Annotated in this window: 65 protein-coding genes and 1 pseudogene (1 of these 66 only partly in view); 28 read left to right on the plus strand and 38 right to left on the minus strand. The window is 70.7% G+C overall.

Translation table 11 applies throughout. The annotated features are described in order from the left end of the window. The 3 genes from ACFY6U_RS27130 to ACFY6U_RS27140 form a co-directional block, all read right to left on the minus strand. On the minus strand, positions 1–319 hold the 5' portion of the coding sequence (locus ACFY6U_RS27130; protein WP_390042286.1) for a hypothetical protein. 353 nt of this gene lie to the left of the window's left edge; 319 of the gene's 672 nt are visible here — the first part of the coding sequence; its start codon is at positions 317–319; the stop codon falls past the left edge of the window. A 234-nt stretch (positions 320–553) separates the two neighbouring features. After that, entirely contained in the window at positions 554–913 is a 360-nt protein-coding gene (locus tag ACFY6U_RS27135; RefSeq protein ID WP_390042288.1) for a DoxX family protein, read from the minus strand. Further along, positions 910–1,389 carry a cupin domain-containing protein gene (locus tag ACFY6U_RS27140; RefSeq protein WP_390042290.1) on the minus strand — a complete coding sequence of 160 codons (480 nt, stop codon included), beginning with the start codon at positions 1,387–1,389 and terminating at the stop codon, positions 910–912. The genes ACFY6U_RS27135 and ACFY6U_RS27140 overlap by 4 nt, the downstream gene beginning before the upstream one ends. Before the next feature lie 89 nt (positions 1,390–1,478). Here ACFY6U_RS27140 and ACFY6U_RS27145 point away from each other — a divergent pair, with 89 nt between their 5' ends. Beyond that, complete coding sequence (locus tag ACFY6U_RS27145; protein WP_390042442.1) at positions 1,479–2,336, plus strand: LysR substrate-binding domain-containing protein; 858 nt, start codon at positions 1,479–1,481, stop codon at positions 2,334–2,336. Between the two features lie 109 nt (positions 2,337–2,445). Here ACFY6U_RS27145 and ACFY6U_RS27150 read toward each other — a convergent pair whose 3' ends face one another. Beyond that, entirely contained in the window at positions 2,446–3,186 is a 741-nt protein-coding gene (locus ACFY6U_RS27150; protein ID WP_390042292.1) for an SDR family oxidoreductase, read from the minus strand. Positions 3,187–3,312: 126 nt separating this feature from the next. On the opposite strand from ACFY6U_RS27150, the gene ACFY6U_RS27155 reads away from it, so the two are divergent. Then, positions 3,313–3,861 carry a TetR/AcrR family transcriptional regulator gene (locus ACFY6U_RS27155; RefSeq protein WP_390042294.1) on the plus strand — a complete coding sequence of 183 codons (549 nt, stop codon included), beginning with the start codon at positions 3,313–3,315 and terminating at the stop codon, positions 3,859–3,861. Here the strand turns inward: ACFY6U_RS27155 and ACFY6U_RS27160 are convergent. Then, positions 3,851–4,123, minus strand: coding sequence for a DUF397 domain-containing protein (locus ACFY6U_RS27160; protein WP_390042296.1), 273 nt, complete (start codon positions 4,121–4,123; stop codon positions 3,851–3,853). The genes ACFY6U_RS27155 and ACFY6U_RS27160 overlap by 11 nt on opposite strands. Then, on the minus strand, positions 4,105–4,947 hold the full coding sequence (locus tag ACFY6U_RS27165; protein WP_390042298.1) for a helix-turn-helix domain-containing protein: 843 nt from the start codon (positions 4,945–4,947) through the stop codon (positions 4,105–4,107). The genes ACFY6U_RS27160 and ACFY6U_RS27165 overlap by 19 nt, the downstream gene beginning before the upstream one ends. A 176-nt stretch (positions 4,948–5,123) precedes the next feature. Here ACFY6U_RS27165 and ACFY6U_RS27170 point away from each other — a divergent pair, with 176 nt between their 5' ends. Both ACFY6U_RS27170 and ACFY6U_RS27175 read left to right on the plus strand, forming a co-directional pair. Next, a complete protein-coding gene (locus ACFY6U_RS27170) occupies positions 5,124–5,492 on the plus strand; it encodes a hypothetical protein (protein WP_390042300.1) in 369 nt (122 codons plus the stop codon). Then, positions 5,489–5,722, plus strand: coding sequence for a hypothetical protein (locus ACFY6U_RS27175; RefSeq protein WP_390042302.1), 234 nt, complete (start codon positions 5,489–5,491; stop codon positions 5,720–5,722). The genes ACFY6U_RS27170 and ACFY6U_RS27175 overlap by 4 nt, the downstream gene beginning before the upstream one ends. Before the next feature lie 44 nt (positions 5,723–5,766). Here ACFY6U_RS27175 and ACFY6U_RS27180 read toward each other — a convergent pair whose 3' ends face one another. Next, entirely contained in the window at positions 5,767–6,363 is a 597-nt protein-coding gene (locus ACFY6U_RS27180) for a hypothetical protein (RefSeq protein WP_390042303.1), read from the minus strand. Positions 6,364–6,481: 118 nt separating this feature from the next. Next, positions 6,482–6,715 (minus strand): hypothetical protein, encoded by a 234-nt coding sequence (locus tag ACFY6U_RS27185; RefSeq protein ID WP_390042305.1) that lies wholly within the window; start codon positions 6,713–6,715, stop codon positions 6,482–6,484. Between the two features lie 149 nt (positions 6,716–6,864). Here ACFY6U_RS27185 and ACFY6U_RS27190 point away from each other — a divergent pair. Both ACFY6U_RS27190 and ACFY6U_RS27195 read left to right on the plus strand, forming a co-directional pair. Next, positions 6,865–7,149: pseudogene (locus tag ACFY6U_RS27190) on the plus strand (LUD domain-containing protein); the annotation flags it as partial. 40 nt (positions 7,150–7,189) lie between these two features. Then, on the plus strand, positions 7,190–7,552 hold the full coding sequence (locus ACFY6U_RS27195; protein ID WP_294005152.1) for a DsrE family protein: 363 nt from the start codon (positions 7,190–7,192) through the stop codon (positions 7,550–7,552). On the opposite strand, the gene ACFY6U_RS27200 is transcribed toward ACFY6U_RS27195, so the two are convergent. Beyond that, positions 7,549–8,172: an RNA polymerase sigma factor gene (locus tag ACFY6U_RS27200; protein ID WP_390042307.1), complete on the minus strand. Its 624-nt coding sequence runs from the start codon at positions 8,170–8,172 to the stop codon at positions 7,549–7,551. The two genes, ACFY6U_RS27195 and ACFY6U_RS27200, sit on opposite strands and share 4 nt — an antisense overlap. Positions 8,173–8,235: 63 nt before the next feature. After that, positions 8,236–8,712: a MarR family winged helix-turn-helix transcriptional regulator gene (locus ACFY6U_RS27205; protein ID WP_390042309.1), complete on the minus strand. Its 477-nt coding sequence runs from the start codon at positions 8,710–8,712 to the stop codon at positions 8,236–8,238. 42 nt (positions 8,713–8,754) lie between these two features. Between ACFY6U_RS27205 and ACFY6U_RS27210 the strand changes: the two genes are divergently transcribed. Beyond that, on the plus strand, positions 8,755–9,678 hold the full coding sequence (locus tag ACFY6U_RS27210) for an alpha/beta hydrolase (protein WP_390042311.1): 924 nt from the start codon (positions 8,755–8,757) through the stop codon (positions 9,676–9,678). Here the strand turns inward: ACFY6U_RS27210 and ACFY6U_RS27215 are convergent. The 8 genes from ACFY6U_RS27215 to ACFY6U_RS27250 form a co-directional block, all read right to left on the minus strand. Beyond that, entirely contained in the window at positions 9,675–9,938 is a 264-nt protein-coding gene (locus ACFY6U_RS27215) for a DUF3099 domain-containing protein (protein WP_294005149.1), read from the minus strand. The genes ACFY6U_RS27210 and ACFY6U_RS27215 overlap by 4 nt on opposite strands. A gap of 258 nt (positions 9,939–10,196) precedes the next feature. Further along, entirely contained in the window at positions 10,197–10,484 is a 288-nt protein-coding gene (locus tag ACFY6U_RS27220; RefSeq protein WP_093501297.1) for a DUF1416 domain-containing protein, read from the minus strand. Positions 10,485–10,525: 41 nt separating this feature from the next. Continuing rightward, positions 10,526–11,365: a sulfurtransferase gene (locus ACFY6U_RS27225; RefSeq protein WP_390042313.1), complete on the minus strand. Its 840-nt coding sequence runs from the start codon at positions 11,363–11,365 to the stop codon at positions 10,526–10,528. Positions 11,366–11,487: 122 nt separating this feature from the next. Next, the gene (locus ACFY6U_RS27230; RefSeq protein WP_350751515.1) at positions 11,488–11,568 is read right to left on the minus strand and encodes an Ms5788A family Cys-rich leader peptide; all 81 of its coding nucleotides are present in this window, start codon (positions 11,566–11,568) and stop codon (positions 11,488–11,490) included. Between the two features lie 200 nt (positions 11,569–11,768). Further along, positions 11,769–12,506 (minus strand): DUF2993 domain-containing protein, encoded by a 738-nt coding sequence (locus ACFY6U_RS27235; protein WP_390042315.1) that lies wholly within the window; start codon positions 12,504–12,506, stop codon positions 11,769–11,771. Between the two features lie 246 nt (positions 12,507–12,752). Then, entirely contained in the window at positions 12,753–13,823 is a 1,071-nt protein-coding gene (locus ACFY6U_RS27240) for a hypothetical protein (RefSeq protein WP_390042317.1), read from the minus strand. 9 nt (positions 13,824–13,832) lie between these two features. Continuing rightward, positions 13,833–14,087, minus strand: coding sequence for a MoaD/ThiS family protein (locus ACFY6U_RS27245; protein WP_390042318.1), 255 nt, complete (start codon positions 14,085–14,087; stop codon positions 13,833–13,835). A gap of 63 nt (positions 14,088–14,150) precedes the next feature. Next, positions 14,151–14,987: an alpha/beta hydrolase gene (locus ACFY6U_RS27250; RefSeq protein WP_390042320.1), complete on the minus strand. Its 837-nt coding sequence runs from the start codon at positions 14,985–14,987 to the stop codon at positions 14,151–14,153. A gap of 179 nt (positions 14,988–15,166) precedes the next feature. Between ACFY6U_RS27250 and ACFY6U_RS27255 the strand changes: the two genes are divergently transcribed. The 6 genes from ACFY6U_RS27255 to ACFY6U_RS27280 all read left to right on the plus strand — a co-directional run bounded on the left by ACFY6U_RS27255 (position 15,167) and on the right by ACFY6U_RS27280 (position 21,084). Then, positions 15,167–15,946: a response regulator transcription factor gene (locus ACFY6U_RS27255; protein WP_294005126.1), complete on the plus strand. Its 780-nt coding sequence runs from the start codon at positions 15,167–15,169 to the stop codon at positions 15,944–15,946. Between the two features lie 107 nt (positions 15,947–16,053). Continuing rightward, positions 16,054–17,076 carry a LacI family DNA-binding transcriptional regulator gene (locus tag ACFY6U_RS27260; protein WP_390042321.1) on the plus strand — a complete coding sequence of 341 codons (1,023 nt, stop codon included), beginning with the start codon at positions 16,054–16,056 and terminating at the stop codon, positions 17,074–17,076. 274 nt (positions 17,077–17,350) lie between these two features. Further along, on the plus strand, positions 17,351–18,520 hold the full coding sequence (locus tag ACFY6U_RS27265) for a S1C family serine protease (protein ID WP_390042323.1): 1,170 nt from the start codon (positions 17,351–17,353) through the stop codon (positions 18,518–18,520). A gap of 30 nt (positions 18,521–18,550) precedes the next feature. Further along, the gene (locus ACFY6U_RS27270; protein WP_390042325.1) at positions 18,551–18,826 is read left to right on the plus strand and encodes a hypothetical protein; all 276 of its coding nucleotides are present in this window, start codon (positions 18,551–18,553) and stop codon (positions 18,824–18,826) included. A 102-nt stretch (positions 18,827–18,928) separates the two neighbouring features. Then, on the plus strand, positions 18,929–19,663 hold the full coding sequence (locus ACFY6U_RS27275; protein ID WP_390042327.1) for a response regulator transcription factor: 735 nt from the start codon (positions 18,929–18,931) through the stop codon (positions 19,661–19,663). Beyond that, entirely contained in the window at positions 19,660–21,084 is a 1,425-nt protein-coding gene (locus ACFY6U_RS27280) for an ATP-binding protein (protein ID WP_390042329.1), read from the plus strand. Before ACFY6U_RS27275 ends, ACFY6U_RS27280 begins: the two co-directional genes overlap by 4 nt. Positions 21,085–21,346: 262 nt before the next feature. On the opposite strand, the gene ACFY6U_RS27285 is transcribed toward ACFY6U_RS27280, so the two are convergent. From ACFY6U_RS27285 to ACFY6U_RS27300, 4 genes are all read right to left on the minus strand, one after another. After that, entirely contained in the window at positions 21,347–21,706 is a 360-nt protein-coding gene (locus ACFY6U_RS27285; RefSeq protein ID WP_390042331.1) for a hypothetical protein, read from the minus strand. Next, on the minus strand, positions 21,703–22,059 hold the full coding sequence (locus ACFY6U_RS27290) for a DUF6247 family protein (protein ID WP_390042333.1): 357 nt from the start codon (positions 22,057–22,059) through the stop codon (positions 21,703–21,705). The genes ACFY6U_RS27285 and ACFY6U_RS27290 overlap by 4 nt, the downstream gene beginning before the upstream one ends. A gap of 117 nt (positions 22,060–22,176) precedes the next feature. Continuing rightward, entirely contained in the window at positions 22,177–22,416 is a 240-nt protein-coding gene (locus ACFY6U_RS27295) for a DUF397 domain-containing protein (protein ID WP_390042335.1), read from the minus strand. Beyond that, positions 22,413–23,237 carry a helix-turn-helix domain-containing protein gene (locus ACFY6U_RS27300; RefSeq protein ID WP_390042337.1) on the minus strand — a complete coding sequence of 275 codons (825 nt, stop codon included), beginning with the start codon at positions 23,235–23,237 and terminating at the stop codon, positions 22,413–22,415. The genes ACFY6U_RS27295 and ACFY6U_RS27300 overlap by 4 nt, the downstream gene beginning before the upstream one ends. A 116-nt stretch (positions 23,238–23,353) precedes the next feature. Between ACFY6U_RS27300 and ACFY6U_RS27305 the strand changes: the two genes are divergently transcribed. Then, complete coding sequence (locus ACFY6U_RS27305; protein ID WP_390042339.1) at positions 23,354–23,629, plus strand: hypothetical protein; 276 nt, start codon at positions 23,354–23,356, stop codon at positions 23,627–23,629. 265 nt (positions 23,630–23,894) lie between these two features. Here the strand turns inward: ACFY6U_RS27305 and ACFY6U_RS27310 are convergent, their stop codons facing one another. From ACFY6U_RS27310 to ACFY6U_RS27320, 3 genes are all read right to left on the minus strand, one after another. Beyond that, entirely contained in the window at positions 23,895–24,293 is a 399-nt protein-coding gene (locus tag ACFY6U_RS27310; protein WP_390042340.1) for a hypothetical protein, read from the minus strand. Beyond that, positions 24,290–24,580 carry a hypothetical protein gene (locus ACFY6U_RS27315; protein WP_390042342.1) on the minus strand — a complete coding sequence of 97 codons (291 nt, stop codon included), beginning with the start codon at positions 24,578–24,580 and terminating at the stop codon, positions 24,290–24,292. Before ACFY6U_RS27315 ends, ACFY6U_RS27310 begins: the two co-directional genes overlap by 4 nt. A 67-nt stretch (positions 24,581–24,647) precedes the next feature. Then, positions 24,648–25,298: a Uma2 family endonuclease gene (locus ACFY6U_RS27320; protein WP_390042344.1), complete on the minus strand. Its 651-nt coding sequence runs from the start codon at positions 25,296–25,298 to the stop codon at positions 24,648–24,650. Between the two features lie 174 nt (positions 25,299–25,472). Between ACFY6U_RS27320 and ACFY6U_RS27325 the strand changes: the two genes are divergently transcribed. Both ACFY6U_RS27325 and ACFY6U_RS27330 read left to right on the plus strand, forming a co-directional pair. Next, the gene (locus tag ACFY6U_RS27325) at positions 25,473–26,216 is read left to right on the plus strand and encodes a PH domain-containing protein (protein WP_390042345.1); all 744 of its coding nucleotides are present in this window, start codon (positions 25,473–25,475) and stop codon (positions 26,214–26,216) included. Positions 26,217–26,271: 55 nt separating this feature from the next. After that, entirely contained in the window at positions 26,272–27,015 is a 744-nt protein-coding gene (locus ACFY6U_RS27330) for a response regulator transcription factor (protein ID WP_390042347.1), read from the plus strand. Here the strand turns inward: ACFY6U_RS27330 and ACFY6U_RS27335 are convergent. From ACFY6U_RS27335 to ACFY6U_RS27345, 3 genes are all read right to left on the minus strand, one after another. Beyond that, on the minus strand, positions 27,005–28,795 hold the full coding sequence (locus ACFY6U_RS27335) for an ABC transporter ATP-binding protein (protein ID WP_390042349.1): 1,791 nt from the start codon (positions 28,793–28,795) through the stop codon (positions 27,005–27,007). The genes ACFY6U_RS27330 and ACFY6U_RS27335 overlap by 11 nt on opposite strands. 471 nt (positions 28,796–29,266) lie before the next feature. Beyond that, entirely contained in the window at positions 29,267–29,428 is a 162-nt protein-coding gene (locus tag ACFY6U_RS27340) for a hypothetical protein (RefSeq protein ID WP_390042351.1), read from the minus strand. A 203-nt stretch (positions 29,429–29,631) separates the two neighbouring features. Beyond that, on the minus strand, positions 29,632–31,428 hold the full coding sequence (locus ACFY6U_RS27345; RefSeq protein ID WP_390042353.1) for a bifunctional metallophosphatase/5'-nucleotidase: 1,797 nt from the start codon (positions 31,426–31,428) through the stop codon (positions 29,632–29,634). Positions 31,429–31,596: 168 nt separating this feature from the next. Between ACFY6U_RS27345 and mshD the strand changes: the two genes are divergently transcribed. Then, positions 31,597–32,526: a mycothiol synthase gene (gene mshD, locus ACFY6U_RS27350; RefSeq protein WP_390042355.1), complete on the plus strand. Its 930-nt coding sequence runs from the start codon at positions 31,597–31,599 to the stop codon at positions 32,524–32,526. A gap of 19 nt (positions 32,527–32,545) precedes the next feature. Here the strand turns inward: mshD and ACFY6U_RS27355 are convergent, their stop codons facing one another. The 5 genes from ACFY6U_RS27355 to ACFY6U_RS27375 all read right to left on the minus strand — a co-directional run bounded on the left by ACFY6U_RS27355 (position 32,546) and on the right by ACFY6U_RS27375 (position 36,805). Beyond that, positions 32,546–32,776 carry a hypothetical protein gene (locus tag ACFY6U_RS27355; protein ID WP_390042357.1) on the minus strand — a complete coding sequence of 77 codons (231 nt, stop codon included), beginning with the start codon at positions 32,774–32,776 and terminating at the stop codon, positions 32,546–32,548. Between the two features lie 235 nt (positions 32,777–33,011). Beyond that, positions 33,012–34,553, minus strand: coding sequence for an ABC transporter permease (locus ACFY6U_RS27360; protein ID WP_390042359.1), 1,542 nt, complete (start codon positions 34,551–34,553; stop codon positions 33,012–33,014). Beyond that, positions 34,550–35,431, minus strand: a complete 882-nt coding sequence (locus ACFY6U_RS27365; protein ID WP_390042361.1) for an ABC transporter ATP-binding protein — start codon at positions 35,429–35,431, stop codon at positions 34,550–34,552. Before ACFY6U_RS27365 ends, ACFY6U_RS27360 begins: the two co-directional genes overlap by 4 nt. Positions 35,432–35,447: 16 nt before the next feature. Continuing rightward, the gene (locus ACFY6U_RS27370) at positions 35,448–36,257 is read right to left on the minus strand and encodes a zf-HC2 domain-containing protein (protein ID WP_390042363.1); all 810 of its coding nucleotides are present in this window, start codon (positions 36,255–36,257) and stop codon (positions 35,448–35,450) included. Beyond that, positions 36,254–36,805, minus strand: a complete 552-nt coding sequence (locus ACFY6U_RS27375) for an RNA polymerase sigma factor (protein ID WP_390042364.1) — start codon at positions 36,803–36,805, stop codon at positions 36,254–36,256. Before ACFY6U_RS27375 ends, ACFY6U_RS27370 begins: the two co-directional genes overlap by 4 nt. A gap of 111 nt (positions 36,806–36,916) precedes the next feature. Here ACFY6U_RS27375 and ACFY6U_RS27380 point away from each other — a divergent pair, with 111 nt between their 5' ends. The 9 genes from ACFY6U_RS27380 (at position 36,917) to ACFY6U_RS27420 (ending at position 45,461) form a co-directional block, all read left to right on the plus strand. Further along, positions 36,917–37,318, plus strand: a complete 402-nt coding sequence (locus ACFY6U_RS27380; RefSeq protein WP_390042366.1) for a GntR family transcriptional regulator — start codon at positions 36,917–36,919, stop codon at positions 37,316–37,318. Continuing rightward, positions 37,315–38,193 carry an ABC transporter ATP-binding protein gene (locus ACFY6U_RS27385; protein ID WP_390042368.1) on the plus strand — a complete coding sequence of 293 codons (879 nt, stop codon included), beginning with the start codon at positions 37,315–37,317 and terminating at the stop codon, positions 38,191–38,193. The genes ACFY6U_RS27380 and ACFY6U_RS27385 overlap by 4 nt, the downstream gene beginning before the upstream one ends. After that, entirely contained in the window at positions 38,190–39,095 is a 906-nt protein-coding gene (locus ACFY6U_RS27390) for an ABC transporter permease (RefSeq protein ID WP_390042370.1), read from the plus strand. The genes ACFY6U_RS27385 and ACFY6U_RS27390 overlap by 4 nt, the downstream gene beginning before the upstream one ends. Next, entirely contained in the window at positions 39,092–39,892 is an 801-nt protein-coding gene (locus ACFY6U_RS27395; RefSeq protein WP_390042371.1) for a hypothetical protein, read from the plus strand. Before ACFY6U_RS27390 ends, ACFY6U_RS27395 begins: the two co-directional genes overlap by 4 nt. 318 nt (positions 39,893–40,210) lie before the next feature. Further along, complete coding sequence (locus ACFY6U_RS27400; protein ID WP_390042373.1) at positions 40,211–42,499, plus strand: RNA degradosome polyphosphate kinase; 2,289 nt, start codon at positions 40,211–40,213, stop codon at positions 42,497–42,499. Next, a complete protein-coding gene (locus ACFY6U_RS27405) occupies positions 42,480–43,502 on the plus strand; it encodes a CHAD domain-containing protein (protein ID WP_390042374.1) in 1,023 nt (340 codons plus the stop codon). The genes ACFY6U_RS27400 and ACFY6U_RS27405 overlap by 20 nt, the downstream gene beginning before the upstream one ends. Beyond that, positions 43,499–43,915 carry an NUDIX hydrolase gene (locus ACFY6U_RS27410; protein ID WP_390042376.1) on the plus strand — a complete coding sequence of 139 codons (417 nt, stop codon included), beginning with the start codon at positions 43,499–43,501 and terminating at the stop codon, positions 43,913–43,915. Before ACFY6U_RS27405 ends, ACFY6U_RS27410 begins: the two co-directional genes overlap by 4 nt. A gap of 419 nt (positions 43,916–44,334) precedes the next feature. Continuing rightward, positions 44,335–45,189 (plus strand): hypothetical protein, encoded by an 855-nt coding sequence (locus ACFY6U_RS27415; RefSeq protein ID WP_390042378.1) that lies wholly within the window; start codon positions 44,335–44,337, stop codon positions 45,187–45,189. A 104-nt stretch (positions 45,190–45,293) separates the two neighbouring features. Next, positions 45,294–45,461 carry a hypothetical protein gene (locus ACFY6U_RS27420; protein ID WP_294008537.1) on the plus strand — a complete coding sequence of 56 codons (168 nt, stop codon included), beginning with the start codon at positions 45,294–45,296 and terminating at the stop codon, positions 45,459–45,461. Between the two features lie 37 nt (positions 45,462–45,498). On the opposite strand, the gene ACFY6U_RS27425 is transcribed toward ACFY6U_RS27420, so the two are convergent. Further along, positions 45,499–45,837, minus strand: coding sequence for a metal-sensitive transcriptional regulator (locus ACFY6U_RS27425; protein WP_390042380.1), 339 nt, complete (start codon positions 45,835–45,837; stop codon positions 45,499–45,501). A 197-nt stretch (positions 45,838–46,034) separates the two neighbouring features. On the opposite strand from ACFY6U_RS27425, the gene ACFY6U_RS27430 reads away from it, so the two are divergent. Beyond that, positions 46,035–46,655, plus strand: a complete 621-nt coding sequence (locus tag ACFY6U_RS27430) for a DUF47 domain-containing protein (protein WP_390042382.1) — start codon at positions 46,035–46,037, stop codon at positions 46,653–46,655. A 7-nt stretch (positions 46,656–46,662) separates the two neighbouring features. Then, positions 46,663–47,661 (plus strand): anion permease, encoded by a 999-nt coding sequence (locus ACFY6U_RS27435; protein ID WP_390042384.1) that lies wholly within the window; start codon positions 46,663–46,665, stop codon positions 47,659–47,661. Between the two features lie 462 nt (positions 47,662–48,123). Here the strand turns inward: ACFY6U_RS27435 and pstB are convergent, their stop codons facing one another. The 4 genes from pstB to pstS form a co-directional block, all read right to left on the minus strand. Next, the gene (pstB, locus tag ACFY6U_RS27440; protein ID WP_390042385.1) at positions 48,124–48,900 is read right to left on the minus strand and encodes a phosphate ABC transporter ATP-binding protein PstB; all 777 of its coding nucleotides are present in this window, start codon (positions 48,898–48,900) and stop codon (positions 48,124–48,126) included. Between the two features lie 38 nt (positions 48,901–48,938). Further along, positions 48,939–49,997, minus strand: a complete 1,059-nt coding sequence (gene pstA, locus ACFY6U_RS27445; protein ID WP_390042387.1) for a phosphate ABC transporter permease PstA — start codon at positions 49,995–49,997, stop codon at positions 48,939–48,941. Continuing rightward, on the minus strand, positions 49,994–51,004 hold the full coding sequence (gene pstC, locus ACFY6U_RS27450) for a phosphate ABC transporter permease subunit PstC (RefSeq protein ID WP_390042389.1): 1,011 nt from the start codon (positions 51,002–51,004) through the stop codon (positions 49,994–49,996). Before pstC ends, pstA begins: the two co-directional genes overlap by 4 nt. 144 nt (positions 51,005–51,148) lie before the next feature. Beyond that, positions 51,149–52,279, minus strand: coding sequence for a phosphate ABC transporter substrate-binding protein PstS (gene pstS, locus ACFY6U_RS27455; RefSeq protein WP_390042391.1), 1,131 nt, complete (start codon positions 52,277–52,279; stop codon positions 51,149–51,151). Positions 52,280–52,395: the final 116 nt, after the last annotated feature.

The raw sequence follows: 52,395 nt of genomic DNA on the forward strand, positions 1-52,395 counted from the left end.
GCCGGAAGTCGTCCTCGGCGATCAGGTTGCGGAAGGCCACGGCCGGCTTGTCGAAGGTCTCCGCGTACTCGGTCAGGTCCATCCAGCCGTCGGTCCCCACCGTGTACAGCCCCTTGCGCGCCCCGCTCGGCTTCTTCAGCAGCAGCTTGCGCAGGTCGCCGTCGACCTTGACCTTCCGGTCCTCGGCGGCCGACAGCGGTTCCGGACCGGCGCCCTTCGCCTGCGCGACCGACGGCTGGGAGAGGGACGGCAGGGCGGTGGGCGTCCGGTCGGCCTGGACGAGGTAGCCGACGCAGGTGCCGGCCACGACGCCGAGCACGGCGGCACCGGCGATCAGCGCGGCGGTACGGCCCGCACTCCGACCTCGTCCGGGCGGGGCTTCCGGAAGCGATTCCGGCGCTATTTCTTCTGGTGCTTCTGGCCGAGGTTCCGGCGGTGTATCTGGTACGTCCATTTCATCCCCCTGTGCACAAACGGGAGCACGGATTCCTTGATCCGCGCGCCACAGGAGACTCATGGTCCGTTCAATGAGTTGTACAAGGATTAATTACGATCAGGACACCGCCGCCAGCCAGGCAGCCGCCCCCGCCGCGAGCAAGAGCGTGAGGTTGAGGGCCAGTTGGCGGTCCCCCATCCTCAGGTGGACCCTGACCGCGCCGACCTGGAGCACGGCGAACCCGACGGCGGCGGCCGGGCCCAGCCAGGGCGCGACGCCGGTCAGACGCGGCAGGACCAGGCCAACCGCGCCGAGGACCTCGACGCTCCCGATCGCCCGCACGGCCGGCATCGGCGTGCCGTCCACCCACGCCATCATCGGCAGCAGCCGCTCCCTGCTCCCCGCGACCTTCAGCCCGCCCGCGTAGAGGTAGAAGAGGGCGAGCAGACCGGCCACCACCCAGTACGCGACGCTCATGAGGAGGTGGCCGGCTCGGTGGCGTAGCGGCTCATGACCTCGGTGCTCGCCTGCGGGCTCGGCGGCTCACCGGTGGCGAACAGGTCCCGCAGGTCCCGGAAGTACTGCACGTACAGGTCGGGGGTGAACGTGCTGAGCATGACGGCCGGTTCGCCGGTGACGTTGGCGAAGGTGTGCGGGGCGCCGGGCGGCACCATGACGAGGGTTCCGGCCGTGGCGTCGTACTCCTCGTCCCCGACGGTGAAGCGCACCGAGCCGGAGACGACGTAGAAGCCCTCGTCGTGCCGGGCGTGCCGGTGTTGCGGCGGACCGGGGGTGTGCGGCGCGAGGACGGACTCGGCGAGGCCGAGGCGGTGGCCGGTGGTACGGCCGTCCTCCAGGACGCGCATCCGGGTGGTGCCGAGCATCAGCACCTCGCCGTCGCCGGGCCCGACGACGGATACCGCGGGATGGACGTTGTTGTCGTGAGTCGTCATGCTCCGATTCGACGCCCAGGGCGGTCCAGCCGTCCAAGACCTGTTCCACCGACCCGATACCCGATCGGTATCGTTGCTGTATGGAGCGTATGGAGCTACGGACGCTGCGCTATTTCGTGGCGGTCGCCGAGGAACTCCACTTCGGCCGGGCCGCCGCCCGGCTCCATATGAGCCAGCCCCCGCTGAGCCGCGCGATCAAGGCACTGGAGACCGAGGTCGGGACACGGCTCCTCGAGAGGTCGCCGGCAGGGGTCGCGCTGACCCCCGTCGGGGCCGTCCTCCTCGACGAGGCCCGCGCGCTGCTCGACCAGGCCGACCGGCTGCGCGTGCGGGTCGCGACGGCGGCGGGGACCGCGGCTCTGACCGTCGGCCTTCTCGGCGACAGCACCGATCCGGGGGTACGGCGGCTGGCCCGCGCGTACCGCGAACGCCACCCGGGCGTCGAGATCCGCATCCGCGAGACCGACCTGACGGACCCCACGTGCGGCTTGCACGCCGGCGCCGTCGACGTCGCTCTCACCCGCGCGCCGTTCGACGGAACAGGGCTGGCGGTCAGGGAGTTGCGGGCCGATCCGGTAGGGGCGCTGCTCCGGGCCGACGATCCACTGGCCGGCCGGGAGAGCCTGGAGCTGGCCGAGCTCGCCGACCGGCGCTGGTTCCGGTTCCCGGAGGGCACGGACCCGCTCTGGCAGTCGTACTGGAACGGCGGGGAGGCGCGGGAGGGGCCGGTCGTGCGGGCCGTCCAGGAGTGCCGGCAGGCGGTGCTCTGGAACGGCACGGTGGGCATGACGCTGGCCGGCCACGACCCGGGCGACGGGCTCACGGTCGTACCGGTCGCCGACATGCCGCCGAGCCGGGCGGTGGTGGCCTGGGCTGAGGGGGACGGGAATCCGTTGCTGCGGTCGTTCGTGCGGGTGGCGGTCGCGGCCTATCGCCACCACGACTGACAGCGGGGTTCCCTACGCCCTTTCGACCGTTTCCCCGTACGGCGGCATGGATGGAGGCACGTGCTGAACGGGTGACCATGCCCGGCTGGAGCGCAGGCGCCGTCCGGCGTCAGGCCTGCACGGTCGGCCGGATCACGATCTCGCCGATGTCGATGCCGGCGGGCTGCTCGATCGCGTAACCGATCGCGGACGCGACGGCGGAGGGAGGCATGGCGATCTCGTCGCGCTGCCGGGCCAGCGCTGCCGCCGCCTCGGGGCTGCCTCCCCTGCCGACCCCCTCGGTGTCGGTGAACCCGGGTGAGACCAGAGTGACCCGCAGGTCGGGTCCCGACTCCTGCCGCAGCCCCTCGGTCAGCACCTTCACCGCCGTCTTGGTGGCCGCGTAGACGCCCTGCGGGGATTTCACGACATGTGCCGCGGTGGAGGCGACGTTGACGAAGTGGCCGGAGCGCTGCCGCCGGAAGACCGGAAGTGCCGCCCCGATACCGTTCAGCAGACCGGTGACATGCGTGGCGACCATCGCGTCCCAGTCGTCCTGGCGCAGTTCGTCGAACGGCGACACCGCCATCGTGCCGGCGTTGGAGACCAGGACGTCGAGCCGCCCGAACCGGTCGACCGCCGTGTCCGTCAGGAGCTTGAGGTCCGCACGGCGCGTCACGTCGACCACGACCCCGACGGCGGAGCCCTCCTTCGCCGTGATCTGTTCCACGACCTCGTTCAGCCGGTTCTCCCGCCGGGCCCCGAGGACGAGCCGTGCCCCTCTCTCCGCGAGGTAGGCCGCCGTCTCCGCGCCGATGCCACTGCTGGCACCCGTGATCGCCACGACCTTGCCCTCGATCCCTGATGACATGATCAACGCCCTTCCAAGCGGGACAGGCGCAGGCCAAACCATGGCCTACGATGAAAGTGGAGGCGCCACCACTTATCCCGGACACTAAGTGGAGGCACCCCCACTTAGCAAGCCGAAGGAGAACCCTTGCGAGCTGACGCCCAGCGCAACAGAGACAAGATCCTCGCGGCCGCGGTGCGGATGTTCGCCGTGGAGGGGCTGGACGTGCACCTGGAGCGCATCGCCAAAGAGGCGGGCGTGGGCAGCGCGACCCTCTACCGCAACTTCCCCACCCGGGAGGCCCTGATCGAGGCCGTCTACCGCAACGAGGTGGCCCAGCTCTGCGACGCCGCGCCCGGTCTGCTCGCGGCCAAGCCGCCCTACGAGGCCCTGCGCGCCTGGACCCGCCTCTTCCTGGACTACGTCACCACGAAGTACGGCATGGCCGACGCCCTGCGTGCCATCGCCGCGACGGGAAACAACCCCTACGGCCGGAGCAGGGACATGATCCTGGCCGCCATCACCGCGCTGATGGACCCCTGCGTGGCCGCCGGGACGATCCGCACGGACATCAGCGCCGCCGACCTGGCCACCGCCCTCGAAGGCATCGCCCTCACCTCGGCGAGCCCCGAACAACGTGAACGCGCCGAGCGCCTGCTCGACCTCACCCTGGACGGGCTGAAGGTCAGCGCTTGACTCCGTCGACGAAGGCGGCCCAGGCGGAGGCTTCGAAGAGGAGGGTCCCGAGGGAGGGGGCCTTGCTGTCACGGACGGGGACGAGGGAGGGGATGTCGGTGGCGACTTCGAGGCACTCGCCGCCGTCGGAGTTGCTGTAGCTGCTCTTGCGCCAAGAGGCGGTGCCGAGGAGATCGTCGGAGACTTCGACACAATCGCCGCCACTTGTGTTGCTGTAGCTGCTCTTGCGCCACGTGACGCCACTCAGGTCGACGGCTCGCATGGCACTTCCTCCAACATCCGCAGGATGAACTTGCGTGACTCGGCCGGTGAAAGCGCCAGGTCGCGCATCGCATCGTACCTACGCAGTAGCAGCTCAACTGAGGTGTTTTCTTCTACCAGTTCACCACGCAGGTCGTTCTCGGTGTAGGCGACCGTACGGCCATCCGGCAACCGCAGGAACTTCACCGAGGTATTCATCAGGCCGTGTGGTCCAGCGCTGAACGGCAGCACCTGAAGCGTGATGTTCGGCCGCTCGGCGGCTTGCGCCAGGTGCTCCAGTTGCTCCCGCCACGCCCTCGTGTCGCGCAGCGACGTGTGGAGCACCGCCTCAGACAAGATGACGCGGAACATCGGCGGATCGTCACCCTCCAGCAGTTGGCGACGCCCTACCCGTGCCTCTACCTGCTGCTCCAGTTCGGCGCCCTCGATCCAACCCACCGCTAGCGCCTCACGGGCGTATCCAGCCGTCTGAAGCAAACCCGGCGGCGAACTCACGGCGTAGTGCCACAGGCTGGTCGCCTCCGCCTCCAGCACCATGTACCGCCGGTACTGCTCCTTGAACTGCGACGGGTCCCCAACCGCCAACTCCCACAAGGCCAGCAACAGCCCAGGCGTCCCATAGACCTGATCCAGCGCCTCCACGACCTCCGGGCTCCCCAGGGTCCGCCCGCTCTCCATCTTCCCGAAGTTGGACGCGTCCCAGCCCAGTTCCTCGGCCAGCTCCCGTAAGCTCACCCCCTTCTCCGCCCGCAGCAACCGCAACTCCTCCGCGAACCGCTGCCTCGGCTCCTGACTGCGTCCCGTCACCACCCGCCTCTGCGGCACCGCACCCCTCCCGGACTCCCCGTGGAATTTGTGGAATTAGCGCCGCCAGACGGGGAAGAACCGCCCCTCCTCGGCGCGCCGACCCCACCTCCCGGCCATCCTCGTAGCAGCCTCGACACGCAGAGTAGTCCAACTCTCGCATTTCGTATAGATGTTGGACAAAAGGAGCGAATGCCATGGAGCCCGGAACCCTGCTCTACGACACCGCAACCGACCAGGTCGGCGAGTACCGGGACCAGTCGGGGCCGTACGCGATGCTGCGTCCCGTGGGGGGAGGGAGAGAGTGGCAGGCCCATCCGTCGACGCTGCGGCCGGCCACCGACAGAGAGCGGCTCAGTGCGGGCGTACGGGCGGCGAACGGCCGTACCTGGGCCGTGCCGCCGGATCCCGAGGACCTCAGCCGCCCGCCGTGGCCCGTGCCCGGCTGCGCCGAGTGCACGCACCTCGACGACCGGCGGGAGACCGCCCGCGCCGCGCACGACCACAGCGCGGCCACCGACGCGAACGTGCTGCTGCGCCAGCACCAGCGGGCGGAGCACTCGTGAACCGCCGTGTCTTCCGGTACGTGCCCTACGTGATCGTGCAGGACGCGGGTGCCGCACCCGAGTACGCGGCACGGTGCGTGTCGGGGGACGAGGAGGACTGCGGGGCCGAGTCGGGGGTGTGCGGGCATCCGGCGCAGGTGGAGGAGTGGCAGCGCAGGCATACGCAGGAGACGCGGCACATGCGGTACCGGCGGGTCTTCGCGGACTACGCGGTGCTCACGCCGGCGTGAGCCGTTCGGCGGGCGCCTGCCGTCGCCCGTCGGCTGCGGCGCACTCACGCCACCCCGGAGCCCTCGCCCGGAGGGCGGCGGATCAGGTGCAGACAGACGACCGAGGCGACGAAGGTCCGCCGTTCGGAGGCGTCCAGGCGGGGCGTCATTTCGACGACGTACTGCTGCAACCCGAGCCACGGGTCGATGGTGCTCACCTCGACCCGGCCGAGGATCTCCGGCGCGGGGTCGCCGCTTTCCGGGTCGGCCTCCGTGAGGCGCCATTCGACCGACGCCGCACTCAGCCGTGTGAGGAGGAGTCGGCGTCCCTGTTCCGTCCGGAGGCTCAGCTGCCGCGACTTGACGAGTCCACGGGCACCGGCGGTGCCGATCTCCCGGTCCGCTCCGTCGGCGAAGTGGAACCGCACCGGCCCGAACTGCTGGAACGGCTCGCCCCAGGAACGCTTCTCGATCCGGACGACGACCTCGCCGGACGTTCTCGTCAGGACGAAGTGCAGGTGGTCGATGTCCGTGACCTCGGCGAGCGGGGTCCCCTCCACGGTGGACGCGGCCAGGGCGGGGCCCCTGTACGTGCGCCACTTCGAACGCTTCGGCTGCCCCACCACGACGGCTTCCAGCGCGAACAGATCGGGTTCCGCCATCGGTCGCCCCTCCCCCGCCCCGGCTTCCCCTCGACCGGGTACGTCCACTGTGGCCGAGAACCCGTCGGATCCCCACCCCTCGGGGCGCATCGACGCCTGCGCCGCGTTCACCGTCTGATCAGAGCTGGTTCGGGCCGAGCCGCCAGGGCCGGAGCTTCTCCGGGTTCCGTACCGCCCAGATGTGCCTGATCCGGTCGCCCGCGACCTCGAAGGCGAAGACGGTCGCGACGGCGCCGTCCTGCTCGGCGACCAGGCCGGGCCGGCCGTTGACCGTGCACTCCAGGAACGTCGTGCGGTGGCCCGCCACGCGGGCGATCTCGGCGTAGGCACGGGCGATCCGCTCACCGCCCACGATCGGGTCGAGGTGGGTGACGGCCAGCCCGCCGCCGTCGGCGGTCGCGGTGGCGTCGGGGTCGAGCAGACCGATCAGGGCGTCGATGTCCTTGGCCTCCCACGCCGCTCGCCAGTCCCGAGTACGTCGTCAACAGCGTCGCCGCGGTCACCGAGACCGGCTCGCTCGTCCTCGCCTCGGGCAGTGGCAGCCAGCTCCCCGCCAACGCCGGCGGGGCGGCCCACGCGGTCTGGGTCGTCGGCGCGCAGAAGGTGGTGCCCGACCTGAACACGGCGCTGCGCCGCGTCGAGGAACACGCCCTCCCGCTGGAGGACGCCCGCGCCCGGGAGGTGTACGGGTCACCCAGCGCCGTCAACCGGCTGCTCGTCCTCAACGCGGAGCCCCGCCCCGGGCGCGGCACGGTGCTGCTGCTCCGGGAGGCAGTCGGATACTGACCGGACGCGGCGGGTCCTGGTCGGTGGTTACGCTTCCGGCATGGCGAAGAAGCTGGTGATCAAGGTGACGGCGGGGGCGGACGCCCCCGAGCGGTGCTCGCAGGCGTTCACGGTGGCGGCGGTGGCCGTGGCGAGCGGCGTCGAGGTGTCGATGTGGCTGACCGGCGAGTCCGCGTGGTTCGCCCTGCCGGGCCGGGCCGCCGAGTTCGAGCTCCCGCACGCGGCCCCGCTCCCCGACCTGGTCGACTCGATCCTCGCGGGCGGCACGCTCACCCTCTGCACCCAGTGCGCGGCCCGCCGGGACATCACGGAGAAGGACGTCATCGAGGGCGTACGGATCGCGGGCGCGCAGGTCTTCGTGCAGGAGGCGATGGCGGACGGGGTGCAGGCGCTCGTGTACTAGACGGCCGGCTTCAGGACTGCCCAACGGGGCGATCGCGTTCTCACGCGCGGGTGCCCTGTGCGCCGGGGCGCTGCTTCTGCGCGTCGACGACGGCCCGTTCCAGCACGGCGGTGGATTCGATGACCGTGCCGGGCTTGATGCCGTCGGCCTGGGACGCCGAGCACGGCCGCCACCTCCGCGTAGCCGAGCCCGGACCACACGCAGAGCGTGAAGACCTCGCGCTCACCCCGGCGAAGCTTCTTCAGGGCCCGCTGGGCGGCGGCCAGTTCGTCGGCATCGGCGATGCGGCCGACGAGTTCGTCGGCGAAGTCCGGGACCGTCTCCTTGGCCGGCAGACGCTCCAGGGCCTGCCGGTGGCGGCGCGCGGCGCGGGTGGTGTTGCGCAGTACGTTCACGGCGATGCCCATCAGCCAGGGCCGCGGGCTGCCGCCCTCGTCCCGCAGCCTGGCGCGCAGCCGCCACGCCTCCAGGAAGGTCAGCGAGACGATGTCCTCGGCGACGGTCCAGTCCCCGGTCACCCGCACGGCGTGCCGGTGGACCAGTCTGGCGTGGTCACGGAAGAGCTCGCGGAACGCCTCGGGGTCGCCGGCCCGTATCCGGGTGTGCAATGAGTAGTCCACGTCAAGCCTTGTCCAAGCGGCGGGGCGGGTTCCCGTGGCGTGCGTCACACGATCGGGGTCCGGTCAGCCGGTGGGCGTGCCGACGTCGTCGCGTTCCAGTGCGGAGCGGAGGTTCGACAAGGTCTGCGCGACGGCCGGCAGTGCGGACCCGCCCAAGGTCTCCGTGAGCAGTTCGGCGAGCAGCTCGCCGGCTGTGGTCTCCGCCGCGTCGACGAGAGCCGTGCCGTCCTCGGTGAGCGCCAGCAGCGACGACCTGCGGTCCGCGGGATTGGCCTGCCGGACGACCCAGCCCTGCTTCTCCAGGCGGTCCACGCTCTTGCTGGTCGCGCCGACCCCGATGGCGAACCCGGCGGCGAGGTCCCCCACCCGGCACCCCGGACGGTCGCGGAGGTGGCGCAGCAGCTCGAACTGCGAGGTGACGATTGCGTGCCGCTCCCGGAGCCGGTCGTTGAGAGCGTTGTACAGACGCGTCTCACAACGGACGAGGTCGTGGAAGAAGCCCAGGAGAGCGTCGGTGCCATCGCTTGATTTATATGCCACGGCATATACTGTAGCGGCATATACATGCGAAGGGGAGCGGCGATGAGCAGGGAACAGCGCGCGATGATCGACGCGATGGTGCGGCAGCCTCGGCCCGAGGGCCCGCAGTCGGTCGAGGAGATCCGGGCCGGATTCAGGGAGCTGATGGCCGGGATGCGGGTCCCGGACGGGATCCGTACCACGGCCACGACCCTGGGCCCGCGCCCGGCGCTGCTGGTCGAACCGGCCGGCGGGGCGGTGGCGGACACGGCCACGCTCCTGTACTTCCACGGGGGCGCCTTCGTGTTCGGCTCACCCGAGACCGCACTGTCCCTGACCGGCAACCTCGTGGCCAGGACCGGGTTCCGGGCCCTCTCACTGGACTACCGGCTCGCTCCCGAGCACCCGTTCCCGGCCGCGGTCGAGGACGCGGTGAGCGCCTACCGCGCGCTGCTGGACAGCGGCCTGGACCCTTCGGCCATCGCGTTCGCGGGGGACTCCGCGGGCGGTGGCCTCGCCATCACCACCTGCCTGGCCGCGCGCGAGGCGGGACTCCCGATGCCCGCGGCGATCGTGGCGTTCTCGGCCGGGCTCGACGCCACCAGGACCGGAGAGAGCATGACGACCAAGGCAGGCATCGACCCGTTCTTCACGCGGGAGTCCCTCGAACACACCGGGGCCATGTACCGCGCGGGCCAGGACCCCCGCCACCCCCTGCTCAGCCCTGCCGTCCTCGCCGACCCGACCGGCCTCCCGCCGATGCTCCTGCAAGTGGGCACCAACGAGGTCCTCCTGGACGACTCCACCCGCATGGCCGCGCGCGCGACGGCCGCCGGAGTGGACGTCGTCCTCGACATCACCGCGGACGTACCGCACGTGTTCCAGTCGTTCGCCGGCGTCCTGGACGAGGCCGACGAGGCACTGGACCGCGCGGCCCTCTTCCTCACCCAGCGGGTCCGCGCCGCGAAAGCCGACCAGGAGAGCTAGGACCTCGGCCGCTTCTTGCCGTCCAGCTCGTCCCACCACTCGTCCGACTGCGGATCACCGGAGGGGTCGTCCCACCAGCGGTCGTCGGGTCCGCGACGGTTCGCGACCATCGCGGCGACCGGGGGGATGACCATGGCCACCACGCACATCCCCACGGCGGCGGGGACGGACCAGATACGCACGACTGCCCACGCCAGGACGAAGAGACCGATGCAGATCCCCATCATGACGAAGTAGACGCGACGGCGACGGGCCAGCATGCATCCAGGGTAGGTCGGCCAGGGGCGTCGGGCACGGGACGGGCAACGGGTGCGAGCCCCCCCCCCCAAGGGCCGACGGACGGAGTCCGGCGCAGCGTCACGAAGCCTGCGAAGCAGTGCGAGCGACGCGTCAAGAAGGGGCCATGCGACGGCGACGGGCCGGCATGCATCCAGGGCAGGTCGGCCAGGGGCACGGAAGCGGCGAAGGGCCGCACCCTCCGGAGTGTGATCCGGGAGGTGCGGCCCTTTCGGGTGTGCTCAGACCGCGATCGCGACCTCGGCCAGGCCGCCCTGCTGGGCGACGACCGTGCGGTCGGCGGTGGCGCCGGGGACGAGGGCGCGGACGGTCCAGGTGCCCTCCGCCGCGTAGAAGCGGAACTGTCCGGTGGCGGAGGTGGGGACCTCCGCGGTGAACTCGCCGGTCGAGTCGAGCAGGCGGACGTAGCCGACCACGGGCTCGCCGTCCTTCGTCACCTGCCCCTGGATCGTGGTCTCACCGGGCTTGATCGTCGAGGGGTCCGGGCCGCCGGCCTTCGCTCCACACATGCTGATACTCCAGAGGTCTTGAACGGTCGGTCTGAGGGGTGTTACTTGTTGGCGCCGAGCTCGATCGGGACGCCGACGAGGCTGCCGTACTCGGTCCAGGAGCCGTCGTAGTTCTTGACGTTCTCGACACCGAGCAGCTCGTGCAGGACGAACCAGGTCAGGGCCGAGCGCTCGCCGATGCGGCAGTACGCGATGGTGTCCTTGGCGAGGTCGACCTGCTCCTCGGCGTAGAGCTCCTTGAGCTCGTCGTCCGACTTGAAGGTGCCGTCGTCGTTGGCGTTCTTCGACCACGGGATGTTGCGGGCGGACGGGACGTGGCCCGGACGCTGCGACTGCTCCTGCGGCAGGTGGGCCGGGGCGAGCAGCTTGCCGGAGAACTCGTCGGGCGACCGCACGTCGACGAGGTTCTGCGAGCCGATCGCCGCCACGACGTCGTCGCGGAAGGCGCGGATCGCGGTGTTCTGCGGCTTGGCCTTGTAGGTGGTCTCGGTGCGCTCCGGGACCTCCTCGACCAGCTCGCGGGCGTCCAGCTCCCACTTCTTGCGGCCGCCGTCGAGGAGCTTGACGTTCTCGTGGCCGTAGAGCTTGAAGTACCAGTAGGCGTAGGACGCGAACCAGTTGTTGTTGCCGCCGTAGAGGATCACCAGCGTGTCGTTGGCGATGCCCTTCGCCGACAGGAGCTTCTCGAAGCCCTCCTGGTCGATGAAGTCGCGGCGGACCGGGTCCTGCAGGTCCTTGGTCCAGTCGATGCGGATCGCGCCTCGGATGTGGTTCTTCTCGTAGGCGGACGTGTCCTCGTCCACCTCCACGATCGCGATCTCGGGGTTGTCCAGGTTGTCCTGGACCCAGTCGGCGTCGACCAGGACGTCGCTGCGGCTCATGCTCTTTCTCCTCCGGGGCAGGTGCGGCGGGGCGTGCGAGTGCGGGTGCGTGCGCGTCAGCGCGCACGGATGCCCTCGGCAGGGAGGGCAGGGGGGATGCGGAGGCGGCGCGGCCTCCGCCGTCAGAAGGGGCGACAGAGCATGGCGGCGACGCGGCACAGGTCGACTGCCCGCCGCTTCGTGAGATCCGCCTGACGCTTCATGGGCTCGATCGTAGGGACGGATAACCGGGCATGTCACCGGCATATCGTATGGTGAGATGCGATCGTCCGAATTGTGGGACGCCGGAAGGTGGCGAGGCGTGCTTCCGGGGCGGCCAGGCGCCGGTGTCGGTCATCGCATCTACTGTACGGACACAGCCGTCTCGCGTGGTGGACCGGCGCCGGTGCCGCCGTGCCGCCTCCTACCCGGCCAGCCTGACGTTCGAACCCTTCACCGCGATCTCCACGCCGTCCTTCTCGGCCTGCACCTTGTCCAGCTTGATACCGCCAGGGAGCTGGTTGATGGCCTGCTGGAAGTCGGAGGCCTGACGGAAGCGGTCCTCGGCGAGGCTGACACCGGCGAGCTTGGGGAGGTTGTCGGCGTGCACCTGCACGGTGTTGTTCTTGACGGTGACCGTGCTGAGGACGTTCACCTTCTGGTGGGCGCTGACGCCGGGGACGGTGACGTCGACGGCGACCTTGATCTTGCCGTTGCCGCCGTCGGAGAGCCCGACGACCTGGCCGGTGAAGCCGAGGCCGAGGTCGGTGGGTGCGGTCTGGGCGTTCTTCAGCAGCTCGGCGTAGGAGATGAGCGCGGTGCCGTTGGCGGTCTGCGCGGTGGCGGAGCTGTAGTCGCCGGTGAAGGTGACGTCCTTCATGTCGGCGTTCAGGTCCTCGATGCGGATGGTCTTGCCGGTGGTGCCGGTGGTGGCGTCGTAGTCCTTGATGCCGACGTGCACGTCGTCGAGGGTGCCGCTCGCGACCTGGGTGAGGAACGGGAAGCCCTTGATGGAGACGTCGGGGGTGCTCGCGAGGTTCTCCGTCGTCTTCAGCTTGTCGGCGGCCTCGCCCTGGGCGAAGTGCACGGCGACGCGGTCGACGATCACGAAGAGGACGCCGAGGACTACGACGACGATCAGAAGGATTCGCAGTGCACGCATGTGGTCGGTTTCCCCCGGGGTCGGCTGCTCACGTCGGTCCCGCCACGCTAACCCTGCGGGGGCGGGCCGACGGCGAATTGTCGAGCAGCTGTGACACTGGGGGCGCTGGTGGTGCTGGGGGCTGCCGCCCCCAGGCCCCCGCATCGGGGGAACCGGTGCATGGTCCGCGTGCGGGCCGGTGGGGGCTGGTCGCGCAGTTCCCCGCGCCCCTCAGGTCAGCTGCCCTGCGCGGCGCCTTGACGTGACCTAGTGGAGGATCCAGACCACCGGGGCCGCTGCCGTGAGGGGGAGGGCGACGCCCGCTGTGAAGTGGACGAACCTCGACGGGTAGTCGTAGCTCGCCGCGCGGTGGCCTGCGAGGGCGCAGACCGCGGCCGACGCTCCGATCAGCGCACCCTTCGCGCCCAGCCCCGTCATACCGCCCACCGCGATGCCCGCACCGGCCGCGGCCAGCAGGGACACGACCACCGAGGCCGGGGTCGGCAGGGGCAGCGCCCGTGCCAGGACGGCCACCGCGACCGCGGCCGCGCCGACCGACACCGCGTCGGGGTCCGCGCCCAGGTACCCCGTCGCGATGATCGCCAGCGCGGAGGAGGCGACCGTGGCCATCAGGCCGTACATACGGGTGTCGGGGTCCGCGTGCGAGCGCAGCTGGAGGACGAGCGTGAGCAGGACCCAGATGCCCAGCGGGCCGAGGATCGCCGCCGGGGCCTGGTCGCGGCCCGCCACCAGGACCGCCACGTCCGCCGTGACCCCGCCCAGGAAGGCGAGCGCGATGCCCTGCCGGGCCGGCCACATGCCGTTCAGGCGGAACCAGCCCGCCGCCGTCACGGCCTGGAGGATCACCAGGGGGACGAGGAGGGCGTACGACGAGATCGGCGCCGTCACCGCGAGCAGCAGGCCCAGCACCGCCGTGAGCAGCGCCGGCTGCATGCCGGGCTCGATGATCGGCGAGCGGCCCTCCAGCCGGGCCCGCTGGGCGTCCGTGATGCGCGCGTTGCCGGCGAGGGTGGCGGGACCGTAGCCCGAGTCGGTCTCGGCGGGAGCAGGCGCAGGGGCGGCGGGAGGGGCACTGTACGCCTGCGGCGGCTGTTGCTGCTGCTCGGCGAGGTACGGCCGTTCGTACGACTGCGGCGGCAGGTACGCCGTCTCCGCGGCCTGCACCGGGGCGTGCGTCTGCGTCTCCCAGGTCTGGCCCTGCCACTGCTGCGTGGCGTACTGCTGCTCCTCGTACCCCCACTGCGGCTGCGCAGGGGGCTGCGCCTGCTGCTGGTAGGGGTCGTATCCCTCGTACGGCTCGTACGGCTGGTTGGTCATCGCTCTCGCTCACCCTCCTGCGAACGGCGGGAGCACCTCGACCGTGCCGCCCTCGGCCAGCCGTACCGTCTCATGTCCGCGCATGCCCACGGGGTCACCGTCGATGAGGAAGGAGCATCGCCGCAGGACCCGCGCCAGTTCCCCGGGGTGTCGCGTGCGCACCGCGGCCAGCGCCTCGGCGAGGGTGTCCGCGTCGTACGGCTCCTCGGCGATGCCGGCCGCGGCCTTCGCGGCGGCCCAGTAGCGCACCGTGACCTTGGGCATGCGGTTCCTCAAGAGACTCGATGAGAACAATCAGTCGGCTGTGTACCTGTGTACTGGGTCAGGCTAGCCCGCCCGGGACGCCGCCCAGTCGCCGATCCTGGCCAGCAGCGCATCGTCCGCCGCGTGTTCGGCGTGGCCCATGCCGGGCTCCAGCCAGAGCTCGGCGGCGCCACCTGCGGCGTCGGCCAGCATCCGGGGGTGGTCGACCGGGAAGTAGCCGTCGCTGTCGCCGTGCACGATCAGCAGCGGGGTCGGGGCGATCTTCGGCACCGCCTCCACCGGGGAGAGCGGCACCGGGTCCCAGTCGCGGTGGTGGATCCGGGTGTGGAAGCCGTAGCGGCCGACGAGACGGCCCTCCGGTCTGGTGACCAGCCAGTGGAGGCGGCGCATGGGGGCGGTGCCCCGGTAGTACCAGCGGGCGGGGGACGACACGGAGACGACCGCGTCCGCACCGGCGTGCAGCGCCGCGTGCCGCAGGACCACCGAGCCGCCCATCGAGAAGCCGACGGTGACGACGCGCGCGTGGCCGAGGTCCCGGGCCCAGGCCACCGCCGCCGCCAGGTCGAGGACCTCGCGGTCGCCGACGGTGGTGCGGCCGCCGGACCGGCCGTGGCCGCGGAAGGAGAAGCTGACCACCGGCGCGTAATCCGTCAGGGCGGCCACCACCCGTCGTACGTGTGGCCGGTCCACGTCTCCCGTGAAACCGTGGGCCATGACGAACACCAGGTCACGGGAAGGTGGCCGGGAGCCGTCGTATACGACGGAGGCGGGATCGTATACGGAATCGATGGAAACCCCGTCGTCCGTGCACAGAAACGTCCGCATAGAGGCGTTTCTGGTCGTCTCATATGTCGGACGAACGGCGGAACGTGCCACATGACCTGCCGGACCGATGCTCATGTGGGCTATTCTGCTGGGCAGAGGACTCGGGCAGCGCCGCCACCGGGTCCTTTTGTGCTTTCGGAAGGGCTGTATACGAAGCGGGAAACTCCAGGTGACCGCGGATGTACGGAACATCGGGAGCGCAGCGCAGTGTCATTGCACACAGTCCTCGCAGGGACCGAGGAGGAACCAGACAAATGAGTTCTCTGCTGCTCCTGACCAACGCCCTCCAGCCGTCGACGGAGGTGCTGCCGGCCCTCGGGCTGCTCCTGCACAACGTGCGGGTCGCACCGGCGGAAGGGCCCGCCCTCGTCGACACCCCGGGTGCCGACGTCATCCTGATCGACGGCCGCCGTGACCTCCCGCAGGTCCGCAGCCTCTGCCAGCTGCTCCGCTCCACCGGCCCCGGCTGTCCGCTCATCCTCGTCGTCACGGAGGGCGGGCTCGCCGCCGTCACCGCCGACTGGGGCATCGACGACGTCCTCCTCGACACCGCGGGCCCCGCCGAGGTCGAGGCCCGGCTGCGGCTGGCCATGGGCCGGCAGCAGATCGTCGCCGACGACTCCCCCATGGAGATCCGCAACGGCGACCTGTCGGTCGACGAGGCGACGTACAGCGCGAAGCTGAAGGGACGGGTCCTCGACCTCACCTTCAAGGAGTTCGAGCTGCTCAAATACCTCGCCCAGCACCCCGGCCGGGTGTTCACTCGTGCACAGCTGCTCCAGGAGGTCTGGGGCTACGACTACTTCGGCGGCACCCGGACCGTCGACGTACACGTACGACGGCTGCGCGCCAAGCTCGGCGTGGAGCACGAGTCCTTGATCGGAACCGTCCGGAACGTCGGTTATCGATTCGTTACGCCCGAGAAGGGCGACCGGGCCGCTGAGGCCGCCAAGGCGCACGCCGACCGGCCAAAGCCGGAGGATGCGGACGCATCGGCGGCCCTGGACGCGGTCGAGGTACCGGCGGAGGCGTAGTCGTCGTCCGGGCGAGGCGTGGCCCTCGCCCGGACGGGGCATTGCTTACGCAAGCGAAGCTTCGATTCGCCCTGCCCAGAGCGGGTCCATCCGCGTAGACTCCGCGCGTGGCCAAGGTGACTCGGGATGATGTGGCGCGGCTGGCGGGGACTTCCACCGCCGTTGTCAGTTATGTCATCAACAACGGACCCCGGCCGGTCGCCCCGGCCACGCGCGAGCGTGTCCTCGCGGCGATCAAGGAACTGGGGTACCGCCCGGACCGGGTCGCCCAGGCGATGGCATCCCGGCGCACCGACCTCATAGGCCTCATCATTCCCGACGCCCGCCAGCCGTTCTTCGGCGAGATGGCGCACGCGGTCGAGCAGGCCGCGTCCGAGCGCGGAAAGATGGTGCTGGTCGGCAACACCGACTACGTCGGCGAGCGCGAGGTCCACTACCTGCGCGCGTTCCTCGGGATGCGGGTCTCGGGCCTCATCCTCGTCTCCCACGCGCTGAACGACCTGGCCGCCGCCGAGATCGAGGCCTGGGACGCCCGGGTGGTGCTGCTGCACGAGCGGCCGGAGGCGATCGACGACGTGGCCGTGGTGACGGACGACCTCGGCGGCGCCCAGCTCGCCGTCCGCCATCTGCTGGAGCACGGCTACGAGTACGTGGCCTGTCTGGGCGGTACGGCGGAGACGCCGGCCGTCGGCGACCCGGTCTCCGACCACGTCGAGGGCTGGAAGCGGGCGATGGCCGAGGCGGGCCTGCCGACGGAGGGCCGGCTGTTCGAGGCGCCGTACAACCGGTACGACGCGTACCGGATCGCCCTGGACATCCTCTCCGGCCCCACCCGCCCCCCGGCGATCTTCTGCTCCACCGATGACCAGGCCCTCGGCGTGCTGCGGGCGGCGCGGGAGCTGCGCATCGACGTGCCCGGGGAGCTGGCGGTGGCCGGCTTCGACGACATCAAGGAGGCGGCGCTGGCGGATCCCCCGCTCACGACGATCGCCTCGGACCGCCCTGCGATGGCCCGTGCGGCGGTGGACCTGGTCCTCGACGACGGCCTGCGCGTGGCGGGGTCGCGGAGGGAACGCCTGAAGACGTTTCCGTCGCGGCTGGTGGTGCGTGGGTCCTGCGGGTGCCAGTAGTACTTCGGCGAACCGTGCGTCGTGGTTGCTCGCGCAGTTCCCCGCGCCCCTAAAGGGGCGCTCAGCGCAGCGCCCTGCTTTTAGGGGCGCGGGAACTGCGCGACCAGCCCCCACCGGCCCGCGCCCGAAAATCCACAGCAAGAACTTCATGAACGGCGTCTGAGAACCGTCCGCGACCTGCGAGAAGGTTCCTTATATCGGGCAAACGAGCTTCTCGCGGCGTTCTCAGCGGGCACTCAGGGAGCTCTCATGGTCACGGGACAAGCTATTTGTCATGACCGAGAGCTTCCGCCGCAGCGGCGAGTACGAGAACCCACAGGGTCCCCAGGGTGACGCCTACCAGGGCGCGTACCCCCAGCAGCAGCACGCCTCCTCCCCCGTGAACCCGGAGTGGCCGCCCCCGCCCACCCACCAGCCGGCGCAGCAGCCGGTGACCGTGGAGCCGGCGGCCGACGGCGGCCAGGGCGGCTACGGCGGCGGTACGGCCGTACTCCCTACCGTCGGCGCCGACGCCGAGCACCCGGCGGAGCACCCGGAGCACGGCATGCACTCGGCACCCAAGAAGCGCACCCGCGGCCCGATAGCCCTCCTCGCCGCGGTCGCCATCGTCGCGGCCGCCGTCGGCGGCGGCACCGCGTACGCCTTCCAGGAGCTCACCGGCAAGAACAACGTCGTCTCCAGCAGCACCACCACCAGCGTGGTGCCCTCCAGCAAGAAGGGCGACGTCGCGTCGATCGCCGCCGCCGTCAGCCCGAGCGTCGTCGAGGTCAACGCGACCCTCAGCAACGGCACCTCCACCGGCTCCGGCGTCGTCATCACCAGCGACGGCGAGATCGTCACCAACAACCACGTGATCTCCGGCGCCCAGTCGGTCAAGGTCTCCACCAGCGACGGCAAGTCGTACACCGCGAAGGTCGTCGGCACCGACAGCTCCAAGGACCTCGCCCTCCTCAAGCTCGAAGGCGCCTCCGGCCTCCACCCCGCCACCCTCGGCAACTCCGACGGGGTCCAGGTCGGCGACACGGTCGTCGCGATCGGCTCCCCCGAGGGCCTGACCGGCACCGTCACCAGCGGCATCGTCTCCGCGCTCAACCGGGACGTCACCGTCTCCACCGACGAGGGCCAGCAGCAGCAACAGCAGGGCGGCGGCAGCGGCCAGTGGCCGTTCTCCTTCGGCGGCCAGCAGTTCAACGGCGACACCGGCTCGTCCACCACGACCTACAAGGCGATCCAGACCGACGCGTCCCTGAACCCCGGCAACTCCGGCGGCGCGCTGATCGACGCCAGCGGCGACATCGTCGGCATCAACTCCGCGATGTACTCGGCCAGTTCCGACTCCTCCTCGTCCTCCTCGGACGCGGGCAGCGTCGGCCTCGGCTTCGCCATCCCGATCAACACCGTCAAGTCCGACCTGGCCAAGCTGCGGTCGGGCTCCACCAGCTGAACCACCGGCACCAGAGCAAGGGAGTACGTCATGATCAAGCAGGTTTCGCACACGATGTCCGCCGACAGCCCGGCCGGTGTCAGCCTGGCCCTTGCCGTGGCGTACGAGCTCCACGCACCGACGGAGGCCGTGGTGGCGCCGACCCCGGCCCCGCGCGCCCCGGAGTCCATGGTGGCTGCTGCGCCCCCGGCCCCGCGCGCCCCGGAGGTCGTGCCGGCCCCGCAGCTGATGGGCCTGCGCACCTCGGCGGCCCGGCCGCACCAGCGCAAGGTGCCGCTGAGCCGCATGACCCTGGTACGCGGCTAGGGGCGTACCGCCCCACCAGCGTGCATACCCGACAGCCGAGAAACATGCGAGGCTGAGAGGCGTCCCGACCAAGACCCACCGCACCCCGAGGAAACGCGAGCGATGAGCCCCGCCGATGGCGACCGTGAACCCCAGCGCATCCTGATCGTCGACGACGAGCCGGCCGTACGCGAAGCCCTCCAGCGCAGCCTCGCCTTCGAGGGATACGAGACCGAGGTCGCGGTCGACGGCGCGGACGCGCTGGAGAAGGCGACGGCCTACAAGCCGGACCTGATCGTCCTCGACATCCAGATGCCGCGGATGGACGGCATGACGGCCGCCCGCCGCATCCGCGGCGCCGGCGACACCACCCCCATCCTGATGCTGACGGCCCGCGACACGGTCGGCGACCGCGTCACCGGCCTCGACGCGGGGGCCGACGACTACCTGGTCAAGCCGTTCGAACTGGACGAACTCTTCGCCCGCATCCGCGCTCTCCTCCGCCGCAGCTCCTACGCGGCCACGGTCGGCGACGGCGTCCAGGAGGACGAGGCGCTCACCTTCGGCGACCTTCGCATGGACCTCGCGACCCGCGAGGTCACCCGGTCCGGCCGCCAGGTCGAGCTGACCCGCACGGAGTTCACGCTCCTGGAGATGTTCATGGCCCACCCGCGCCAGGTCCTCACCCGCGAGCAGATCCTCAAGGCCGTCTGGGGCTTCGACTTCGAGCCCTCGTCCAACTCCCTGGACGTCTACGTCATGTACCTCCGCCGCAAGACCGAGGCCGGCGGCGAGCCCCGCCTCGTCCACACCGTGCGCGGCGTCGGGTACGTCCTGCGCCAGGGCGGCGCGGAGTGAACAGGCTCACCGCCCGCTTCCGCGCCCTCCCGATCCGCGCCCGCCTGTCGATGCTGGTCGCGGCGGCGGTGGCGTTCGCGGTGGCGGCGGTTTCGGTGACCTGCTGGTTCATTGTGCAGGGGAAGCTGTACGACCAGCTTGAGAGCGACCTCCAGAAGGTGCGGGGGCCGGCGAACATCGTCGCCCAGAACGCCCTCATCGACTGCACCAGCACGGTTCAGGACACCAACGGCCTGCGGATCGGGTACGGCCAGGTGGTCAAGACGGACGGCACGTTCTGCCTCACCCACGACGCCACGGGCGTGATCAAGGTCAGTCAGGCAGACAAAGACCTCATCAAGGCGGGGAACACCAACACCCTGTACTTCAGCAACGGCACCGACGCGGACGGCAACCCGCTGCGCGTGATGACCCAGGTGTTCGCCACCGAAGGCGGCTCCCACGTCGGTCTGCTCACCGCTGTCCCCCTGAAGGGCACCCAGGACACCCTCAAAGACCTCGCCCTGATCCTCCTCCTCGTCTCCGGCATCGGAGTCGTCGGCGCCGGAGCCGCCGGCCTCGCCGTCGCCCGGGCCGGTCTCCGCCCCGTCGACAAGCTCACGGAGGCCGTCGAGCACGTCGCCCGTACCGAGGACCTGAGCGTCCGCATCCCCGTGGAGGAGGAGTCGGACGACGAGATCGCCCGCCTGTCCCGCTCGTTCAACAGCATGACCAGTTCTCTGGCCAGCTCCCGGGAGCTCCAGCAGCAGCTCATCGCGGACGCCGGCCACGAACTCCGCACCCCCCTCACCTCCCTCCGCACCAACATCGAACTCCTCACCCGCAGCGAGGAGACGGGCCGCCCGATCCCCCCGGCGGACCGCAAGGCGCTGCTCGACTCGGTGAAGGCGCAGATGACGGAGCTGGCGTCGCTGATCGGCGACCTCCAGGAGCTGTCCCGCTCGGAGGGGCAGCGCGGTGAGCGCGTGCAGATCGTGGCGCTCCAGGACACGGTCGAGGCAGCCCTGCGCCGTGCCCGCCTGCGCGGCCCGGAGCTGACGATCACGGCGGACGTCCAGCCGTGGTTCGTCCGGGCGGAGCCCTCCGCCCTGGAGCGGGCGATCGTCAACATCCTCGACAACGCGGTGAAGTTCAGCCCCGAGGGCGGCAAGATCGAGGTCGCCCTGGAACGCGGCGTCCTCACGGTCCGCGACCACGGCCCCGGCATCGCCGAGGAAGAACTCCCCCACGTCTTCGACCGCTTCTGGCGCTCACCGAGCGCGCGGGCCCTGCCCGGCTCCGGTCTCGGCCTCTCCATCGTGGCCCGCACGGTCCAACAGGCCGGCGGCGACGTCACCCTGGCCCGCGCCAACGGCGGCGGCACGGTGGCGACGGTACGACTGCCGGGGGTGTCGGCTCCGCCGCCGGAGCCGACACCATAATCAACGGGGTTGCGGAAGCCGTCGCCAGCGTGCTCGTAGCTGAGGTCGACATGGGTCGGCATGCCCGGCTCGGCCGCGATCCGGTTGAGAGCGTCGATCAGACCATGTTGGCCGACGCAGGTAGTGTCGTGCTGGCGGCCCAGCGGACCGGTGAGACCCAGATCGGTCAGCTGTCCGGGGCGGAGACGATCTGCACGTTCCCGCCATGGCGCTTGTGTTTTCCGGACCACCACAGGGTCTGCGCCGTTGGGGCCGGGGGCGCCTACGGCTCCTCCTGAGGCTCTGTAGGCGGCTCGACTCCCATCCAGAAAAGCTCTTCCACGATGATCTGGGGGTCTTCGAGACGGGGTACGAACGTGTACTTGAGCCAGCCGTTCTCGTAGTCGAAGAAGAGCACACGAGGGCCCTTCGGATCACTGGATCGGACCGGCGTGACCGTCATTCCGTTGGGGAGGCAGGCGTCCGTCTCGATACCTCGGAAATAGGGATCCTTCGTGGTGACCAACTCAGCCCGCGCCGCGCGGACGATCTCACGAACGTGGCCGGGCAGTGCCTCGTAGGCGGCAAGGGCATCAAGCCTCAAGTCCATCTGCCAAGGCGGCCCCATAAACCCGTCGGTCACTCGCCGGGCTCCAGTTTCCGCACTCGGTGACGGATCTTCGAGGCCTCTTCGAGAAGGGCCCTGGCTTCGGCGCCGTCAGTGGACTCCGATGCCCGGATTTCGAGATCGTGCACATGTGCGTCCAGCTCGGGATCGCGGGCGAGGGCGTACTCACCCCACCAGAAGGCCATGAACGCCGGCACAGGGGGGAGGTTGAAGGTGTCGGCACTTGAGGCGATCGCCCTTTTCCAGTGCCTGTCGAAGTCCGGGAGCAGCACGGGAGCATGCTCGGCGATGGCCGCGCGCAGCGCTTTCGGCGTCCGCTCCGGCATCGGCGGGATGACCTGGTCGTTCTCCGTGGCGCGAGCGGTCATGACCGATGCCCTCCTTCGGCGCTTCAGGTCTACGACCATAGCCGCCCCGCACTCCGTGGATCAGTCGTTCGTGTCGTGGTCACGGGATCCAGCGTGCGGGCGGTAACGCCTCGAACATCAGGGCTTCGGGCATATGTCACCCGAATGTGCGCCACCCGACTCCCCCTTGACCCCGTCCACGAACACGGACCAGGACAGGGCCGAGAAGACGAGAGGATGGGCGGCCGGGAGCTTGCTGTCCCGGACGGGGACTATGCCGGGGTGACCGCCGGCGACCTCGACGCAGTCGTTGGCTCCGCCCTCGCTGTAGCTCGACTTGCGCCACACCGCGGTACCTATGTCGGGGGTGCGCGTCATGATCTGTGCTCCTCCACTGCTCGCCTGACAAGTGTGAGCGAGTCCGGCGGAGACAGCGCCAGGTCGCGGAGCCGATCGTAGGACAGCCGTTGCCGCAGGACTTCGTCCGGATCTTCAACCAACCGGCTGCAACCATTGCCTTCCTTGTAGGCAACAGCGCTGCCGTCCCTCTGCCAGAGCAGGGTCAGTGACCCGTTCATATGGTGGTGCGCTCCTGCGGAGAAGGGCAGTACCTGAAGCGCCACGTTGGGCCACGAGGCGGCGGTCTCAAGGTGCAGCAGTTGGTCTTGCCAGGCCTCGCCCGAGGCGGCGGGGCGGCGCAATGCGAACTCGTCGACGATGACGCGGACTTCGGGCTGCGGCTTCTGCCTCAGGAGGTACTGCCGCCCGAGTCGTGCCGCGACCTGCTCCTCGACAGCCTCGTCGCCGTCAGCCGTTGTCAGACCCCCGGACAACACCCCGCGTGCGAAATCCTCCGTCTGCAGCAGTCCGGGAATGCCCGGCGAGAACACCCGGATGACCCGAGCCGTCGCCTCCAGTCCCATGTACTCCCTGTACTGGTCCTTGAACGCGTCCAGCCGCGCCACTCTCCAGTGACTGACCAGCAGGTCACCGGTGCCGTAGTACCCGTCCAGATCTTCCATGACCGTCACCTTGGACAGCCGCTCCCCGGACTCCAGTCGGCTCAGGTAGCTCTTGTCGTACCCGGTCTCGGCGGCCAGCTGCCCCAGCGACTTCCCGGCCTTGTCCCGCAGCACCCGCAGGGTCTGCCCCAGCACGGCACGCCCGGAAACCGGCCCCGCGTCAGCCTGTTCGCCCACGTCACCTCTCCCCGTTGCCTCAAGTCACCGTCAACGCCGACTCTCTTCCGCAGCGTACGGGCCAGCTGTGACGATCGGGACACGAACAGTGATCCCCCACTCCAAAGGACCCCGGCATGCGCCTCCTCCCCTGGACCAACCTCGACGGCCGCCCCTTCTACCTCAGCACCGACGACAACCGGAGCAGCCTCTCCCTCCTCGCGGACAGCGTCGAGGTGGCTCAACTCGCCTCAGGCAAGGATGTGCTGGCCGGGGCCCGGGCCGTGCTCGCCGACAAGAAGGCGGGTGAGTTCGCCGTACGGTCCGCGCTGACACGGGCAACTGAGTCCTTGGAGGACGTGATCCGGATCGCGGTCAGCCGGGGCGGGCGAATCCCCGGACTCGAACTGTGAGGCCGCCACGGAGTACGCGTGCTATCAGGTACGCCGACCACGCAGCTCGACGAAAGGACGGGCTCAGCGGCCCCAGACGCACGTCGCTGGAGGATCTTGAGAAGCGGCTCAGTCTCAACCCGTTCGGCCCGCCTGCGATCAGCATGCGCGACAAAAGTTGGTGGGCTGCGTTCACAGGTGGCTTCGTCATCTACATCGTGTCCGACCGCGATGTGACGATCAACGCCATCGATCTGGTCGCAACGGATGAGATCCCGTCTCGGCCTCAGTAGAAGCCGAGCATTCCCGGGGAGTCGATGTCGATGGCAACGACCCCTGGCGGATAGCGATCTTCACGGTCCGTCAGGAGGATCGACATCCCGTTGAAGTCGGGGCGCGGCAAGGCCGCGTACAAAGCGTGGCAGGTGTCGGCTCCGCCGTAGCCGTCTCGGATCATGGTTCCGACCGTGGCAGCTGCGGCCGTGTTCAGCTCGTCGACTTCGACGGACGAGAAGGCGAGGACCCGGTGTGCAGTTCCCTCATCCTCCGACTCCGCCTGCATAAGGCAGATCGCCGGGATGCGCAGGAGATCGCCGGGGGTACGTGCCATGTTCGCGGCCAGGAGGTTCAACGTCTTGTGGCCGGCCGCCAGTGCGCGGGTCGCGCTGGTGTCGAGGATGATCACGCCGCTGCGGCTCCCCTGGCCACGCGCGCCTTCTCCGCGGCGATCCGACGGATGTTGCCCAGCACATCAGGAGCCTGGTCGAACTCGTCATCGCTGATATCGAGCCCGATCACGTCCCGCACGACCTGGCGGTCGGCAGCGAGTCTCTCGGCGATCTGCTCCGCCGTGGGCTGCTGGGCCGCCAGCTCGTCTACGAGCTGCCCCAGAGTCAGCCCCCTTTCCTTGGCGATCTGCGCGAGGTGATCTCGGGCCTGCCGGGAGACCTGGATCGTGGTGGTGTCAGTCATAGCTCCACCATAGCCACCCCATGAAACCGGCGAGTCTACTTTCCGCGGCTTCACCCGTTCGTGGCATTCACCGCCGCTTCGCCCCCGTGATCGCCTCCCCGATCACGAACCCCTTGGCGGGACCTTCGGGAACGGTGACCTCGGTGCCGTAGGGGACACGGTGGATGTCCTCCCAGTCGGCTTTGTCGGGGCGGGGCCCGGTGAAGAGGGTGACGGCGCCCTGGCCGTCGTAGTCGTCGATGATCACGTACACCGGGATTCCGGCACGGGCGTACTCCCGGCGCTTGCGGAGGCGGTCGCGGTCGAGGCTGTGCTTCCCGGGCGAGGTGACTTCGAAGACGACTCGTACGCCCGCAGCCGTCAGGCCGAGCCCGTCGTCCGTCACGTAGCGCTCGGGGTCCTTGGCGACGACGAACAGGTCAGGCACCCAAGCGCTGTTTTCATGGATGACGTTCGTGTCGTTCCGGGCGGCGAAGTCCCCGGCTTTCAGGAACTCCGCCAACGTCTCCCTCAGCATGAAGACGATCTGGCTGTGCGCGTAGCGGTCGGTGGACGACACCTCGATGGCTCCCTCGATGATCTCGGCGCGGTAGCCCTCGGGGAGTTCCATGGCCTTCCAGGCCTGCCACAGAACCTCGTCCAGGTCGGGTCCGTCGAAGAGTTCGGCCTGCGCCTCGGACATGGTCTCGGGCCTCTCATGTGCGAGCAACGCGCTCACGGTAGGTGGGGTGACCCGGGCGACCTGCGGAGATGGGTCCAGATCACCCGTTCGAGCGATGACGGAACGGTCCGCCGGGGACTGGTCCGAACCGCTTCCCGTGGCCACAGAAGGCCGCCTTATCCTCTCCCCAGTCGCGCATCCGTTCGGTGCGTATGGGGAGGGGATCGGATCGTGGACGAGGGTGGGGTCGAGCGGGTGTACCGGAGGCGGCGGAAGCCGCCCTTGGTGTTCTTCCTGCTGCCGGGGCTGTTGCTGGTGAACGCGTTCATCCAGACCGGCCGGGTGTCTCACGACGGGGACGGAGGCGGCAGCGGGTTCTGGTGGGGGCCGCCGGCCTTCGCGCTGCTGCTGGCCACGGCGACGGCGCGGATCGCGCTGGAGCAGTTCCGGGCGCACACCAGGGTCACGACCGCCGGGATCACCGCGCAGGGGCCGCTGCGTGCGCGGACCTGGGCCTGGTCGGAGGTGTACGACATCCGGGTGGAGCAGGCGCCGCGCGGCTCCGGGCGGGCGGCGCCGCAGTGGCTCACCTACCTGTACGACTTCCAGGGCCGCCGCTTCCTGCTGTGGCAGCTGAACGACTGGCAGGTGGACGACCCGTACACCGAGGTCGCGGAGTTGTGCCTGGCCGCGGCCCCGCTCCGCAGCCTCACCTGGGAGCGCCGGCCGGACGTGGAGGAGCGGATCCAGCGGGGGGTGACACGGCGCAGGGCATGCATGTGGGGGGCGTACGGCGGGATCGGGGTCTTCTTCCTCATGTTCGTGTTCGACATCTGGCTCGTCGCCGTGGGGAGACCGGACCATCCGTTCCTGTTGATGGTGTGCGTGCCCCTGGCCTCGGGCGTCGCCCTGGCCGCCGTACTCGACCGGTACTGGCGCATCCGGCCGCCACGCACCCCGGCCCCGCAGCCGTAGCCCACCCACATCCCACCCCCAGCCCCGTCACAGCCCCTCGTCACACTTTTGTCAGATGGCTGAGATGGCTCAGATGGCTCAGATGGCGCGGAAGATCCTGCTGGCCGACGACGACGCGGCCGTGCGCGACGGGATCGGGCGGCTGCTCAGGTTCGAGGGGTACGAGACGCTCCTCGCCGGGGACGGCAGAGTGGCCCTCGATCTCGTCGGGGCCCCGGGGAGCGCGCCCGACCTGGTGCTGATGGATGTGGAGATGCCGGGTCTCGACGGGCTGGCGGCCACCCGGCGGATCCGGGCCTCCGGGTCCACCGTGCCGATTCTGATGATCACGGGGCGGAATGCGGTCGGGGACCGCATCGTCGCCCTCGACAACGGCGCCGACGGGTACCTGGCCAAGCCGTTCGCCGCCGAGGAACTCCTCGCCCGGGTACGGGCGTTGCTGCGGCGCAGTCCGCGGCGGGAGGCGGGGACGGAGGCGGGCGGCGGGGACCGGTTCCTCGGGTTCGGCGACATCTCGATGGATCTGCGGACCCGGACCGTGCACCGCGGGGAACAGGCCATCGACCTGACCAGGACCGAGTACGCGCTGCTGGAGTTCCTGCTGCGGCAGCCCGGGCGGGTGCTCAGCCGGGAGAAGATCCTGCGGGACGTGTGGGGCTTCGAGTTCGCGCCGACCTCCAACACGCTGGACGTCTACATCATGTACCTGCGGCGGAAACTGGAGAGCCGCGGCGAACCGCGGCTCATCCACACCGTGCGCGGGCTGGGGTACACGCTCAGGAACGGTGCTACCACCTGAGGATCATCGTCTCGTCCGGGACCGGCGCCGCCGACTCCGCCGCGATGGCCTCGGGGAGCGGGTGGGCCAGGGTGGCGTAGGCGCCGCCCCGGGCGAGGAGTTCGGCGTGGGTGCCCGCCTCCACCAGGCGGCCGCGGTCGACGACCAGGATGCGGTCGGCGTCGGGGGCGAGGGTGAGGTCGTGCGTGATCATGATGGTCGTACGGCCCGCCATGAGCTTGCGCAGGGGGGCGACGACCTGGCGGGCGGCTATCGCGTCCAGGCCGGCCGTCGGCTCGTCGAGGACGAGGACCGGGGCGGCGCGGAGCATCGCGCGGGCGATGGCGATGCGCTGGAGCTGGCCGCCGGAGAGCGCGGCCGTACCGGGGGCGATGTGGGTGTCGTAGCCCTGGGGGAGGGCGGTGATGAAGTCGTGGGCGGCCGCGTCCCGTGCCGCCTGTTCGATCTCGGTGTCCGTCGCTCCGGGGCGGCCGCACCCGATGTTCTCGCGGACCGTGCCGTTGAGGATCAGCGTCTGCTGCGGGAGCAGGGCGACGTTCTCGCGGAGGAACTCCAGGGGTACGTCGGTGAGCGGGACGCCGTCCAGGCAGATCACGCCGGCCGAGGGGTCGTAGAAGCGGGTGAGGAGCTTGGAGAGGGTGGACTTGCCGGCGCCGCTCTTGCCGGTGACGAGGACCAGTTCGCCGGGGCCCGCCGCGAAGTCGACGTCCCGGAGGGATGCGCGGGGGGACTCGGGGTAGCGGAAGGAGACGTTGTGGAAGCTGACCCAGCCGCGGACCGGCCAGGGGCCGACGGGCCGGGCGGGGTCGGTGACGGCGGGTTCGGCGTCCAGGATCTCGCCGATGCGCTCCGCGCCCGCGGTGGCCGCGGTGAGGGTGAGGCCGAGCTGGCCGAGGTTGCGGACCGGCGGGTAGAGGTAGCCGAGGAAGGCGGCGAAGGCGAGGAGCTGGCCGAGGGTCATGCGGTCGGCGGAGATCTCCCAGACGCCCAGGCCGATGACGGCCAGTACGCAGAGGGTCTCGACGACCTCGACGAACTGGGCGTACATCTCGCTGAGGCGGGCGCCGCGCACGCTCGCCCGCATCCAGGCGCGGGCCTCGACGTCCAGGCGCTTCTCCTCGTCCCGGCGGCGGTTGTACGCCTGGGTGAGGACGACGTTGCCGAGGGACTCCTCCACCACGGAGGTGATCGCGCCGTCGGCGACCCGCTCGTCCTGGGAGGCCGTCCTGATCCGGCCGGAGAAGCGGCGGGCGGCGAACAGGAAGAGGGGTGCGAGGACGAAGGTGGCCAGCGCCAGGTCCCAGCGCAGCCAGAAGGCGGCGGTCGCGTAGAAGACGGCGGAGAACGCGGCGGCGACGGTGCCGACGACACCGGACACCACCATCTGTTCGATGGCCTCGACGTCACCGGTGAGGCGTTCCACCAGGTCGCCCTGGCGGTGCTTCTGGAAGAAGTGCGGGGGGAGGTCCTGGACGTGCCGGAACACCTTGGCGCGCAGCCGCAGGACGAATCTCTCGGCGGTCCAGGTCGCCAGTGAGTTGCCGAGGTAGCCGACGAGGGCGCCCACCGCGGCGACCAGGAGCCAGGCGCCGGCCGGGCCCCAGAAGGCGGAGAGCGAACCGGCCTGGAGGGCGTTGTCGGTGAGGTCGGCGAAGAGCAGGATCGCGGCGGTCTCGGCGAGTGCGGACACCACGACACACGCGATGATCATCCACAGCCACCTGCGGTCGCCGCGGGTCAGCGGCCAGAAGCGGCGGAAGGCCTTGCGGGCTTCTCTCATGATCGGCAACTCCCTTCAGGGGTCGGTCGGGGGGGGCGGACATGGCCGAGGCGGGGCCACCGGTGCGACCACGCGTAACCGGTGACCCCGCCTCATGGCGCGTCTCAGTGCTTGTCGCCGACGGGGCGCTTCGGCTCCGGCTTCTTCGGCGCGGGCTTCTTCGGGGCCGGGGCGGGCTTGCGGTGCTTCTTGACGGGGACGATCTTGTGGAAGCTCATGGTGGCGTTCCTCTCTCTGACGACGTGTGTCGTGGTTCTGCAACAGTTTCTCTACTGGCCCGCTGCAACAACCTGTGAATTGATTTGAATTACTTCTGTAAATGCTTTGTCAGCGCTCGTCGCCGACCGGGCGGCGCTTCGGAGCCGGCTTCTTCGGCGCGGGCTTCTTCGGGTCCGGAGCGGGCTTGCGGTGCTTCCTGACGGGGACGATCTTGTGGAAGCTCATGGAAATTCCCTCCTCTGGGCTGGCGAGTTAGCGGTTGCCGACAGGGCGCTTGGGCTGGGACTTCTTGCAGTCCTTCTTCTTCGGAGCCGGCTTCGGGGCGGGCTTCTCGGCCTTCTTCACCGGGACGATCTTGTGGAAGCTCATGATCTTCTCCTTCGTTCCGTCGTCCGCGCCGTTCGCTTTCGACATGGAAAACATTACGTGGTCCGCGAGCCCGAGAAAGCCATTTTCAGTTAGACCTCGATGAATTGCGACTGAGATGAATTTTCAGGAGCAACCGGGAACCGTTCACTGCCTCACATAGGTTTTATCCAGCAGATGCAGCAGAAAGGGCCCGGTACGCACGGGGGTGCGTACCGGGCCCTGGGGCGTGCTGCCGCAGGAGCAGGCGCCTACTGCACGATCGTGATCCGGTCCGTGGCCGGCGGCGCGAGCGGGCTCGTGGCCGAGGAGTTGGCCGTCAGGTACTGGGCGAGGGCGGAGAGGTCGTCCGTGCCGACGACGTCGTCCGTGCCCTGGCCGAGGGTGGTGAAGCCGTCGCCGCCGCCCGCGAGGAAGGAGTTGGTGGCGACGCGGTAGGTGGCGGCCGGGTCGACGGCCGTGCCGTTCAGCTTCACGGAATCGGTGACGACACGGTCCGCGCCCGTCTTCGTCAGGTCCAGCGTGTAGGTGAGCCCCTTGGACGGCAGCAGGATCTTCGGGGCGGCGGCGTTGCTGCCGCTCACCTGCTCCTTGAGCACCTGGACGAGCTGGGCCCCGGTGAAGTTCTGGAGGTTCACGGTGTTGGCGAAGGGCTGGACCGTGAAGCCCTCGGCGTACGTCACGACGCCGTCGCCCTCACTCCCCTTGGCCGCGTACGTCAGCCCGGCCCGTACCCCGCCCGGGTTCATCAGCGCGAGGTCGGTCTCCGGGTCCAGCTCCTTGCCGTACGCGAACTGGGCGTCGGCGATCAGGTCGCCCATCGGGGACTCGGTGCCGGTGTTGTTGACGTCGGCGGAGACGTAGCCGACGGCGCGGTTGCCGATCGGGGCGGCGAGGGTGTTCCACCTGCTGATCAGGTCGGTCATGTCGGGCGCCTTGGCGACGTCCCGGGTGACCACGTGGTTCGCCGACTGCACGGCCGTACGCGCGATGTCGCCGGTGCGGCGGTCGTAGGTCAGCGTGGTGTCGGTGTAGAGGCGGCCGAAGGAGGCCGCCGAGGTGACCATGCGGGGGTTGCCGGCCGGGTCGTCGACCGTGCAGACGTACGCGGTGTGGGTGTGACCGGTGACCAGCGCGTCCACGGCCGGGGTCACGTTCTTCGCGATGTCGACGATCGGGCCGGAGATGCCGCTGCCGGCGCCCGCGGAGTCGCAGTCGTAGTTGTAGTTGGACGAGGCCGGGAAGCCGCCCTCGTGGACCAGTGCCACGATCGACTGGACGCCTTGGCGCTGGAGCACCTTGGCGTACTTGTTGATGGTCTCGACCTCGTCCTTGAAGGCCAGGCCCTTGACGCCGTCGGCGGAGACGATGCCGGGCGTGCCCTCCAGGGTGACGCCGATGAAGCCGATCCTGACGTCCTTCTTCTGCCAGACCCAGTACGGCTTGAGGATCGGCTTGTCCGTCTTCTCGTCGAGGACGTTGGCCGCCAGGTAGGGGAAGTCGGCGCCCTTGAACTTCTTGTCGGTGTAGCAGCCGTCGGTGGGGTGGCAGCCGCCGTTCTGCAGGCGGGCCAGTTCCTTCGCGCCCTCGTCGAACTCGTGGTTGCCGACCGTCGTGACGTCCAGGTCGAGCTTGTTGAGCGCCTCGATGGTCGGCTCGTCGTGGAAGAGGCCGGAGACGAGCGGGGAGGCGCCCACCATGTCGCCGCCGGCGGCGGTGACCGAGTACTCCTTGCCCTTGCGGGCCTGCCGCAGGTGGGTCGCGAGGTACTCGACACCACCGGCGTCGATCGTCTTCGTCGTCCCGTCGGCCTGGGCCTCGGTGACCCGGCCCGAGGAGCCGGACGGCGGCTCCAGGTTGCCGTGCAGGTCGTTGAAGGAGAGCAGTTGGACGTCCTGGTAGCGGCTGGGGCCGTGGTGGCCGTGGCCCGTGCCGGAGTGCGCGTCGGCGGGCAGCGCGCTCGCCAGGGCCGCGACGGTGGCGAGCCCTGCGGCCGACGCGAGCAGCGAGTACGTACGGCGTCTGGACGGTCTGGACTTCGCTTGCATGAAACCCCCTGTGGGTCTGCCGAGAAGTGGCCCGGTCCGGCGCAGCCTAGGGTCAACGCGCGTAGCACAACAGGGGGTTCATGGTTACATCTTGGTTGCCGGTTGCCCTGCCCTTTACCTTCCCCCGGTGTCCGCACTTTGCCGATCCGGCCCCGTACCCTCGTACGCATGACCAGCGACGACACCGCACGGCCGCCCATGTACTCCCGCTCCATCGACACCTACTCCGCGCTCACCCCGGATCAGGCCGAGGCCGTACGGGAACTGCTGGCGGAGGCCGCGCGGGCCGACGGCCAGCAGCCGGTGTCCGAGCAGGGCCGCCTGCAGCTGAGCGGCGGCGCCCGGGAGGGCGTCTCCCACCTGCTCCTCTCCGTCGGCGGCGAACTCGTCGGCTACGCCCAGCTGGAGGACACCGACCCGGTGGAGGCACCGGCCGCCGAGCTGGTCGTCCATCCGGCCCACCGGGGCCACGGCCACGGCCGCGCGCTGGGCGCCGCCCTGCTGGCCGCGTCCGGCAAGCGGCTGCGGGTCTGGGCGCACGGCGGCCACTCGGCGGCCCGCCACCTCGCGCAGGTCCTCGGCCTCACCCTGTTCCGCGAACTGCGCCAGATGCGCCGCCCGTTGACCGCCCTGGACCTGCCGGACCCGAAGCTGCCCGAGGGCGTCACCGTCCGCACCTTCGTCCCCGGCCGGGACGACGCGGCCTGGCTCGCCGTCAACGCCGCCGCCTTCGCCCACCACCCGGAACAGGGCTCGCTCACCCAGCGCGACCTGGACGACCGCAAGGACCAGCCCTGGTTCGACCCGGCCGGCTTCTTCCTCGCGGAGCGCGACGGCGAACTCCTCGGCTTCCACTGGACCAAGGTCCACGAGGCGGAGCGCCTCGGCGAGGTCTACGTCCTCGGCGTCTCCCCCACCGCCCAGGGCGGCGGCCTCGGCAAGTCCCTCACGACGATCGGGCTGCGGTACCTGGCCGAGCGCGGCCTGCCGACGGCGATGCTGTACGTCGACGCCGACAACACGGCGGCCGTCGCGGTCTACGAGCGGCTGGGCTTCACGACGCACGAGACGGACCTGATGTACCGGACGGAGACGTGAGGGGGCCCCTGAGTGTTCCTCACCGGTGCGGTGGCCGCCTGCGGTTGACCAGATAGACGGACCTGCCGATCACGGCGACGGCGACCGTCGCGGCGACCGCCTTCACGAGGGGCCCGGCGCCGCCCGCCAGGGTGGCCGCGGCGAGGACGAGGACGACGGCGGCCGAGAGCCAGGGCATCGCCCTCTCGGCCGGTCCCCCGTCGCGGAAGGGGTTGCCCCGGAACGGGTTTCCCCGGATGCGATTGTCCACGCCCGTCTCCTCACCCGCCCCGGCACCTGTCGGCGCCGCCTGTCCCTCCATCATGCCCGCGCCGGGCCGCCGGGCAGTGGCAGTCAACCCGCGGGCCCGCCGGGCAGCCGCCTTCAGCCCGCAGGCCCGCCGGACAGGCGGGCAGGCGCCGTCAACCCGCAGGCCCGCCGGACAGCCGCCTTCAGCCCGCAGGCCCGCAGGCCCGCAGGCCCGCAGGGCAATCGTGCAGGCGCCGTCAGCCCTCGCCACAGTCGTCCGGCCCCTTCGGCACCTTCACGCCGAGCAGGCGGGCCGCCTCGGTCGTCGTCGTGTGCGGTGAGACCAGTTGCCGCCAGTGGGACTTCACCCGGGCCGCCACCGTGTCGTGCGGCTCGCGGAACAGCTCGCGTACGACCTCGGTCTGCTGGGCCGAGACGGACATGCTGCCGCCGTCCGGGGTGAGGACCGCGGCCGGGCCCGAGAGGCTGTCGTCGATGCGGAGGCGGCGGAAGGTGTCCTCGGGGGCGGGGTCGGTGGCCAGGGCCAGCCACATCGTGGTGACCGGGCGGGCGTCGCACATCTCGACGGAGGCCCGCTCGTTGCCGGCGACCAGGACCCGGGCGACCCCGACCGCGAACTCGGGGACCCGGTTGCCGCCCCACTGGGTGCCGACGGTGACCGTCCCGGGGGTGGAGCTCGTCGGGAGGGTGGCGTCCGTGGTCAGGTCGGTGATCTCCTGGATGCGCTGACGGACGGTGAGGCGGGTGGTCGCCTGTGCGCCGCCGGCCTCGGACCGGACCCGGTGCACCACTCCGGCCCAGTCGACCGACCAGCCCTTCCAGTCGGGGTACGCGCAGTACCGGGAGCCGTCCCGCTCGACGCACGTCTGGAACGTCGCCGGATGGTCCGCCTCCGCCTTCCGCCGGGCCTGCAGACCCGTGGAGTCCCCCGCCGCCTGTCCGACCACGCCGGTCACCGCCGCCGCCAGGGCCACGGCCGTCGCCGCCTTCAGGAGCCGCGCCCGGCCGCCGGCCACCAGCATCGCCGCGCACACCGACAGCACCGCGAGCCCCAGCAGATACAGCGCGTGCCAGCCCGCCGGGCGGCCCAGCAGTTCGCCCGGGACCGGGGTGCCGCCGTTCTGCAGCACCGCCGGCCACAGCCAGTCCACACCGTGCGTGCCCGAACCGCCGGGCAGCAGGCCGGCGACCAGCCCGATCGCGAGCAGGAAGAGCAGCGGGGCCGCCGGGTGGGGCAGGATTCGGGCCAGCAGCACGCCGAACCCACCGGCGAGCAGGACGGTCAGCGGGGCCACCGCCAGTTCGAAGACCGAGCCGTGGCCGACCGCGCCCGGCCGCAGCGCCGCCCGGGCGAACTGGACGTCGACCACCAGGGCCACGCCGACCGCGAAGGGCACGACGGACAGGGCGTGGGCGAGCGTACGGCGCGCGGGCGACATCGCCAGCACCCCGAACTGCTCCTCCAGGCCGCGCCGCCGGTTGAGCAGCGCCGCCCGGTGCACGCACACCAGCAGGGCCACGGCGAACAGCTCCGGGCCGCCCTGGGTGGAGCGGTCCACGTCGTGCAGGACGGGATAGGCGTCCATGCCCTCGTTGTGGCCGAACAGGCCGTACCCGACGTAGGCGAGGTACAGCAGGCCGAAGACCAGCAGCGGGATCTGGAGGAGGAGCTGACGGGCCTCGAACACGGCCAGGGCGAAGACGGACGCGGACGCGGTGTCGCGTTCGCGGTCCGCACGCCCGGCCGTCTCCGGCTCCGTCACGAGTGCCGTCGTCATGCCGCCGCCACCTCCGTGCCCGCCGTGCCCGCCGGGTTCTCCGCGTCGAGGACCAGCAGGTAGCCGTCCTCCAGGGTCGGTTCGAGCAGGTCGGCGCCGGTGGGCGGGTCGCCGACGTTGCGGAAGGCGCCGGTGCCGGTGCGCCAGCCCGCCCGTGCGCCCCGGGCGCGTTCCGTGCTGCTCCACACGTGTCCGGCCGCGCGGGCGGTCAGTTCGGCCGGCGTGCCGTCGAAGCGGACCCGGCCGCCGGCCAGCACGATCACCCGGTTGCAGAGCATCGCGACGTCCTCGGTCTGGTGGGTGGACAGCAGGACCGTCCGGCCCTCGCCGGCCTCCGCGACCAGCTCCCGGAACCGCATGCGCTGTTCGGGGTCGAGTCCCACCGTCGGCTCGTCCAGGACCAGGAACCGGGGGTCGCCGACGAGCGCGGCGGCCAGCGCGACCCGCTGCCGCATCCCGCCCGAGAGCCGCTTGATCCGCCTGCCGCGTACGTCGGCCAGGCCGACCTGGTCCAGGACGCGCCGCACCTCCCGGTGGCGCCCGCCGCGGTCGGTGAGCTCCTTGAGGATGGCGACGTAGTCGACGAACTCGAAGGCCGTGAAGTCCGGGTGGAAGCCGGGGGTCTGCGGGAGGTAGCCGAGCGTGCGGCGGACCGCGAGCCGGCCGGCCGGGGTGGCCGGGTCCTGGCCGTGCACCGTGAAGGCGCCGCCGTCCGGCGGTACGGCGGTGGCGAGGACCTTCAACAGGGTGGTCTTCCCGGCCCCGTTGGGTCCGAGCAGGCCGGTGACGCCGTCCTTCAGGGACAGGGTGACGCCGTCGAGCGCCGGGGTGCCGCCGTAGCGCACGGTGAGGCCGGCGGCGGAGACAGTGGTGTTCAACGTGGGACTCCAGCGGTCAGTAGGGCTTGGCGTCGAAGCGGTCCCGCGCCTGGTGGAGCAGGAGCGTCGCCAGTGCGGCGAGGGCGGCGGCCACCGACTGCCCGGCCGTGGTGAAGGCGGCCGGCGTCTGCGCCGGGTGCATCGCCGCCACCGCCATCAGGGCGGTCCACGCCCCGCCGACCAGTCCGGGCCCGAGCAGCGGGCCCAGCCGGGCGGAGAGGGCGAGGCCGGCCGCGGTGAGCGCCAGGGCGGGCAGCAGCCAGCCGAAGGCGAGCAGACCGTAGCCGGGCAGGGCCAGCGCGGCCAGGCAGTTGAGGCCGAGCGAGGCGGTCAGCGCGGCCACGGTGCGGATCATCAGCAGCCGGAAGCCGTGCGTCGGGGCCACTGCGGCCATCTCGTACGTCGGGTCGAGGACCGGGCCGTACGACAGCGCCACCGCGCCGAGCGGGAGCAGCGGGGCGAGGGCCAGGAACAGCGCCGGGGCGTCCACCGCGTGGACCACCAGGACCGTCGCCGCCAGCACGAACGCCACCGAGGCCAGCCAGGAGCGGCGGAGTACCGGGGTCGCGGTGAGCAGTTGTGCGGTGTGGTCGGCGACCCCGAGGCGGACCAGGAGCCGTTGGCCCGGGCCGGGCCGCGGCGCGTCCAGTTCGGCGTCCAGGCGCTCCCAGCCGGCGTCCAGCGCGACCGGGTCCGACACGGACGCCAGTACCGCCCTGCACTCGGTGCAGGAACCGACGTGGGTGTCGGCCGACCACAGCAGCGGCGGCGCCAGCTCGCCGTGCGCGTACGCCCGTAGATCCTCTTCAGACACGTGCCAGGTCATGCCAGCTCCTCCCGCAGCTGCTTGCGCGCCCGCATCGCGCGGGTCTTGACCGTCCCGGGTGGTATGCCGAGCAGGACCGCGGCCTCCCGGGTGGTCAGTCCGTCGATCACCGTCGCCTGGAGCACCGCCCGCAGTTCGGGCGAGAGTCGGACCAGGGCCCCGGCGAGGTCCCCGTGCTCCACCCCGGCGAGCACGCGTTCCTCCGCCGAGGCCTCGTCCCGGTGCCGCAGCCGGGCCAGTGCCTGCCGCAGCCGGCCGCGGGCCCCGTCGCCGCGCAGCGCGTCGACCAGCCGGCGCGACCCGATGCGCCACAGCCACCCGGCGGCGTCGGCGTTCTCGACGTCCTCGCGGTACCGGGCGGTCCCCCGCCACACCGCGAGGAAGGTCTCCTGCACGACGTCGTCGACCAGCGCCGGGTCCGCGCACCGGCCGCGCAGCCGCGCGGTCAGCCACGGCGCGTACCGCCGGTACAACTCCTCGAAGGCGCGCCGGTCCGAATCCGCCGCGACCGCCCGCAGCAGCTCACCGTCGCTTCTCGTTCCGCTCACGTCTCCTCATCGCACGAGCCCCGCCGATCGGTTCACCGATTCCGGGTTGACTTTCGGGCAGCCCTTCCACCACCCTTTCACTACTCAATTAGTGAAAGGGTGGTTGTACGGGTGGTCGAGTACCGCATCGACCGGCGCTCCGGCGTCGCCACCTACGTCCAGATCGTCCAGCAGACCAAGCAGGCCCTGCGCCTGGGTCACCTCCAGCCGGGAGACAGGCTGCCCACCGCCCGCGAGGTGGTCGAGGCCACCGCCATCAACCCCAACACCGTCCTCAAGGCCTACCGGGAGCTGGAGCGCGAGGGCCTGGTCGAGGCCCGGCGCGGCCTCGGCACCTTCGTGAAGCGCTCGCTCGGCACCGCCCCGGCCGCCGAGTCCCCCCTGCACGGGGAGCTGGCGGACTGGGCCGCCCGGGCCCGTGCGGCCGGCCTGGACCGCGACGACGTGGCCGCGCTCTTCACCGCCGTACTCGAGACACACTTCGCGAAGCACCTCCAAGGAGAGAGTTCATGACCGACACCGCGATAGCGGCGTCCGCGCTCGGCAAACGGTTCGGCCGGCGCGGGGGCTGGGCGCTGCGCGACTGCGCCTTCCGGCTCCCCGCCGGGCGGGTCTGCGCCGTCGTCGGGCCCAACGGGGCAGGCAAGTCCACGCTCCTCGCCCTCGCCGCCGGTCTGCTGGGCCCGACCGAGGGCGAGCTGACCGTCCTCGGCACCACCCCGGCCGAGGCCCGCAGCCGGGTCGGTTACGTCGCCCAGGACAAGCCGCTGTATCCGCAGCTCACGATCGCCGAGACGCTGGCGATGGGCGCCGACCTCAACCCCGGGCGCTGGGACGCGGCCGCCGCCGAACACGTCGTGGCCGGCGGCGACCTGGACCCGAAGTCCCGGGTCCGCGCCCTCTCCGGCGGCCAGCGCACCCGGGTCGCGCTCGCCCTCGCCCTCGGCAAGCGGCCCGAACTGCTCCTCCTCGACGAGCCGATGGCCGACCTCGACCCACTCGCCCGGCACGAGCTGATGGGCGTGCTGATGGTGGAGGCCGCCCAGCGCGGCACCACCATCGCGATGTCCTCGCACGTGGTCGCCGAACTGGAGGACTCCTGCGACCACCTGCTGCTGATCGGCGGCGGCCGGGTCCGGCTGGCCGGCGAGATCGACGACCTGCTGGCCGCCCACACCCGGGTCGCCGCCCCCGCCGACGCCGACCTCGCCCCGCACACCGTCGTGGACTCCCGGACCACCGGCCGGCAGCTCAGCGCCCTGGTCCGCCCGGCGGGCCCGCTGCCCGCGGACTGGCGCACCGGCGCCCCCTCCCTGGAGGAGCTGGTCCTCGCCCATCTCCGCAACCCCGAGGCCCCGGCCCTGACCGCGGTGGAGGCCGCCGTATGACCACCCTGACCGCACCCGCACCGGCCCCCCGGGCCCACCTCACGCGCTGGCTGCTGCGCCTGCACCGCCCCGCGCTCTACGTCTGGACGGCCCTGGTCCTGGCCCTCGCCGTCCTGCTCCTCCTCCTGTACGGCCCGCTGACCGACGCCGCGGCCGACGCCTGGCGCCAGTACGACGCCTGCACGGACTGGCAGCGGTGCAGGTACGACCAGAACGCGATCCTGCGCTACAAGGACTGGTACAACTACGCCACCCTGACCGCGGCCGCGGTGCCCTTCCTGGCCGCCGCCTGGGCCGGTGGCGCGTTCGGCAAGGAGCTGGAGTCCGGCACCGCCCGGCTCGCCTGGACCCAGTCCAGCACCCCCGTGCGCTGGCTGACCGTCCGGCTCGCGGTACCGGCCGCGGCCGTCGCCGCCGGGACCGCCCTGCTGGTCTGGCTGCACCACCTGGCCTGGGCCGCGGGCAACGGCCGTATCGACACCGCCAAGCAGTGGTACGACGTCCCGACCTTCCACACCAACGGCCCCACCCTGGTCGCCCTGGCCCTGTGCGGAGTGGCGGCGGGCGCGCTGACGGGCCTGCTCTCCCGCCGCACCCTGCCCGCCCTGGGCCTCGGCCTGCTCCTCACCGGCGCGGTCTGGACCGCCGTCCAGTTGCTCCTGCCCCGCCTGTGGCCGACGAGGACCAGCACCGGAGAGGCCTTCTTCGCCCTCCCCAACAGCTCCTGGACGGTGTGGCAGAGCCCGAGCGGCACCGTCCCCGTCGGCGACTACCACCCTGCCTCGCACTTCTGGCCGCTCCAGCTGACCAGCACCGCCCTGCTGCTCGCCGTGACGGCCCTGCTGACCCTGGGCTGCTTCCTGGCACTGCGCCGCCTGACCGGAAAGACGACCGCCCGATGACCGCCCTGCCCACCGCCCCCGGCCCCGGCCCCGCCCCCGCGGCCGCCTACCGCTCGCTGCGCCGGCTGCACCGCCCCGCGCTGCTCGTCTGGGCCGCGTTCGTGCTGCTCGTGACCGGCTGGCTGCTCTGGCTGCACCTCTCGGAGGTACCGGCCGAGCGGGCCTGCCGGGGCTTCTTCCAGTACTCCCCGATGGCCTCCGGCTCCCTCCCCGGCTGCGACTACTCGGCCTTCACCGACGCCAACAACGTCATCAACTTCCTCGGCGAGGCCCTCGGCTACTCCTGCGTCGCCGTCGCCGCCTGGGCGGGCGGTGCGCTGATCGGGCGGGAGCTGGAGTCCGGCACCGCCCGGCTCGCCTGGACCCAGTCCGTGTCCCCGGCCCGCTGGCTGGCCGGCAAGCTGGTCGCGGCCGCCCTGCCGCTGGCCGCCGGGGGCGGGCTGCTCGCCCTGGTCTTCGGCCGGGTGTGGAGCTCCGACCAGGAGCAGTTGGTCAGCAACTGGACCTACGACCGCGTCTTCATCCCGCGCGGCCCGCTGCTGCCGGCCCTGCTCCTGCTCGGCCTCGCCGTCGGCGCGCTCGCCGGGATCGCGCTGCGCCGCACCCTCCCGGCGCTCGGCGCGGCCGCCGCGGTGACCCTGGTGACCAGGCTGTACCTGCGCGAGGCGTGGCTGCCGCTGCACGGCCCGCTGCACGGCTTCTGGGCCGTTCATCTCAGCGCCACCGCGATGGTGCTCGCGCTGACCGCAGCGGCCACGGCCGGTGCGTTCTTCCTCTTGCGCCGCCGGGCCGGCTGAGGGACCGTCGGTCCACGCGTACCCCGGACGGGGCAAGGACGCACAGGGCCGGTGGGAAGGTCGTACGGGATCGTCGCTTTCGTGATCCCCAAGGCCTCCCGAGGCTGATCACGGACGTCCGCGAGCCTCCCGCCGCTATCCCATACGCCATGTCTTCGTAACCATTGGTTCAGACGGACTTGCGACGCTCAGCCAATGAAGCCCGCCGTGCCAGAGCCTTCGCCACCCCCCGAGGGGTTCGCGGGAAACGGGGTCGTCCAGCTCCCCCCCGCGCGTTCCGACGCGCCTGTCACGCCCCGGGCGCGGAAGAATGGGGTCATGAGTCAGCAGAACGCCCAGGCGGCCGAGGCCCACCCGTCGCCCACCACCACCCTTGGCGGAGGCCCTGCGGGCCGCGGAAACAATTCAAACTCCCAGCCCTCCGTGGGCTCCATAGCCGCGCACCGACCGCACACCGTGGCCGCCGTGGTCTCCGACCTGGAGCCCGACATCGACGCCGACCTCGACACGTACGAGGAGTCGCAGGTCGACGGGGTCCAGCTGCCCCAGGGGCGCTTCCTCGACCGGGAGCGCAGCTGGCTCGCGTTCAACGAGCGGGTTCTCGAACTGGCCGAGGACCCGAACACGCCCCTGCTGGAACGGGCGAACTTCCTGGCGATCTTCGCGAGCAACCTGGACGAGTTCTTCATGGTCCGGGTGGCGGGCCTGAAGCGCCGGATCGCCACCGGTGTGGCCACCCGCTCCGCCTCCGGGCTGCAGCCCCGCGAGGTGCTGGAGATGATCTGGGCCCGCTCCCGCGAGCTGATGGCCCGGCACTCCGCCTGCTACCACGAGGACGTCGCCCCCGCGCTCGCGGAGGAGGGCGTCCACCTGGTCCGCTGGGCCGAGCTGACCGAGAAGGAGCAGGCGCGGCTCTTCACGCTCTTCCGGCACCAGATCTTCCCGGTCCTGACCCCGCTGGCGGTCGACCCGGCGCACCCGTTCCCGTACATCTCGGGCCTCTCCCTGAACCTGGCCGTGGTCGTCCGCAACCCGGTCAGCGGTCACAAGCACTTCGCCCGCGTGAAGGTGCCGCCGTCGCTGTCCCGCTTCCTGGAGAGCTCCCCGGGCCGCTACGTCCCGATCGAGGACGTCATCGCCGCCCACCTGGAGGAGCTGTTCCCGGGCATGGAGGTCGTGGAGCACCACGCCTTCCGGCTCACGAGGAACGAGGACCTGGAGGTCGAGGAGGACGACGCGGAGAACCTGCTCCAGGCCCTGGAGAAGGAGCTCATGCGGCGCCGCTTCGGGCCGCCGGTGCGCCTGGAGGTCGAGGAGTCCATCGACCGCGAGGTGCTCGACCTGCTGGTGCGCGAGCTGAAGATCTCCGAGGCCGAGGTCTACCCGCTGCCCGGCCCGCTCGACCTCACCGGCCTGTTCCGCATCGCAAGCCTGGACCGGCCGGAGCTGAAGTACCGCAAGTTCATCGCGGGCACCCACCGCGACCTCGCCGAGGTCGAGTCGGCCTCCGCGCCCGACATCTTCGCGGCCCTGCGCGAACGGGACGTGCTGCTGCACCACCCGTACGACAGCTTCTCCACCTCCGTGCAGGCCTTCGTCGAGCAGGCCGCCGAGGACCCGGACGTCCTCGCGATCAAGCAGACCCTGTACCGGACCTCCGGCGACTCCCCGATCGTCAACGCGCTCATCGACGCCGCCGAGGCCGGCAAGCAGGTCCTCGTCCTGGTCGAGATCAAGGCCCGCTTCGACGAGCACGCCAACATCAAGTGGGCCAAGCGCCTGGAAGAGGCCGGCTGCCACGTCGTCTACGGCCTGGTCGGTCTGAAGACCCACTGCAAGCTGTCCCTGGTGGTCCGCCAGGAGGGCGAGACGCTCCGGCGGTACAGCCACGTGGGCACCGGCAACTACCACCCGAAAACGGCGCGCCTGTACGAGGACCTCGGCCTGCTCACCGCCGACCCGCAGGTCGGCGCGGACCTGTCCGACCTGTTCAACCGGCTCTCCGGCTACTCCCGCCGGGAGACCTACCGCCGCCTGCTGGTGGCCCCCAAGTCGCTGCGCGACGGACTGATCGCGCGCATCGAGAAGGAAATCCAGCACCACCGGGCCGGCCGCCCCGCGTTCATCCGCATCAAGGTCAACTCGATGGTGGACGAGGCGATCATCGACGCCCTGTACCGCGCGTCCATGGCGGGCGTGCCGGTCGACATCTGGGTGCGCGGCATCTGCGCGATCCGCCCGGGTGTCGCGGGCCTGTCGGAGACCGTCCGGGTCCGCTCGATCCTCGGCCGCTTCCTGGAGCACTCCCGGGTCTTCGCCTTCGGCAACGGCGGCGAACCCGAGGTGTGGATAGGCAGCGCCGACATGATGCACCGCAACCTCGACCGCCGGATAGAGGCGCTGGTCCGGGTCGTCGACCCGGCTCACCGGGCCGCCCTCAACCGGTTCCTCGAATCCGGCATGTCCGACTCCACCTCCTCCTGGCACCTGGGCCCGGACGGCGAATGGACCCGGCACGCGACCGACGCGGACGGCCAGCCCCTGCGCAACATCCAGGAGATGCTCATAGACGCCCGGAGGCGCCGGCGTGGCACAGCAACACCTTGAACCGACGGACCCGACGGCCCGGGTGACGACCGGGGACGCCCTCGCGGGCTACCTGCGCGCCCAGGCCACGGAGTTCCTCCGCGCGCTGCGCCTGCACCGGGAGACCGGGACGGTGAGCGCGACGGAGGAGTCCGTCGACGCGGCCCGCGCCCTGCGCCGCTCGGCCCGGCGCATCAGCGGCAGCCTGCACACCTTCCGACCACTCCTGGAGGCCGACTGGTCCGAGGAGATCCGCCCCGAACTCGCCTGGCTGTCGGGCACGTTGGGACTTGAGCACGCCTACGAGGCCCGGCTGGAGCGCCTGTTGCTGGCGCTGCACCGCCTCTCCGGCTCGACGAGCCTGCCCAACCAGGCCACTTCGGAGGCGGTGGCCGAGCGCGGCAACCTCACGGTGGGCGCGGCCAAGGCGGGCGCCCTCCTCGACCGCCAGCTCACCCTCGCCCGCACCCGGGCCCACTCCACGGCTCTCCAGGCGCTCGGCTCCGCCCGCTTCCACGCGGTCGCCGACAAGGTCGCTGTGCTGGCCAGCGAGGTCCCGCTGACGCCCGCGGCGCCCTCCACCGACCTGCGCCCGCTGGCGTCGGCGGCCGAGGAGCGGCTCACCGACGCCATCGCCGCACTCCCCCTGGTCACCGCGGGCCACCCCTACAACGCGGAGGCCCTGGTCCACGGCCTGTCCCCGGACCCGGCCCCGCACCCCCAGGACGGCCCCTGGCACCAGGTCCGGCTCCTGCTGCGCCTGCACCGCTACGCCCGCGAGGTGCTGTGCGGCCAGGACGCGCCCGTGGACGTACGGCTGCTCGCGGCCGGCCAGGCCCTGAACCGGCACCGCGACGCCTCGGAAGCCGCGGCCGCGGCCGCCTCGGCGGCCCGCACCCCGCGCATCGCCCCCGCGACGGCCTACGCCCTCGGCGTCCTCCACGCCGACCAGCGGCACGAGGTGGAGGCGGCCAGGTTCGCGTTCCAGCAGGCGTGGCAGAAGCAGCGGGTGGAGGCGGTGTGACCGACACCCCGGTGCTGGCGGCGGGCTGCGTCCTGTGGCGCCGCTCGCCGGTCGGCGGCGACCTGGAGGTCTGTCTCGTCCACCGCCCCAAGTACGACGACTGGTCGCACCCGAAGGGCAAGCTCAAGCGCGGCGAGGACGCGGTCACGGGCGCGTTGCGCGAGGTGGCCGAGGAGACCGGCTACGCGGCCGCCCTCGGCAGCGAACTCTCCACGGCCCACTACTACGCCAACGGCCGCCCCAAAGCGGTCCGTTACTGGGCCGCCGAAGCGGGCGAGGGTCACTTCACCCCGAACCACGAGGTGGACAGGATCCTCTGGCTCCGCCCCCCGGAGGCCCGCCAACGCCTGACCCAGCCACGGGACGCCGAACTGGTGGACGAACTACTGGCGTCGCTGCACAACACCCAGTAGGGCCGCAGCTTTGAAGGGGCGTCGGCTGAGGCGCCCCGTAAGGGGCGCTGGGGGTACCCCCGGCCGAAGGCTGGGGAGGAACTGCGCGACCAGCCCCCACCCACCCGCACCCGGCGCACCGCCTCAGCCACCCCCGGCCATGTGCCCTTCCGCATCAGAACGCGCAAGGCTTCTCGCCCTCCGAGCCGGCCCCCGCCACCCACACGTGCACCGCGCGAAACAGAACCGCCCCTGTTCAACCGTGCCCGCATCGTGTCCCGCCCCCTGCAGGACCCGCCCGGAACCGTCTTCCTGCGCCACACCGACAACGTTACCCACGCCCGGTAAAGCACTGGTATGCGTGACGGCCCCACCCACCCCTCGTTAAGCGGAACGACGCGGGACCCGTGACGGACGCACCGGCTGGGGGTAGGCAGGCAATGGATCGGCGGCAGCACTGGCGCGCTGGGAAGACGGCCGTCACCGTGGGGCTCGTGGTCGGACTCGGCGCCTGCGCCACCGGCTGTGGCGGCGCCACGGCCGAGGGCGCCGGCGGCTCCCCCGGCGACAACCCGGTCACCCTCCTGAGGCACGCGGCGGACACCTTGCGGGCCACCCGCACCTCCAAGGCCACGACCTCGATGGAGATGGCCACCGGCGGCACCCGGGTCACCATCCGCGGCAAGGGCGTCTACGACTACGACCGGCAGCTCGGCAGGCTCACCGTCGTCCTCCCGCAGGACCCCGCCGGCGCCTCCGAGCACCGCCCGATCACCGAACTCCTCGCCCCGGGCGCGCTGTTCATGAAGAACCGGGGCGCCGGGGTGCCCGCCGACAAGTGGGTCCGCGTGGAGACCGCGTCCCTCTCCGACGGCAACCTGGTCACCGGCGGCGCGACCGACCCGTTCGCGGCGGCCGAGCTGCTGCGCGGCACCCGCACCGCGACGTACGTGGAGAAGACCGAGCTCGCCGGGACCGGGGTACGGCACTACCGGGGCACCGCCGACCTCGCGGCCGCCGCCCGTTCGGCGTCCGCCGGCGACAGGGCCGCCCTGGCAGCCGCGGCGAAAGGGTTCGCCACCCCCGAGGTCCCGTTCGACGTGTACCTCGACGACCAGGGCCGGATCCGGAAGCTGCGGCAGCGGTTCAGCTTCGTCAACGACAGCGACAAGGGCACGGTGGCGGTCGCCTCGACGACCCTGCTGTACGGTTTCGGCACTCCGGTGGACGTGAAGCTGCCACGCTCCGAGGACATCTACGCGGGCCGGATCGCCGAAAACCAGCCGACGCACTAGTCAGCGAACGGCTCTGTGCAACCTGTGAACTAGCCCGTCCGTGCCATGCGCGTTGTGTAGACCGCTGCCTACTCTAGAGAATCGGTGACGGCAGAGAAGAGGTGATGCACGTGGCTCCGGTCGGCGGTACGGCAGTTCAGGACCACGTGGCCCTCGCCGAGATCGAGCTGTGCGGAGAGCTGATCATCGCGGCGTCGGCCGCCGAGGACCGGCTCAGTCTGGAGAGTATCGACGAGGTGCTGCGCGTGGCCGAGGAGCGCGAGGCCTACTGATTCAGGCCAGGAGCCGGTCGGGCACGCTCGGGCCCGCTCAGGTCCGCAGCAGGCGGGCGATGGCCTGGGTGGCCTCCTCGACCTTCGCGTCGATCTCCGCCCCGCCCTTGACGGCCGCGTCGGCGACGCAGTGCCGCAGGTGTTCCTCCAGCAACTGGAGCGCGAAGGACTGCAGGGCCTTGGTGGAGGCGGAGACCTGGGTGAGTATGTCGATGCAGTAGGTGTCCTCGTCGACCATGCGCTGCAGGCCCCGGATCTGGCCCTCGATCCGGCGCAGCCGCTTGAGGTGCTCGGCCTTCTGTTTGTGATAACCGTGCGTGGCCGCCTGCGCTCCGCTTCCGGAGGGCGTCGTGGCGCCGGCCTCGGTGGTCGTCATCGCGTCCTCCGCATCGTCGATACATATACCCCTGGTGGGTATATGGTAACGAACTTTGCTGGGTATAGGGCCCTCGGGACGCCCCCGTGCTGATCACCATGCCCGATGGGCGAAACTGGAGGGCGGCCCATTAGCCGTGGCCGGATGATGCGCTTAGCATCAGCCTGACCGAAACCCATGCATACCGAGGACCCCAAGTGCGCTTTCGTCTGACCCCCAGGGAGACGAGCTTCTACGACATGTTCGCCGCGTCCGCGGACAACATCGTCACGGGCTCGAAACTCCTGATGGAACTGCTCGGGGCGGACCTGTCCGCCCGGGCCGAGATCGCAGAGCGTATGCGGGCAGCGGAACACGCGGGTGACGACGCCACGCACGCGATCTTCCACCAGCTGAACTCCTCGTTCATCACGCCCTTCGACCGCGAGGACATCTACAACCTCGCGTCGTCCCTCGACGACATCATGGACTTCATGGAGGAGGCCGTCGACCTGGTCGTCCTCTACAACGTCGAGGAACTGCCCAAGGGCGTCGAGCAGCAGATCGAGGTGCTGGCGCGGGCCGCCGACCTGACGGCCGAGGCGATGCCCCACCTGCGCACGCTGGACAACCTCACCGAGTACTGGATCGAGGTGAACCGCCTGGAGAACCAGGCGGACCAGATCCACCGCAAGCTTCTCGCGCACCTCTTCAACGGCAAGTACGAGGCGATCGAGGTGCTGAAGCTCAAGCAGATCGTGGACGTCCTGGAAGAGGCGGCGGACGCGTTCGAGCACGTGGCGAACACGGTGGAGACCATCGCCGTCAAGGAGTCCTGAGCCGTCGATGGACACCTTCGCGCTCGTCGTGACCATCATGGTCGCGCTCTTCTTCACGTATACGAACGGTTTCCACGACTCGGCGAACGCGATCGCGACCTCGGTCTCCACCCGCGCGCTGACGCCGCGCGCGGCCCTCGCGATGGCGGCCGTGATGAACCTCGCGGGCGCCTTCCTGGGCTCCGGGGTCGCCAAGACGGTCAGCGAGGGCCTGATCGAGACGCCCAAGGGCTCCACGGGCATGGGCATCCTCTTCGCGGCGCTGGTCGGCGCGATCGTCTGGAACCTCGTCACCTGGTACTTCGGCCTGCCCTCGTCCTCCTCCCACGCGCTGTTCGGCGGCCTGGTGGGGGCGGCGCTGGCCGGCGGCACGACCGTCCTCTGGAACGGCGTCGTGGACAAGGTCATCATCCCGATGTTCCTGTCCCCGGTCGTCGGCCTGATCCTCGGCTACCTGGTCATGACGGCCATCATGTGGCTGTTCCGCCGCTCCAACCCGCACAAGGCGAAGCGGGGCTTCCGGATAGCGCAGACCGTATCCGCGGCCGGCATGGCCCTCGGCCACGGCCTCCAGGACGCCCAGAAGACGATGGGCGTCGTCGTCATGGCACTGGTGATTTCCGGCCACGAGACGTACGGCGACCCGATCCCGGCCTGGGTCAAGATCGTCTGCGCCCTCATGCTCTCCCTCGGCACCTACGCCGGCGGCTGGCGCATCATGCGCACCCTCGGCCGCAAGATCATCGAACTCGACCCGCCCCAGGGCTTCGCCGCCGAGGCCACCGGTGCCTCGATCATGTTCACCACGGCGTACCTCTTCAAGGCGCCGATCTCCACCACCCACGTCATCACCTCGGCCATCATGGGCGTCGGCGCGACGAAGCGCGTGAACGCGGTCCGCTGGGGCGTCGCCAAGAACATCGTCCTGGGCTGGTTCATCACCATGCCGGCAGCGGCCCTGGTGGCAGCAGCGGCCTACGGCATCGTGCACCTGGCGTTCCTGTAACCTCTTGGCCCACCCACCCACCCGACTCGGTCCGCAAAAAGGCGAGGTCGAACACCCCGCAAGGGGCACTGGGGGTCCCTCCGGCCGAAGGCTGGGGGAGGAACTGCGCGACCAGCAACAACCCACCCGCAGCCGAACCCGGACAGCACCCCGCAAGCGGCGCTGGGGGTACCCCCGGCCGAAGGCTGGGGGAGGAACTGCGCGACCGGCCACGACGCGCCCGCAGCCGCCGTACGACAGTGCCCTCACCCTCTTCCGCGCCCGCGCCCACCCAGGCCCGCAGCCGCCGTCGCACGGGGCCACCCACCCTCGACCTCGCCCCTCTCGAAGAACCGAGTCGGGTGGGCGGGTGGGCACAGGAAAATGCAGGTGGGCCCGCCCCCGGGAGCCAGGGGCGGGCCCTTTGCGTCCTCGCGGTGGCACCGCCATGCAGCACCGCGAGGGGTCGGTGGATACCTCGGCTCAGCCGAATCGCCCGGAGATGTAGTCCTCGGTGGCCTGGACCGACGGGTTGGAGAAGATCCGCTCCGTGTCGTCGATCTCGATCAGCTTGCCGGGCTGGCCGACCGCGGCCAGGTTGAAGAACGCCGTACGGTCCGAGACCCGCGCCGCCTGCTGCATGTTGTGCGTCACGATGACGATCGTGAAGCGCTCCTTCAGCTCCCCGATCAGGTCCTCGATGGCGAGGGTCGAGATCGGGTCGAGCGCCGAGCAGGGCTCGTCCATGAGCAGCACCTTCGGCTCGACCGCGATCGCGCGGGCGATGCACAGACGCTGCTGCTGACCACCGGAGAGACCGGACCCCGGCTTGTTCAGGCGGTCCTTGACCTCGTTCCAGAGGTTCGCGCCCTTGAGCGACTTCTCGACGATGTCGCCCAGCTCGCTCTTCTTGACGTTGCCGTTCAGCTTCAGTCCCGCGGCCACGTTGTCGAAGATCGACATCGTGGGGAAGGGGTTCGGACGCTGGAACACCATGCCGATCTCGCGGCGCACCGCCACCGGGTCGATGTTGGCGGCGTACAGGTTCTCGTCGTCGAGGAGGACCTTGCCCTCGACGCGCCCGCCGGGGGTGACCTCGTGCATGCGGTTGAGCGTGCGCAGGAACGTCGACTTGCCGCAGCCGGAGGGGCCGATGAACGCCGTGACGGTGCGCGGCTCGATGTTCATCGAGATGTCGTCGATGGCCTTGTGGGAGCCGTAGTAGGCGGTGAGCCCGCTTACGTCGATTCGCTTGGACATTACTTCTTCACTTCCAGGAGTCGGTCGCTGTCGGCCGGTCAGCGACCGGTCTTGGGGGCCTTCCAGCGGGCGATGCCGCGGGCCACCAGGTTCAGGATCATCACGAAGGCGATCAGCGTGAGCGAGGCCGCCCAGGCACGGTCGTACGCCGCGTTGGCACCGGCGCTGTTCGCGTACTGCTGGTAGATGAACAGCGGCAGCGACGACTGCGCACCCTCGAAGGGGTTGTTGTTGATGAACGGGTTGCCGAACACCAGCAGCAGCACCGGCGCGGTCTCACCCGCGATACGGGCGACGGCCAGCATGACACCGGTCGTGATGCCGCCGATGGAGGTCGGCAGGACCACCTTCAGGATGGTGCGCCACTTGGGCACGCCGAGCGCCAGGGACGCCTCGCGCAGCTCGTTCGGGACGAGCTTGAGCATCTCCTCGGTGGAGCGCACGACCACCGGCATCATCAGGATGGCCAGGGCCAGCGATCCGGCGAAGCCGAAGGGCTGCATGTCGAAGATCAGCATGAGGCTGAGGATGAACAGACCCGCGACGATCGACGGGATACCGGTCATCACGTCCACGAAGAAGGTGACGGCCCTGGCGAGGCGACCGCGCCCGTACTCGACGAGGTAGACCGCGGTGAGGATGCCGATCGGGGCGCCGATCAGGGTGGCGAGGCCGACCTGCTCCAGGGAGCCGATGATGGCCGCGTAGGCGCCACCACCGGGCTGGGAGTCGGCGACGACGCCCATGGAGTGGCTGAGGAAGTAGGGGTCCAGGACCTTCACACCGCGCGAGACGGTCACCCAGAGCAGGGAGACCAGCGGGACCACCGCGACGACGAAGGCGACCCAGACCAGGGAGGTGGCCACCCGGTCCTTGGCCTGGCGGCGGCCCTCCACGCGGGCGGCGATGCCGTAGGTGCCGAGGACGTAGAGGAGGCCGGCGATCAGGCCCCACTGGACCTTGCTGTCCAGGCCGGCCACGAGGCCGATGAGCACACCGAGGACGATGGATCCGCCGATGATGGCGTAGGGGGACCACTTCGGGAGGCTGGCACCGCGCAGGGTGCTGGCACGGCTGTCGACTGCTGCGGTGCTCATGCGTTGGCCCCCGAGTACTCCGCGCGGCGCTGGATGATGATGCGGGCCGCGCCGTTGACCAGCAGGGTGATGACGAAGAGGACCAGACCGGAGGCGATGAGCGCGTCACGGCCGTCCGAGGTCGCCTCACCGAACTTGCTGGCGATGTTCTGGGCGAAGGTTCCGCCGCCCGGGTTGAGCAGGCTGGCGTGGATGTCGAAGTCCGGGGAGAGCACGGTGGCGACGGCCATCGTCTCGCCGAGGGCGCGGCCGAGGCCGAGCATCGAGGCGGAGATCACGCCGGAGCGGCCGAAGGGCAGCACCGCCATGCGGATGACCTCCCAGCGGGTGGCGCCGAGGGCCAGGGCGGCCTCTTCGTGCATCTGCGGAACCTGCCGGAAGACCTCACGGCTCACGTTGGTGATGACCGGCAGGATCATGATCGCGAGCAGGATCGAGACGGTCAGGATCGAGCGCGGGGCGCCGCCGTCCCAGGAGAAGATCCCGGTCCAGCCGAAGTAGTCGTTCAGCCAGCCGAACAGACCGGTCATGTGCGGTACCAGGACCAGGCCGCCCCACAGGCCGTACACGATGGACGGCACGGCGGCGAGCAGGTCGATCACGTAGGCGACCGGGCCGGCGAGGCGGCGCGGCGCGTAGTGCGTGATGAACAGCGCGATCGCGACCGCGATCGGGACCGCGATGGCCATGGCGATGATCGAGGAGACGATCGTGCCGAAGGCGAGGACCGCGATGCCGAAGCTCGGCGGGATGAGGTTGGTGTTCCACTCGAAGGTGGTGAGGAAGTTGCTGTGGTCGCGGTTGATCGCGAGGGCGGCCCGGTAGGTGAGGAAGACCGCGATCGCGGCCATGATCACCAGGAGCAGGATGCCGGAACCGCGGGAGAAACCGAGGAAGACTCGGTCACCGACCCGGGTGGCACCGCGCGCGTTGCGCTTCTGCTGGGCCGCGGAGGGCTGTGGGGGCGTCGGGGGAGATGCGTCTGCTGTCTGCGTCGATATGTCCATCGGGTTCTCCGGTCTGCGGAGTCGCCCTGGGAGGCGGCTCGGAGGAGCCGTACGCCCCACACGTAGAGGCGTACGGCTCCGGGCGGCGGTGCACCGGACGGTGCGGCCGGGTTCCGTCCGGAACTCGGCCGCACACGCGGATCTTTAGCTCAGGCCCTCGACGGTGGTCCGGACCTTGGCGATGATCTCGTCGGGAACGGGGGCGTAGTCGATCGTGGAGAGGAGCTTCTGGCCGTCCTCGCTCGCGATGTAGCGCAGGAACGCCTTGGTGGCGGGCAGGGTGTCGGCCTTGTTGCCCTTGTCGCAGGCGATCTCGTAGGTGACCAGGCTGATCGGGTACGCGCCCTCGGCCTTGGTCTTGTAGTCGAGCTGGAGCGACAGGTCGCTGCCGGTGCCGACGACCTTGGCGGCCGCGATGTCGGCGGTGGCGGACTCGGTGGACGGGGCGACCGGCTTGCTGGCGCCCGTGTCGATGGAGGCGGCCTTGATGCCGTCCGAGACGTAGGAGAGCTCGAAGTAGCCGATGGCGCCGGAGGTCTGCTTGACCTGCTGGGCGACACCCGCGGACTGCGGAGCGGACTGGCCGCCCTTGGCCTGCCAGGCCTTGCCGCCGGAGTACTTCCAGTTGCTCGGGGTGGTGGCGATCAGGTACTTGGTGAGGTTGTCCGTCGTACCCGACTCGTCCGAGCGGTGGAACGCCTGGATCTTCAGGTTCGGGAGCTTGGCGGACGGGTTCAGCTTCTTGATCGCCGCGTCGTTCCAGTTGGTGATCTTGCTGTCGAAGATCTTGGCGAGGGTCGGCGCGTCCAGAACCAGGTTGTCGACACCCGGGACGTTGTAGCCGATCGCGATCGCGCCGCCGACCATCGGGAGGTCGATGCCCTGGCCGCCGGAGCAGACCTTCTTGGAGGCGGTGACCTCTTCGGGCTTCAGCGCGGAGTCGGAGCCGGCGAAGGCGATCTGGCCCTGCGTGAAGGCGGTCACACCGGCACCGGAGCCGGAGCCCTTGTAGTTGATCTGCACGCCACAGGCCTGCGAGAAGTTCTTCACCCAGGCGTCGATCGCGTTCTTCTGCGCGGAGGAGCCGTCGGCGAGCAGCTGGCCCTTGGCGTTGTCGCACTTGATGGAGCTGGCGTTGGCGGAGGCCGAAGACGTGCTCGAACCGCTGCCGCCACCGTTGTCGTCGGAGCCGCACGCCGTAAGGGCCAGGGCGCCGGAGACGGCGACAGCACCGAGAGACAGGGCGCGCAGCCGGTTCTTGCGCTGAAGCTTCACTTTCGGGAGTTCCTTCCAGAGGCGCCACCTTCGGCGGCGTGCGAAGTAGGTGGTGAGTGAGGGCCTCCTGACTGGGCATTCACGACCGCTCACCGCACCCGGTACGGCCGAAATTA

The sequence above is a fragment of the Streptomyces sp. NPDC013157 genome, from assembly GCF_042899865.1.
Lineage (GTDB): Bacteria > Actinomycetota > Actinomycetes > Streptomycetales > Streptomycetaceae > Streptomyces.

Bases quoted from the DNA above. Each gene is read 5' to 3' on its own strand.
- ACFY6U_RS27135 (WP_390042288.1), bottom strand. From the start codon at position 913: ATGAGCGTCGCGTACTGGGTGGTGGCCGGTCTGCTCGCCCTCTTCTAC.
- ACFY6U_RS27140 (WP_390042290.1), bottom strand. From the start codon at position 1,389: ATGACGACTCACGACAACAACGTCCATCCCGCGGTATCCGTCGTCGGG.
- ACFY6U_RS27145 (WP_390042442.1), top strand. From the start codon at position 1,479: ATGGAGCTACGGACGCTGCGCTATTTCGTGGCGGTCGCCGAGGAACTC.
- ACFY6U_RS27150 (WP_390042292.1), bottom strand. From the start codon at position 3,186: ATGTCATCAGGGATCGAGGGCAAGGTCGTGGCGATCACGGGTGCCAGC.
- ACFY6U_RS27160 (WP_390042296.1), bottom strand. From the start codon at position 4,123: ATGCGAGCCGTCGACCTGAGTGGCGTCACGTGGCGCAAGAGCAGCTAC.
- ACFY6U_RS27170 (WP_390042300.1), top strand. From the start codon at position 5,124: ATGGAGCCCGGAACCCTGCTCTACGACACCGCAACCGACCAGGTCGGC.
- ACFY6U_RS27180 (WP_390042303.1), bottom strand. From the start codon at position 6,363: ATGGCGGAACCCGATCTGTTCGCGCTGGAAGCCGTCGTGGTGGGGCAG.
- ACFY6U_RS27195 (WP_294005152.1), top strand. From the start codon at position 7,190: ATGGCGAAGAAGCTGGTGATCAAGGTGACGGCGGGGGCGGACGCCCCC.
- ACFY6U_RS27210 (WP_390042311.1), top strand. From the start codon at position 8,755: ATGAGCAGGGAACAGCGCGCGATGATCGACGCGATGGTGCGGCAGCCT.
- ACFY6U_RS27215 (WP_294005149.1), bottom strand. From the start codon at position 9,938: ATGCTGGCCCGTCGCCGTCGCGTCTACTTCGTCATGATGGGGATCTGC.
- ACFY6U_RS27220 (WP_093501297.1), bottom strand. From the start codon at position 10,484: ATGTGTGGAGCGAAGGCCGGCGGCCCGGACCCCTCGACGATCAAGCCC.
- ACFY6U_RS27225 (WP_390042313.1), bottom strand. From the start codon at position 11,365: ATGAGCCGCAGCGACGTCCTGGTCGACGCCGACTGGGTCCAGGACAAC.
- ACFY6U_RS27230 (WP_350751515.1), bottom strand. From the start codon at position 11,568: ATGAAGCGTCAGGCGGATCTCACGAAGCGGCGGGCAGTCGACCTGTGC.
- ACFY6U_RS27235 (WP_390042315.1), bottom strand. From the start codon at position 12,506: ATGCGTGCACTGCGAATCCTTCTGATCGTCGTCGTAGTCCTCGGCGTC.
- ACFY6U_RS27240 (WP_390042317.1), bottom strand. From the start codon at position 13,823: ATGACCAACCAGCCGTACGAGCCGTACGAGGGATACGACCCCTACCAG.
- ACFY6U_RS27245 (WP_390042318.1), bottom strand. From the start codon at position 14,087: ATGCCCAAGGTCACGGTGCGCTACTGGGCCGCCGCGAAGGCCGCGGCC.
- ACFY6U_RS27250 (WP_390042320.1), bottom strand. From the start codon at position 14,987: ATGAGCATCGGTCCGGCAGGTCATGTGGCACGTTCCGCCGTTCGTCCG.
- ACFY6U_RS27255 (WP_294005126.1), top strand. From the start codon at position 15,167: ATGAGTTCTCTGCTGCTCCTGACCAACGCCCTCCAGCCGTCGACGGAG.
- ACFY6U_RS27265 (WP_390042323.1), top strand. From the start codon at position 17,351: ATGACCGAGAGCTTCCGCCGCAGCGGCGAGTACGAGAACCCACAGGGT.
- ACFY6U_RS27270 (WP_390042325.1), top strand. From the start codon at position 18,551: ATGATCAAGCAGGTTTCGCACACGATGTCCGCCGACAGCCCGGCCGGT.
- ACFY6U_RS27275 (WP_390042327.1), top strand. From the start codon at position 18,929: ATGAGCCCCGCCGATGGCGACCGTGAACCCCAGCGCATCCTGATCGTC.
- ACFY6U_RS27290 (WP_390042333.1), bottom strand. From the start codon at position 22,059: ATGACCGCTCGCGCCACGGAGAACGACCAGGTCATCCCGCCGATGCCG.
- ACFY6U_RS27295 (WP_390042335.1), bottom strand. From the start codon at position 22,416: ATGACGCGCACCCCCGACATAGGTACCGCGGTGTGGCGCAAGTCGAGC.
- ACFY6U_RS27305 (WP_390042339.1), top strand. From the start codon at position 23,354: ATGCGCCTCCTCCCCTGGACCAACCTCGACGGCCGCCCCTTCTACCTC.
- ACFY6U_RS27315 (WP_390042342.1), bottom strand. From the start codon at position 24,580: ATGACTGACACCACCACGATCCAGGTCTCCCGGCAGGCCCGAGATCAC.
- ACFY6U_RS27330 (WP_390042347.1), top strand. From the start codon at position 26,272: ATGGCTGAGATGGCTCAGATGGCTCAGATGGCGCGGAAGATCCTGCTG.
- ACFY6U_RS27335 (WP_390042349.1), bottom strand. From the start codon at position 28,795: ATGAGAGAAGCCCGCAAGGCCTTCCGCCGCTTCTGGCCGCTGACCCGC.
- ACFY6U_RS27340 (WP_390042351.1), bottom strand. From the start codon at position 29,428: ATGTCGAAAGCGAACGGCGCGGACGACGGAACGAAGGAGAAGATCATG.
- ACFY6U_RS27345 (WP_390042353.1), bottom strand. From the start codon at position 31,428: ATGCAAGCGAAGTCCAGACCGTCCAGACGCCGTACGTACTCGCTGCTC.
- mshD (WP_390042355.1), top strand. From the start codon at position 31,597: ATGACCAGCGACGACACCGCACGGCCGCCCATGTACTCCCGCTCCATC.
- ACFY6U_RS27360 (WP_390042359.1), bottom strand. From the start codon at position 34,553: ATGACGACGGCACTCGTGACGGAGCCGGAGACGGCCGGGCGTGCGGAC.
- ACFY6U_RS27370 (WP_390042363.1), bottom strand. From the start codon at position 36,257: ATGACCTGGCACGTGTCTGAAGAGGATCTACGGGCGTACGCGCACGGC.
- ACFY6U_RS27385 (WP_390042368.1), top strand. From the start codon at position 37,315: ATGACCGACACCGCGATAGCGGCGTCCGCGCTCGGCAAACGGTTCGGC.
- ACFY6U_RS27390 (WP_390042370.1), top strand. From the start codon at position 38,190: ATGACCACCCTGACCGCACCCGCACCGGCCCCCCGGGCCCACCTCACG.
- ACFY6U_RS27395 (WP_390042371.1), top strand. From the start codon at position 39,092: ATGACCGCCCTGCCCACCGCCCCCGGCCCCGGCCCCGCCCCCGCGGCC.
- ACFY6U_RS27400 (WP_390042373.1), top strand. From the start codon at position 40,211: ATGAGTCAGCAGAACGCCCAGGCGGCCGAGGCCCACCCGTCGCCCACC.
- ACFY6U_RS27415 (WP_390042378.1), top strand. From the start codon at position 44,335: ATGGATCGGCGGCAGCACTGGCGCGCTGGGAAGACGGCCGTCACCGTG.
- ACFY6U_RS27420 (WP_294008537.1), top strand. From the start codon at position 45,294: ATGCACGTGGCTCCGGTCGGCGGTACGGCAGTTCAGGACCACGTGGCC.
- ACFY6U_RS27425 (WP_390042380.1), bottom strand. From the start codon at position 45,837: ATGACGACCACCGAGGCCGGCGCCACGACGCCCTCCGGAAGCGGAGCG.
- ACFY6U_RS27435 (WP_390042384.1), top strand. From the start codon at position 46,663: ATGGACACCTTCGCGCTCGTCGTGACCATCATGGTCGCGCTCTTCTTC.
- pstB (WP_390042385.1), bottom strand. From the start codon at position 48,900: ATGTCCAAGCGAATCGACGTAAGCGGGCTCACCGCCTACTACGGCTCC.
- pstA (WP_390042387.1), bottom strand. From the start codon at position 49,997: ATGAGCACCGCAGCAGTCGACAGCCGTGCCAGCACCCTGCGCGGTGCC.
- pstC (WP_390042389.1), bottom strand. From the start codon at position 51,004: ATGGACATATCGACGCAGACAGCAGACGCATCTCCCCCGACGCCCCCA.